A 57,671-nucleotide genomic window follows, 5' to 3' on the forward strand; every position below is an offset into this window, starting at 1 on the left:
TCCGGTGTAATAATTCAATCCTCTTGCTAACGTTACATCAACTTCTAAAGTTGCCGATTGCAATCCTAATTCTTCAATAGAATTACATACAAAGCGCAATTCTTCAACTCCTTTTATTCCTTCTTCGGATGTTTGTAACATTCCTTCCAATGAACTTATTTTAGCTGTATTTGAGCCAGAAAAATCAAACAACGGACTCACTTTTTCAATCGCTTCTTCTGTAATTCCTTTCGATAGCATTTCTTTGATAACGCCGTCTTTTCCGATTTTATCTAATTTGTCTAACGCAACGGTAAAATCGATTAATTTATCTTTTGCGCCAATCACTTCTGCAATTCCAGATAATATTTTTCTATTATTAATTTTGATAGTCGTTCCATGTAAGTTTAACTTACTAAAAACGGAATCGTACAACTGAATAAACTCAACTTCTTGCCATAAAGATTTGCTTCCAACAACATCTGCATCACATTGATAAAACTCTCTAAAACGTCCTTTTTGTGGACGATCGGCTCTCCAAACTGGCTGAATTTGATAGCGTTTAAACGGAAATGTAATTTCGTTTTGGTGTTGTACAACATAACGTGCAAAAGGAACTGTTAAATCGTAACGTAATGCTTTTTCGGAGATTTGACTTGTTAAATACTGTGGTTTTAATCTATAATAAAAATCTCCAAAAATAGCTACTTTATAAAACTCAAGTTCTTCTTTTTTCTTTGATAAAAATTCATTCTTCTTTTCTTCAGTAGAAACAGTGTTATCAATTAAAAACGTCCATAAATCATTTATCAATTCTTTTCCTGAAACTTTTTCATCATCGAATAGATTTTGATTTGCTTCTCTAAAAAACTGAGAAAATATACTAAGAAATTCTTCTTTATATTTTACAACTTCAAATGAACTTCTAATAGATTTAACTCTTTCATAATGAGCATCCACAGATAAACTTATTACATCAAGTAAAACTCTATTATACTTCCCTAAATAATCCCCAGAATTCAGAATTTTAAAAATCAAACGATCGCCTTCTTCACCATATTTTCCCATCAATGTAGAAGAGTTTTCAAAACTTGGTGTTTCTATGGGTTGAAATCCGAAAGTTTCAAAAGCAGCTTTTATCGTATTAAAAATATAGTTACGATTGGCTATTTCTGTTGGCGAAAAATCTCTTGTTCCTTTTGGGATGCTTGGTTTCATATAATTCAGTGTTCAGTTATCAATTATCAGTGTTCAGTTATCTGTAATCATTTACCAATTATTATTTTTCATTGATAATTGTTAATTGTCGCGGCAAATATCGTGAAAAAGTTATAATTTTTTGGGAGTTGTAAAGGTTTTATTTCTGCGTCTTAAACTATAAATACTTGCGTTAAGTTCGAATCCTAATAACAAAATAATGGCGTTTAACCACACAAATATCATTAATATTAAAAGCGTTCCGATTGAACCGTACAGCTCGTTGTATTTAGAAAATTCAGTTACATAAATGCTAAATAAATAGAACATAAAAATGGATAAAAGAGTTGTAAAAATAGCACCCGGAGAAAAGAAACTAGAGTATTTCCCAGATTTTGTTCCGAAATGATACAACATAGAAACAATGGTAAAAACCATGGTAACAAATAAAAAACCTTTTCCAATCTGCAACCAAAAAATATCATCGCCCAACCAACCACGCTCTTGCAATTTACCTAATCCTATTTGATAAAAAATAGTTAACGCTACAGTAATCACTAAGAAAAAAGCCATTACTAAAGAAACGCCTAATGAAATAATGTACGCTCTTACAACACTTCGCACTTCTTTTACGTGATACGAATATTCGAATCCGCCAAAAATTGCATTTACGCCGTTTGTCATTAAAAAAATGGAAACTAAAAATCCAAAAGACAACAATCCTGCTTGTTGGTTTACTAAAATATCTTGAATTACTAACTCGCTTGCTTCAAAGGTTTTTGGTGGTAAAATTTCTGAAATTAAAGACATCAATCCTTCTTGAAAACCATCAATAGAAATATACGGAATTAACGTTAACACAAATAATAGAAACGGGAAAATTGCCATAAAAAAACTATATGCAATTCCGCCAGCACGTGTTGTTAATGCGCCTTTTACAATTCCGATTACATACATTTCTAGCAGATCGTATAAAGACATTCCTTCTAAACCAGGAATTTTTATCTTTTTACCAAAACGCACCAAAATATTAATAATGGGAATTTGCTCAAGTTTGTCTTCTATTTCTTTTGTCATTTTTTAAAGGTGCAAAGATTCAAAGGTTAAAAATAGGTTCAAAGGTTCAAAGTTAAAAATAGGTTCAGAGTTGCAAAGGTTTAGAGTTAGGTTTTTCTTGATTTAATAGTTCTTATAAAACTTGATAACATTCTTTCTATTTCTCTTGATAATTCATATAAATTATCAAATTTTTCCTTCTTTATATATTCTAAATTATAAGCAATTTCTGATTGAGTTTGTAACTCAAATAATGAAGCCATTGCAATATTTAAAAAACGAAGATAATCTTTCATTCCTTCTCTACCATAACCTTCAGAAATATTACTCGGAATTGAAACTGCACTTCTTCTAATTTGAGAAGTTAATCCAAAGTTTTCGTCTTTTGGAAACTGTTTAGATGTTTTATAAATTTCCGTAACAAAATTCATCGATTTTTGCCAAACTAATAAATCTCTAAACGTTTTCATCTCTTTTTTTCTTTAAACAAGGTACAAAGGTTCAAAGTTAAACGTAGTTGCAAAGGTTTGCATTACACTAAATTCTTGTTTCATTTTTCATTGTAACTCTGTGTCTTTGCTTCTTTGCAACTTTGAGCCTTTGCTTCTTTGTTACTCAATCACAACACCATATTTCATCAACAACCCAACAATATTTTCTTTAGAAAACTTCGCTCCTTTTAAACGATTATTTTCTGGGTCGATATAAAAATTCGTCGAAGTGATAAAATTAGCTTTTTCTAAATTGGTTTGCGTAAAAATTGCGTTTTTTAAATCACAATCTTCAAACAAAACCATATTTAAATCCGTTTCGGTAAAATCTACAGCGTCTAAATTACACTCTTTAAATGATGTTTTCGGAATCTTTAATTGATAAAACGAAGAGAAATTTAACTGACACGCATTAAAACTTAGCTGTAATAAAAACGAATCGCATTCATTAAATTTAACGCCAATCATTTTACAGCTTATAAACTGAACATCTTTAAAAGCGCTGTGTCTTACAACAGTATTGCTAAAATTACAATCGATAAACTCACATTCTACAAACTGAATATTAGAAGCATGCACATTTTCGAAATTACAATTTGTAAATGTACAATTGTCATATTCTCCTTTTTTGATATTAGTTTTTGTGAAATCAATTTTTGAATAGGTTTCACTATCAAAATAATTACTAATCATAAGAGATAAAACTATTTTTGTTTGATTAATTTATAATTTAATTGACTTTCTATTTTGTTTCCAGAAATATCTAAAAGCTCTAAATAATCATCTTCAATTTGGTATTTAAAAGCACTTTTATCAAGCAATCTTAATTGCTTATCATCTACTTTGTAGTATCCTTTATTGGTAAAAGTTTTAGCTCCTTCTTTTCCTAAATAAATAGTTTCTAATACAAATGTTTTATCTTCATTTAAGGTTAAAATATTATCAATCCCTTCGCAATCTGCACAAGGAAACATTCCTTTATAAACGCCAACAACACTTTCTGTTTTAGTTGTTTTACAAGACATAAAAACAACACTAATTAATAATAAAACTCCTATTGCTTTTTTCATTTTTTACATTTACTTTTAATTATTAATTCTAATTTTTTACTATTTAAAAATACGATATTTAGTGTGTTTTAAATCGCTTTTAAACTTAAATCCATATTATAAACCGAGTGTGTTAATGCACCAGAAGAAATATAATCTACACCACAATCTGCGTATTTTCTAATGGTTTTTTCGTTAATTCCACCAGAAGATTCAGTTAAGCATTTATCGCCAATTAAGACAACTGCTTTACGAGTATCTTCATAATTAAAGTTGTCAATTAAAATTCTATAAGCGCCGCCGCATTCTAGAATTTCTTGAATTTCTTCTAAGTTTCTTGCTTCTACAATAATTTTTATATCAATATTATTTTTTGATAAATATGCTTTTGTTTTGTTGATTGCCGCTGTAATTCCGCCAGCAAAATCGATGTGATTGTCTTTAATCATAATCATATCATACAATGCAAAACGATGATTTTCTCCGCCACCAATTTTAACCGCCCATTTTTCGATGGCTCTAATTCCCGGTGTTGTTTTTCTAGTGTCTAAAACTTTTGTTTTTGTTCCTTCTAATAAATCAGCAAAAAAACGTGTTTTTGTAGCAATTGCGCTCATACGTTGCATAGAATTTAACACCAACCGCTCTGCTTTTAAAATAGATTGAGAACGTCCTGAAACGTAAAAAACAATATCTCCAAACTGTACTTTTTCTCCGTCGTTTATCAAGGTTTCAATTTGTAAATCTGCATCAACTTGTTTAAAAATCATTTTTGCAAATTCGACTCCGGCTATAATTCCGCCTTCTTTTACCAATAATTTTGCTTTTCCTTTTGCATCCGCAGGAATACAAGAAAGAGATGTATGATCTCCTTCTCCAACATCTTCACGAATGGCATTGGTAATAATGATTTTTAATTCGGTTTCAAATTGTTGTTGTGATATCATAAAATGGTTTTGTACTGTAAAAATAACATTTTAATTAGGAATTACGAATGACAAATTATGATTTTAAAATGATGAAAAATTACAATTGATAATTACAAATTCGTAATTTTACATCATGAAAATCAAACTTCTTGCCATTGGAAAAACGGATGATAAAAATTTACTTCAATTAATTGATGTCTATCAAAAACGTTTGCAACATTATATCAAATTTGAATTAGAAATAATTCCTGATATTAAAAATGTAAAGAATTTAAGTGAAGTTCAGCAAAAAGAAAAAGAAGGCGAATTGATTTTAAGTAAATTGCAAAACACCGATCAATTGGTTTTGTTAGATGACAAAGGAAAACAGTTTACTTCTATTGAATTTTCTAGGTATTTACAAAAGAAAATGAATTCAGGAATCAAACAATTAGTTTTGGTAATTGGCGGACCATACGGATTTTCTGACGCAGTTTATAAAAAAGCAAGTGGAAAAATATCATTATCAAAAATGACATTTTCCCACCAAATGATTCGTTTATTTATTGTTGAGCAACTTTACAGAGGATTTACTATTTTAAAAAATGAACCTTATCATCATGAATAATTTTAAGCACTTTTTTTAATTGTAGAAGCAACTTTATAAATCAAGATAATTTCTAAAATTTCTACAATTATTAAGGTAAAAGCTCCGATTGGCGCTAATAATATTGTAAAAAAACAAACTCCAGTTACAATTTCTGCAATTCCTGTATAGTTTGCAATATCTCCTAATTGATTTTTCAATCTTAAATTTGCAACTCCAAAAAATATGCTTAAAACCCCGAATGTTAATAATATCGATGCTCTAAATAAACCTATAAAATCTTCAAAAACAAACAACGTTGTTATATCTGAAATAGTTGAAAATAGCGTTAACGCAATTAATAAAATTGAAATAATTTGAAGCAAATAATTTTTAAACAAAGAACCAGTAATGACAAATCCTCTTATTAAGAAAAAGAAAGAAACTAAAACTATTAATTTTAGTACAATATAAAAGGTGTTGTAAAATACAATATTATCAAAATAATCTTTCAAAAACTCTATTGAAAACTCAATAAAACCAAGTATAAAATAAACAATTCCGAAAATCCAAGCTGTATTTAGTTGCTTGTAAATTTTATTAGGATTGATTCCTAAAATCTTATCAAATTTCCCTGGAACATACTCGTCTTCAATAACATCCTCATAGTTACAACCTAGCACTTCTAAAATTGCTTTTATGGTATAACTTCTAGGAGAAACGTCTCCGGCTTCAATTCGTTGAATTGTTCGAACATTGATATTGCATTGTTCTACCAATTCTTCTTGGGTAAATCCTTTTTGCTTACGAAGCTCTAAAATCTTCTTTCCTAATTCTGGTTGTTTCATTACAAGTATATTTTTAATTTCCATGCAATGTTAGTTTACCAAATTAAGTTTACAAATTTTTTGAATCATTTTTAACCCGACATTTAAACGACAAATCAATAAAATCAACGCATTCAGATATTTTTTAATAAAATTAAAAAAAATAAATTCTACAAAAAACAACCTTAATTTTACTTATTGATTTCGAAATTTTAGAATTATAATTCCCTATTGCGAATATAACTTAATTTCTTTTCACAGAATTTAGGTTTGTTTACATTTGCATTTAATTACACGAAGTCTATGAAAATTGTTTTCGCTACAAATAACCTTAATAAACTTGCCGAAGTTCAAAAAATGTTACCAGATTCAATTGAATTATTGAGTTTAAGTGATATCAATTGCTTTGATGAAATTGAAGAAACTGAAACAACTTTAGAAGGAAATGCAAAGCTAAAAGCAGATTATATTACAGAAAAATTTGGCTACAATTGTTTTGCTGATGATACAGGTTTAGAAGTTGAAAGTTTAAATGGCGAACCTGGAGTTTATTCTGCTCGATACGCAGGAATAGAAAATAATTCTGAAAAAAACATGCAAAAATTATTATCTGAATTAGAAAATAAACCGAACAGAAAAGCACAATTTAAAACAGTAATCGCGTTGAATTTAAACAACAAACAGTTTTTGTTTGAAGGAATTTGCAATGGCGAAATATTAACAAAAAAACAAGGAGAAAAAGGTTTTGGTTATGATCCAGTCTTTAAACCAAACGGATTTAATTCTTCTTTTGCAGAAATGACATCAGAAGAAAAAAACACCATTTCTCATCGAGGAATTGCTGTAAAAAAATTAGTGCGTTTTTTAATAAAAAATAAAACCTAAATTTGTCTCTTCGAGCGGAGTCGAGAGGTTTTAATCTTGACTAGGTCTCGCCTCCGTTTGAGTAGATATTTCTCTTTTTATGAACAAAAAAACATATACAAAACAGTTTATTTTACTACTAATTTTAGTAGTTGTATTATGTTTTTTAAATATTAGTTTTGGTTCGGTTTCAATTCCTTTTAAAGATATTTTTGCCATTTTTTTAGGTGACGAAAGTATAAGAGAAGAATGGACAACAATTATTGTAAATTTTAGATTGCCAAAAGCTATAACAGCAATTTTAGTAGGTTCTGGATTGTCAATAAGTGGTTTGTTGATGCAAACATTATTTAGAAATCCGTTAGCTGGACCGTTTGTTTTAGGAATTTCTTCTGGTGCAAGTTTAGGTGTGGCTTTATTAATTTTAGGTTCTTCTTTTTTTGGTGGCTTTCTATTTCTACAACCAACAAATTGGTCAATTGCAATTGCATCGAGTTTAGGTTCTTTTTTAGTATTATCCGCAGTTATTTTAGCAGCAAATAAAGTACGGAATACCATGTCTATTTTAATTATCGGATTGATGTTTGGAAGCTTTACTGCTGCAATAATTAGCGTTTTATCTTACTTTAGTGAAGCAGAACAAATTCAACAATATGTATTTTGGAGTTTTGGAAGTTTAGGGAATTTATCTTGGGATGAATTAGCTGTTTTTATCATCATTTATCTTATTGGTTTTGCAGGAGTTTTTGCAATTATAAAACCGTTAAACAGTTTTTTATTAGGAGAAAAATATGCGAAAAGTTTAGGAATTAACATCAAACAAAGTAGAATTATTATTTTAATAATTACAAGTTTATTAACTGGTGTAATCACAGCATTCTCTGGTCCAATTGCTTTTATAGGATTGGCTGTTCCACATATTGCAAAATTAATTTTTACTACATCAAATCATAAAATATTAATTCCCGCTACTGCAATTACAGGCGCAATCGTTTTGTTAATTTGCGATATTATTGCTCAATTACCAACGCTAGAATATACGCTACCAATCAATGCAATTACTTCGTTATTTGGTGCGCCAGTTGTAATTTGGCTGTTAATCAGAAAGAAAAAAATATACGTTTAATTGAGCACTTCTAAGAAACATATCATTTTAGAAACCAAAAAATTAACTATTGGTTATCAGCAGAAAAAAGCAAAAAAAATAATTGCTAATGATGTTAATTTAGCTATTGAAAAAGGAAAATTTATTGCGCTGTTAGGAAAAAACGGAATCGGAAAATCGACTTTATTAAGAACCGTTTCTAAAGTACAAAATCAAATATCTGGAGATGTTTTTTTAAATGATAAAAACCTATCTACTTATACTAACAAAGAATTGGCTACAAACTTAAGTTTGGTATTAACAGAACGATTGCCCGAAAGTCAATTAACTGTTTTCGAATTGATTGCACTTGGAAGACAACCATATACAAATTGGATTGATACCTTGTCAGAAATAGATATCGAAAAAATAAATGTTGCTATTCAACTTACCGAAGTGGAACATTTAAAAGACCATCGATTTTATGAATTAAGCGACGGACAATTACAACGAGTTTTAATTGCCAGAGCTTTGGCGCAAGACACCGATGTTATCATTTTAGACGAACCAACTGCGCATTTAGACATGCATCATACGTATAAAATATTTCAGCTTTTAAAAAACTTAGTAGCAACAACTCAGAAAACAATTTTAATTTCTACACATCAAATTAATTTAGCAATTGATATTGTTGATGAGTTAATTATTATGAGTGCAAATGATGTGTTTTCTGGTAAAACAGAAGACCTAATTGAGCAAAATAAACTCGAAAATTTATTTCCTAAAGAAATCTTAAGTTTTAACAAAAGATTACGCCAATTTACTATCAGTAAAGACAATTAATTTTTTTATATTTGGAGTTAATGTCTATTACAAATCAATCCACACTATAACAAATACCAAATGAAAAAATTAATTCTCTCTGCTAGTATTATTGCTTTATTAGTTTCTTGTAGCACAAGTAAAAACGCATCTATAGATCCTAATATAGATTATGCAGAAAAATACGCAGCAACAATTACAGAAAAAGATTTAGCAAAACATTTATTTATTTACGCTTCTGATGAATTTGAAGGTAGAGAAACCGGTGAACCAGGACAGAAAAAAGCGGCAGCTTATTTAAAGAATTTTTATGTAGAACAAGGAATTGCATCACCTTTAGGCGGCAATGATTATTACCAAGAAGTACCAGCTTCTTTTTTAAATAGCGGAAGAGCTAGAGGTTTAAAAGATTCTGAAAATGTGGTTGCATATATTAAAGGTTCTGAAAAACCAGACGAAATAATTGTTATTTCTGCACATTTAGATCACGAAGGAATAAAAGGTGGTAAAATATATAATGGTGCAGATGATGATGGTTCTGGAACTGTTGCTTTATTAGAAATTGCAGAAGCATTTCAAAAAGCAGTAAAAGACGGAAAAAGACCAAAGCGTTCTGTGTTATTTTTACACGTAACTGGAGAAGAAAAAGGATTATTAGGCTCTAAATTTTATGTTGAAAATCCAATTTTTCCGATTGCAAACACGGTTGTTAATTTAAACATTGATATGGTTGGTAGAATTGACGACAGACATAAAGACAATCCAAACTTTGTCTATTTAATTGGTGCTGATAAATTAAGTACAGAATTGCATGATTTATCTGAAGCAATGAATGCTAAATACACTAACATTTCTTTAGATTACAAATACAATGATGAAAATGATCCGAATCGTTTTTACTACAGATCAGATCATTATAATTTTGCAAAATACAATGTGCCAATTATCTTTTATTTTAATGGTACACACGAAGATTATCATCAACACACAGATACGCCAGACAAAATTAATTACGATTTGTTAGAAAATAGATCTCGTTTGGTTTTCCATACAGCTTGGGAAATTGCTAACAGAGAAAATAGATTAATTGTTGACAAAGCTACAGAAGTAAAAGAATAATATTCTTTTTAAGATATTTAAAAACCTCGCTATTTGCGAGGTTTTTGTTTATTAATTACTTCTATACTGATTTTTAATAAAAAAATAACTATACTAATGCATAATTTTAAAAAGTAGCTCTTTTAAAATATCTGCTTGCGGTATTCCATTGGCACCAACACCTTTACTTTTTACATCGGCTTCTCTTAATAAACCAATAATTTGAGAAACTTTTCGCATCGGATAATTTTTAGCTGCAGTAACATAATCTCCAACAAAATAAGGGTTAACTCCCAAACCTTTTGCAACGCTCATTTTGTCTTTAGATTTTAAGCCGTGATATTGCAAAACTTGTGTAAAGAAACTATTCAATAAAGAAATAGTCATCACAATTGGATTGCTCTTTGGATTTTCTGCAAAATAATTGATAATTCGATTTGCTTTTACAATGTGCTTCTCTCCTACTGCTTTTCGCAATTCAAAATTATTAAAGTCTTTAGAAATTCCGATATTTTCTTCGATATGTTGTGGAGTAATAATCGAATTTTTTGGTAAAATGGTAATTAACTTTTCGAGTTCGTTGTTGATTTTACTCAAATCGGTTCCTAAAAATTCTACCAACATTAACGCCGCTTTTGGTTCAATCTTATAATTCCGACCGTTTAAAACTCTACGAATCCAATCTGAAACTTGATTGTCATATAATTTTTTACTTTCAAAAATAACGCCTGCTTTTTCAATTGCTTTGTATAGTTTTTTACGCTTATCTAACTTTTTGTACTTGTAATTGATAACCAAAACAGTAGTTGGTTGAATATTTTCAACATAAGAAACCAACTTTTCTATGGATCTACTTAAATCTTGTGCTTCTTTAACAATAATAACTTGCTTTTCTGCCATCATTGGATATCGTTTCGCAGAAGATGCTATTTCTTCTATAGAAACATCTCTACCGTACATGACAACTTGATTAAACCCTTTTTCGGCTTCATCCAACACGGTAGCTTCTATTAAATCAGAAATTCTATCAATATAATATGCTTCTTCTCCCATTAAAAAATAAATGGGTTTTACGTTTCCGTTTTTAATATCGCTTACAATAGAATTTATTTCGTTCATTTTTTTACTTATAATTTTGCCACGAATTGACTGATTAAATAAATTGTATTCGTTCTCTTTTTTCTTCCACAAAAATTTGTGATATTCGTGGCAATAGATATGCAAAAACTCAATCTTCCAACTTATTCTTTCAAACTCAAAAGTAACGAAAAACATACGCTTATTTTTGATAATTTGAGAAAAAAATATTTTGTCTTAACTCCAGAAGAATGGGTTCGACAACATTTTGTGCAATTTTTAATTGAGGAGAAAAAATATCCTGTTTCACTAATTGCTTTAGAAAAACAATTAACAATTAATAATCGTAAAAAAAGAACGGATATTTTAATATTTAATGCGGTCGGAGAGCCAGATATTATTGTAGAATGTAAAGCGCCACAAATTAAAATTTCTCAAGACACTTTTGATCAAATTGCTCGTTACAACTTAAAATTAAAAGCAAATTACTTAATTGTAACCAACGGATTGGAACATTTTTTTTGTAAAATGGATTTTGAAAACGAAACCTATATTTTCTTAAAAGACATTCCGGATTATAAATAAAACTTGTGTAGCAAAGTTCTCGATTCAAAATTTTTAAAAAGAATTTCACTTATCATTTTTTTGTTTTCTTTTTGATGAGATTTCTCAAATTTGCTTCTAAACGTCAGCTAATTTCGGAATGACAAATTCCATTAAATTAACGAATTCTTATATGTTCAAATAATTTTTAAAACGTAAGTTTGCAACCTTGAAAACCGCAATCGTCATATTAAATTGGAACGGACAGAAATTGTTAGAGCAATTTTTACCATCTGTCATAAATTTTAGTACAGAAGAAGCTACAGTTTATGTTGCAGACAATGCTTCTACTGACGATTCAATTCGTTTTATCAAAGAGCAATATCCTTCTGTGAAAATTATTGAAAACACCGTAAATGGTGGCTATGCAAAAGGGTATAACGATGCTTTGCGATATGTTGAAGAAGATATTTATTGCTTATTAAATTCTGATATAGAAGTTACCAAAAATTGGCTAACTCCGGTTATCGAGGTTTTTAAAGAAGAAGAAAATACCGCGATTATTCAGCCAAAATTACTAGATTTTAAAGACAAAACGAAGTTTGAATACGCTGGTGCTGCTGGCGGATTTATCGATTTATTCGGATATCCATATTGTAGAGGACGCGTATTTAATCATTTAGAAACCGACAACAAACAATTTGACGATATTTCAGAAATATTTTGGGCTTCTGGCGCTTGTTTGTTTATCCGTTCAAAAGTATATCATCAATTAGGTGGTTTTGACGAAGATTATTTTGCGCATCAAGAAGAAATTGATTTGTGCTGGAGAACTCAAAATGAAGGTTTTCAAATAAAATACGTTGGTACTTCTACGGTGTATCATGTTGGTGGAGCAACATTGCAAGAAACAAATCCGCATAAAACATTTTTAAATTTTAGAAATAGTTTGTTAAATGTGGTAAAAAATGTACCCAAAAAATGGTTTTTATTTGTGGTTTTTTCTCGTTTAACTTTAGACGGAATTGCAGGAATTAAATTTATCATTGAACTAAGACCAATACACACTTGGGCAATTATAAAAGCGCATTTTAGTTTTTACAGACACTTTAATCGATTTTTAAAAAAACGTAAAAACCGTCAGAAAAAAATGGACTACAATTTACACACAAGTATTGTGTGGCAATATTTCTTTTTGGGAAGAAGGAAATTTAAGAATTTAAGGTAATAACACTTGTTTCCATTTTTCTGTTTCAGCAAATTCTTTAATTATTTGATTTCTTTCTTTTAAAAACTTGGTCATATAATTTTTAACAAAAATAAAATCTGCGATTTTTCCTAAAAAACCAAAAGGAGATTTATAATCAAATTTATCAATCATCAATGTTTTTCCATTTATTTTTTTAAAAATATGTTCATGTTTAAAGCTTTTGAAAATTCCTTTTGTCATTTCATCAACAAAATATTCAGGAGAATTATGTGCTGTTATTTTGGTAGTTAACTTTTGGCTAAATCCTAAATGTTTTGCTTTCCAAGTAACAGATTCATTTAAACTTATTAACCCTGAGGTTTTTCCTGCAATTGCTTCTTCGTTTGTTTTAATGGTAGAAATTTTATGTAAATCAATACTTCTTGCTAAATCAAAAACAATATTTTGTTTTGAGTTTATCTCTGTTTCAATTATAATTATTGGCATTATAAAATATCTAAACTACCTTTTCCTTCTCTTAACACCAAAGGTTCAGCATTTGTTAAATCGATTACTGTAGAAGCTTCGTTATCTCCATAACCACCATCAATTACAATATCTACTTTATCTTGCCATTTTTCGAAAATTAATTCTGGATCTGTATTGTATTCTAAAATATCATCATCACTATAAATAGATGTAGAAACAATTGGATTGCCCAAAGCTCTCACAATTTCTAAAGCGATAGAATTATCTGGCACCCGAATTCCGACTGTTTTTTTCTTTTTAAAAGCATTTGGCAGTGAATTAGATCCAGGTAAAATAAATGTATAAGGTCCAGGCAACGCTCTTTTTAAAAGTTTATATGTTGCTGTGTCGATTTGTTTTACATAATCGGATAAATGACTTAAATCGTTGCAAACAAAAGAAAAGTTAGCTTTATCTAATTTTATTCCTTTAATTTTTGCAATTTTTTCTAACGCTTTTGTGTTTGTAATATCGCAACCTAAACCATAAACGGTATCTGTTGGATAAATAACCAATCCGCCATTTTGTAAAACTTTTACAACTTTGTCAATCTCTTTCGGATTAGGATTTTCGCTATAAATTTTAATAAATTTTGCCATCTTTTTATTTTTTTACTTCTAAAAGTAAAGTTAATAAAAAAGCTCAATAGAAATTCTATTGAGCATTTTTATTACGTGAAGTTTTTTTTTCTAATTTTCTACCAATCTAAATCCTTCACCATGAATATTTAAAATTTCAACATTTTCGTCTTGTTTTAAATATTTACGCAATTTTGCAATGTACACATCCATACTTCTAGAAGTAAAGTAATTATCGTCTCTCCAAATCTTTGTCAACGCTAATTCTCTTGGCATTAAATCGTTTTTATGAACGGCTAACATTTTTAATAATTTGCTTTCTTTTGGAGATAATTTTTGATTTTCACCGCCATTATAAGATAAATGTCTTAATTTAGAATTGAAGAAAAATTTACCAATTGTAAACTCAAACTCATCAGATTCTTTACTAACATCAGATTCTTTTCTTTGTAAAATTGCTTTTATTTTAAACAATAATACTTCAGAATCAAAAGGTTTGTTTAAGTAATCGTCTGCACCAACTTGATATCCTTTTAAAACATCTTCTTTCATTGTTTTAGCAGTTAAGAATATGATAGGAATTTCTTTGTTTGTAGCACGAATATCTGCTGCTAAAGAAAAACCATCTTTACGAGGCATCATTACATCTAAAATACATAAGTCAAAATCGTTGTTTTTAAATTCGATTAAACCTTCAATTCCGTCTTTAGCATGCGTAATATTGTAATCATGTAATCCTAAATAATCTTTTAAAACTGTTCCAAAATTTGGATCATCTTCTACTAATAATATTTTTTTACTTCCCATAATATTGATATTTATTATTTTTTAAATTAATGGCAATTTTACCGTAAATGTACTTCCTTTTCCTTTTTCACTATCTACAAAAACCGTTCCTTGATGGCTTTCTACAATTTCTTTTACATAAGCCAAGCCTAAACCATGACCTTTTACATTATGAATATTTCCTTTATGTTCTCTATAAAACTTATCAAACACATATTTCTGTGCATTTTTACTCATTCCAATTCCGTCATCTTTTATTTTTAAAATAAAAAATTTAGAAGTGCTTTCTGTAAGAACTTCTATATTGGGTTCTTTGTTAGAATATTTTAAAGCATTTTCTAAGATGTTTACAACAACATTTGTTAAGTGTAAATCATTTCCTAAAACTTCTGATTGTAATGCATGTAAATTTGTTGTAATCTTTCCCTTTTGATCATTTACCAACAAGCGAACATGAGAAATTGCATCTTCAATAATATCGTGCATATCGATTGCAGATTTATTGATATCAATTTGATTTTTCTCTAATTTAGAAATTCGCAATACATTTTCTACTTGTGCGTGCATTCGCTTATTTTCTTCACGAATCATTTTTACATACCGATTTACTTTTTCGCTATCATTTATAATCTTCGGATTTTTTATCGCATCTAATGCTAGATTAATGGTTGCAATCGGAGTTTTAAACTCGTGTGTCATGTTGTTGATAAAATCTGATTTTATTTCAGATATTTTTTTCTGCTTAATAATCTGATACAACGAACTTGAGAAGGCTACAATAATTATAAATATAAAAAATACCGAAAGCAATAAAATGTTAGAAATATCTCCTAAAATATGCTCTTGTTTATTTGGAAAAGTAACATATAATTTAAATTTACTATCTCCGCTTTCATCAACAAATAAAGGAGATCCAATACTATTTGCCTTGTTAATTGTATAATAGCCAGATTTTAAATTTGTTAAATATCCATCAGAACTGTAAACACCGTATTTAAAGTCGATATGAATTCCTCTTTTTGTAAATTCATTTTTTAAGGTTGCATTTAAATCTCTATTACTAATTCTTTGATGAATTGGAGTTGAATTTCTAAATTCATTATATACATCCTTTATAAATGCTTCTTCCTCATTTTTAAACCTTTTTATAGAGGTGAAGATTTGAGACGTATTATTTTTTAAAAAATCAGTATTTGGAGAAAAACTATTTGAATTAAAAATATCTTCTCTACCCGTAATTTTTTTTACAACCAAACTATCATTTTCTAAAAAATCTGCTGGAACTTTAAAGTTTTGTTCTAAAACTGTTAAACTATAGGCAGAAATTTGTTTACCAGTTGTATCTTGCTGTTGTAAAACAAAATTACGCAATTGGTTACTTGTAATGTTTATTGGTTTGTCTAAAAGAGGCTTAATTCTTCGTCGATATTCTGCATATTCTTTTTCCGCAACTTCTTCAGAAACACTTGTTAATGCGATTTGAACATCGTTTAAAAATTGTGCATTTTTTGTTTCTACCGCATTGCTAATCCAGTACACTTGTACCGTTACAATTCCGATTAAAGAAAAGCTCATTAAAGCTACAATAAGGACAAACATTTTCTTACCCATTCTTCAAAAATATGCGTTTATTTAGGTTAAATTAACGATTTTAACGCATATTAACAAAAGTAGTGAGAATTTAAGAATATTTTAAGAATAATACTAAATATATAAAAACTAAAGTCGGCTATTTTGTTAAATTATTATGAATCTTTATAATTTGATCTAACAAGTTATTTGATGTGTTATTTGTAATGATGTAATTAGATAATAATGCTTTTTTTGAATCTTTCCATTGATTATTAATTCTATCTTTTACAGCTGCTTCTGTAGTATTATCTCTTTTTACAACACGTTGTATTCTTAAGTTTTCGTCGGCAATAACTGTAATTATTTTATCACATAAAATATCGCTTTCGTTTTCAAATAAAATGGCATTTTCATAAAGAATGTATTCTTTGTTATAATTTGCTTTTACAAAAGCCGTGAAGTGTTTATAAACTTCTGGATGTACAATTGAATTTAAAGTTGTTAATTTCTCTTTATCTGAAAAAACTAGATTAGCAATAAAAGCTCTATTTAATCGATTTCCTTGATAAGCTTCATCGCCAAATTCTTTACAAATCTGGTTTTTAATAATTGATGAAGTTGTCATTAGTTTCTTCGCTTCATCATCAGCAAAGTATATAGCAACATTTGCAATTTCTTGAAATGCTCTAGCAACTGTAGATTTTCCGCTTCCAATTCCGCCTGTTAAACCAACTACCATTTTATTTCTGAATTAAATATTCTATTTTATTTGGATTTATCTTTACCGAAGTAACAAAGTCTGGTTTTACAACAACTCTAGGTATTAAATAATTTAAATGATTATTTAACGAGTTGTTATAATCGCAAACAATTTTAAACGAAGTTGCATTTACTTTACTAAAATTAGCCAAACCTACTTGGTAAAAAATCTGTACGCTTTTAGGAAATGTAGTTACCGAAACGCTGTCTGGTAAATTAATTATTTCAAAAGGTAATTCAAGATTTCCTTCTGTAAAACGATCTACTTCTGCTAAAACTGTTGCTTCTTTTGTACTAAATTTTATCAAATCAGAAAAAGAATTAATTTTAATAGTTTGTTTAACTGTTTTTGAAATATCTTGTAATGTTAGTTTTTGAAGATGAAAGTTTTGTAACGTATCTATTTGCGATTTTGGCCCAGAAACTAAAATAGAATCTGGTGTTATTTTTATTGATTTTGTTAAGTGATATCCAGATTTATAAGAAAAATCAAAAATCCCTTTTAAAGGAATCTTCTTTGAAGTTAACTGTCCTAAATCTAAATAAATGGTGTCTTGTGCAATTCCGTTAATAATAAAGTTATTTGCAACTTGATTTTGAATATCTATCTTTTGATTTTCAATTAAAATATAATATTCTGAGTTTAATTTCCGCTGCGATTTTCGAACATCTAATGTAATTTTTTTCTTAAAAAGACTCATGTTTAAAAATCTAAAACCAGAAGCTCTTCCCTGGACATCAATTTTATTTAACGGTGTACTTTGTATTAATTTATCTTGCGGAATGTTTACATATTCTACAGGAAAAGAAACAACTGCTTGATATTCTTTTGAAAGCTTTGTTAGCAACCAAAAAAATAAAGCAACAATTAATGCAACAAAAAAAGATTTTGGAATTTTATGTCGATTTTTTCCTTTTTGCATATACTTCTAATTAATACTTGCAAGCTACATAAAGCAATTTAAAAACACAACGTTGCAAAGATTTATTCAAAAAAAAAGAGAGCAAATTGCTCTCTTTTTTTTTGATTCTTATGAATCTTATTTTTTTGCTACAGGAGCGTTTAACTTATTTGTTAACTCCAAAGAAATAGCCGCACGTTCAAATTTTATTTTTCCTGCGCCAGTTTCAATTGTAACTGTATTGTCATTTTCGTGAATTTCTACAATTTTACCGTGAATTCCGCTACTTGTAATAACTTTAGTTCCTTTTTTAATTTCTGCTTGAAACTTTTTTTCTTTCTTTTGTTTTGTCATTTGTGGTCTAATCATAAAAAAATAGATGACCACTATCATTGCTAAAAAAGGTAACATACTACCTATTCCACTTGTACTTGCTTGTAAAAATATCATTCTTTAATTATTTCTTATTTACGATTTACAATTCCTTTTAATTTTAAAATCTCTCTTCCAACAGCAGTATTTGTAAATAATGTTACATCTTTTACTTGTCTTCCACCACCTTTACCAGCTGTATTAAATACTACTTCTATTTCTGTAGATTCTCCTGGTGCAATTGGCTTGTCTTTTGGCCAAGTTGGTACTGTACAACCACAAGTAGTTTTTGCATCAGTAATAATTAAAGGAGATTTACCTGTATTTGTAATTACAAAAGTTGTTTCAATAATATCTCCGTCTGTAACAGTTCCAAAATCGTATTCTTTTTTATCTAAAGAAACAATTGGCGCTCCTTTGCTAATATCAATATCTCTTTTCATTGCTTCTGCCAATTTAGATTGATCTACTTTTGCAGCTGCATTACCTTTTGAACATGCTGTTAAAAACCCTAACGAAACAGCTAAACTAAAAACAATTATTTTTCTCATGATTTAAAAATTTTATGTAAAAATACTAAATTATAACAATCCTCTACCTATTTTATCAAGTCTTTTATTTTCAGAGTATTCTCTAGACAGTTTATCTAGTACTCCGTTTATAAAATAACCACTCTTATTTGTTGAGTAATCTTTTGATATTTCTATATATTCATTAATGGTAACTCGAACAGGAATTGATGGAAATTTTAAAAATTCTGTAATTGCCATTTTTATTAAAATCATATCAATGTCTGCAATTCTCTCTGCTTCCCAATTAGGCGTTTTACTGCTAATATCTTCTTCATACTTTGTATGATTTAAAATTACTTTTCTAAACAATTCTAAGACAAATTTTTCATCATCTTCATCTTTGTAAATACTTCCTAAAAGCAATGGTTTATTTTCTTTAACCTTATTTATAGTTCTTAAAATCCAAGTATTTACAAAAGGAATATCATCTAACCAACTAATTGTTTGGTCTTCATAATATTCTGCTAATTTATCATCTGGCGCAATTATTTCTGTAAAAAAGTCATGAATAAAATTCTTATCAGCTTTAAAAGAATCTTCTGTAGAATTCATGTATTTGCTATACAAACTGCTAGTTTGTAATTTCTGCCAAATAATGTTTACATATTCATTATCATCTTTCCAATTGTTTAAATTCTGATTAGAAATATAATCAGAAATAGAATTGCTATTTGCAATTGTTGCAATTACTTTATTGTTGATGAATTTAGTGTTTGGCTGTAAATCTTCTTTAGTTGCAAGATGTTTCTTTTTAGAAAGCTCTATTTGCTGAGTAGCTAATTTTTGAACTTCAACCAACATTTGCAATTGCAAAACATACAAGTCTAACAATTTTTGAATGCTAAATTTTAAGAATTTTTCTTCCTTTACTAAATCATCAGCTTTTGAAGTTGTCATTGCATAAACCGATTGCATTACTTTGACTCTAATATGTCTTCTATTAATCATTCTAAAGAACTTATTTAAAAAAAAGAGCGGTAGAAAATTCTAACGCTCTGCAAAAATATACTTTTTATTGAAATTTTCTACTTGTTTTGTTCTTTTTTACGAGCATCAATTCTGCTTTGTGCAATATTAAATGCTGCTCCATGAGTTGTAATGTTTTCTTTTTCTGAAAGATTAAAAATATCTAAAGTTGTATTGTAAATGTTTTCTGTTTTTCTTATAATTTCATCTCTTCCGTAACCTTCTAACTCTGCATAAACATTGATAATTCCACCAGCATTAATTAAAAAATCTGGCGCGTAAGCAATTCCTTTTTCTTTTAATAATCTTCCGTGTTTAACTTCATCAGCCAATTGATTATTTGCTGCTCCAGCAATCACTTTTGCTTTTAACTGATCTATTGTATCATCATTTATTGTTGCACCTAAAGCACATGGCGCATAAATATCTACATCTAAACCGTAAATATCGTTTCCTAAAACAATACTTGCTCCGTATTTTTTACTCAATTCTTCTAAACGAGCTTCGTTAATATCGTTTACAATAACTTGTGCTCCTTCGTCTGTAATATGTTTTACCAACGTTTCTCCAACATGACCAACTCCTTGAACAAGAATTTTCTTTCCGTCTAAATTTTCTGTTCCGAATTGATATTTAGCTGCAGCTTTCATTCCCATATAAACTCCGTAAGCAGTAATTGGCGATGGATTTCCTGATCCTCCTTTACTTTCAGAAATTCCTGTAACATGTGGTGTAACTTCTCTAATAATATCCATATCGCGAGTTTCCATTCCTACATCTTCTGCTGTAATATATTTTCCGCTTAAAGAATCTACAAACTGACCAAAACGACGCATTAAATCATCGTTTTTTTGTGTTTTTGCATCACCAATAATAACTGCTTTTCCTCCACCAAGATTTAATCCTGTAATTGCAGATTTAAAAGTCATACCTCGAGACAAGCGCAAAACATCATTTAAAGCGTGCCATTCGCTTTGATATGTCCACATTCTTGTTCCTCCTAAAGCTGGTCCTAAAACCGTATTATGAATACCAATAATTGCTTTTAATCCTGTATCTTCGTCGTTGCAAAAAACGATTTGCTCATGACCATCAAAAGAAAATTGACCAAAAACTGGATCATTATTTAATTCTTTTGTATCTAAAATTTTTGTTGTCATTATTAAGTGTTTACAATTGAAATTTAATATTTCTTAAATTTTATGGTGCAAAAATAAGTTTTTAGCAAATCAAAACAAAAGAAACACTATTTAATTATGATATTATTAAGAATAATAAAATCATCAAAAAAATAGAAAATTTAAAAATACAGCAATAACGTTTGTAAATGAAAGCATTACAATATTTAAATAAATACTTTTTAAAATATAAATACCGATTATTAATTGGAATTGTAATTACTGTTTTGTCTAAAATTTTATCATTAAGAATTCCGAGGTTTATTGGAGATTCTTTTAACATTGTTGATGAATATAGGAAAGGAACAGTTGCAAATACAGACGATGTAAAACACCAACTTTTAATTAATATTTTATTAATTATTGCCGTTACGTTGGTTGCCGGTTTTTTTACTTTTTTAATGCGTCAAACCATTATTGTTACTTCTCGTTTGATAGAATTTGATTTAAAAAACGAAATCTATCAACAATACCAAAGATTGTCTATCAACTTTTATAAAAAGAATAGAACTGGAGATTTAATGAACCGAATTAGCGAAGATGTTTCTAAAGTGAGAATGTACTTTGGACCCGCAATAATGTATAGTATGAATATGATTGTATTATTTGTTGTAGGTTTTTATCAAATGTTTAGCATAGATCCAGAACTAACTTTATACACATTAATTCCGTTTCCGATTTTATCTGTTTCAATTTTTATGCTCAGTAAAATTATCAATGAAAAAAGTACCATTGTTCAACAATACTTATCAAAATTAACAACATTTAATCAGGAGTTTTTCTCTGGAATTAATGTTGTAAAATCATACGGAATTGAAAAATCTATCATTCAAAATTTTGACACATTGGCCAATGATAGTAAGGAAAAAAATATCGATTTATATAAAGTACAAGCTGTCTTTTTTCCGTTGATGGTTTTATTAATTGGAATAAGTAATTTATTGGTAATTTATATTGGTGGTAAACAATACATCGCTGGCGAAATTCCGATTGGAGTAATTGCTGAGTTTATTTTATATGTAAATATTTTAACATGGCCAGTTGCCATTGTTGGTTGGGTAACTTCTATGGTGCAACAAGCAGAAGCTTCGCAACAAAGAATAAATGAGTTTTTAGAAGAAGTACCAGAAATAAAAAATACCGCAAAAAACAATACAGAAGTTAATGGTTCTGTATCATTTAAAAATGTGAGTTTAACTTATGACGACACCAATATTACTGCATTAAAAAACATCAATTTTTCTGTTGAAAAAGGTAAAACAATTGCCATCTTAGGAAACACTGGATCAGGAAAATCATCAATAATTAATTTAATTTCTAGATTGTACGATGCTTCTGAAGGGACTGTTTTAATTGACAACACACCAATAAAAGAATTAAATTTAACAGATTTAAGAAATCAAATTGGTTTTGTACCACAAGATCCTTTTTTATTTTCTGATACGATTGAAAATAATATCAAATTTGGAAAAGAAGATGCTACAAAAGAAGAAATTATTTTAGCAGCAAAAAATGCTGTAATTCACGATAATATTATTGAGTTTAAAGATAATTACAAAACCATTTTAGGAGAACGTGGCGTAACGCTTTCTGGCGGACAAAAGCAGCGTTTAAGCATTGCAAGAGCTGTAATCAAAAATCCGAAAATATTAGTTTTTGATGATTGTTTATCTGCTGTAGATACAGAAACAGAAGAACAGATACTTTCTAATCTAGAAAAAGTATCAAAAGAAAAAACCACTTTTATCATTAGTCACAGAGTTTCATCAGCCAAAAATGCTGATAAAATTATTGTGCTAGAGAATGGCGAAATTGCGCAGCAAGGAACTCATAATCAACTACTAACAATAGATGGATATTACAAAGAATTGTACGAACAACAACTTTTAGAAAAAGAAAACTAATCTTTAGTTAGAAAAAGTAAAATATTTTTTTAGATTTGTTCAACAAACAACAAACAAAAATTAATTCTATTATAAATTATTATGGCTGAGAGAGTAGAACAAGAAGAGATTTTTTCTCAAGTTTTAAGAGCAGGAAGAAGAACGTACTTTTTTGATGTAAGATCAACAAAAGCAGATGATTATTACTTGACAATTACAGAAAGTAAAAAATTTACACATGATGATGGCTCTTTTCATTATCAAAAGCATAAAATTTATTTGTACAAAGAAGATTTTGAAGAGTTTAACGACATGTTAAAAGCTGCAACTGACTATATTGTAACAGAAAAAGGACAAGAAGTAATTAGCGAAAGACATCAAAAAGATTATAAAAAAGAAGAAGTTACAACTGAGCCTATCAAATCAACAGAAAGCTTTACAGATGTTTCTTTTGACGACATCTAAAATTCAAATAATTCTCACAAAAAACGTCCTCTAAATTAGAGGACGTTTTTATTTATAAAGCTTTTAACATTATGTTACTTTTGGCAACCGTTTCTTCCCATTCTTTTTCTGGATTACTCTCTTTTGTAATTCCACCACCAACATAAATTTCTGCATTTTTATTTTTAATTTCCATACATCTTAGGTTTACAAATAAATGTGAATCTTTATTTGTATTGCTATTCAATTCACCTAAAAAACCTGTGTAATAAGAACGATTGTAACTTTCATTTTCTAAAATAAATTGTTTTGCTGCTGTTTTTGGCAAACCGCAAACAGCTGGAGTTGGATGCAATAAGTTTACTAAAGAAAATAATTTTTCTTTGGTTAAATTCCCTTTAATTTCTGTTCTTAAATGCAACAAAGAACCTGCTTTTACAGTTTCGGTTTTTAATTGTTTTAAGTTGGTAGAAAATGCAGAAAGCTTGTTTAAAATATAATCTGTTACAATTTGTTGTTCCTCAATTTCTTTAGGGTTCCAAATTACTTTTTCATCTTTTTTAAAAACTTGCGTTCCTGCTAAAGACATGGTTGAAAAGCTGTTGTTTTTTACTTTTAACAAGGTTTCTGGCGTTGCACCAAACCACAAACCAACTTGTGGATGAAACCAAACATACACAAAAGCATTTGGATATAATTGCAATAACCTATTGTAAATTACCTCTACTTCTACACCATTTAATTCAATTATTTCTTTTCTAGAAATAACAACTTTTTTAAAATCATTTTTGTTGATAGCATCAATTGCTTTTTGTACAATTTCAATATGTGTTGCTTTTGAAGCATCGTTATAAAATGCTTTTTCTTTAAAATGAAGTTGTTGTTTTAAGAATGATTCCTTTATATAATCTGACTCATCCAAAGGGAAAAAGACAGTTTTCTCTGACGAACTAAAAGGCGCAAACACAAAACCAGTTTGCATAAAATTTGTGGTAATTGTATGTAAAGTAGCATCTTTTTGAAAAATTCCAAAAACGTTAGTGTCATTTGGTTTGTTATACGCAACAAATGGCAAATTATTTTTGTAAGCTTCTTTAATTTTATCTAAAAGTAACTGCATAGTTTATTGCTTCTCCAAAATAATATTTGTGAGTTTACAAAGAGAAACAAGCTCATTGTTTTCATTCACAATTCTTATTTCCCACAAATGTGTGGTTCTTCCTTCGTGTATTATTTTTGCGGTTGCAGTTACAATTCCTTCTTTTACACTTTTTAAATGATTTGCACTTATTTCTATACCTTTAACAATGTACTTTTGAGTATCTATAAAATACGCCGAAGCTGCACTACCAACACTTTCTGCTAAAGCAACAGAAGCTCCGCCATGCAATAAACCATAAGGTTGATGCACTTTAGAGTTTACTGGCATTGTTGCAACAACAAAATCATCACCAACATCAGTAAAACGAATTGCTAAGGTTTCCATTAATGTGTTTTCACACATTTTATTAAATCTATTTAAAATTGCTTCTTTGTCTAACATTCTGATGAATTTAATGGTAAAAATACATATAATTTATTGTATTTTTGTGGTCAGTATTAGAAGAAAATCTGAATGTATAAAGTACGCATCATATTAGACACCAAAGAAGATGTAATTAGAACAATTACAGTAAATAACGCTATTAACTTAGAAGAATTACATTCTTTAATTGCAAAATCATTTGGATTTAATGGTCAAGAAATGGCGTCTTTTTACAGAACAAATGACGAATGGAATCAAGGCGAAGAAATTCCGTTGTTTAACATGTCAGAATTTGGTGATGAAATTTCTATGAGCACTTGCATCTTAAATGAAACACTGCCAAACACAGAAGATAAGTTGATTTACGTTTATGACTTTTTTAGCTTATGGACTTTCTACGTAGAAGTTGTTGAAATCTCTAAAGAAGAAGTTAACGAGCCTAAAATAATCATGTCTGTTGGAGAGGTTCCTGATGAAGCTCCAGAAAAAGAGTTTGTTGCAGAAAAAGAAGAAGACGAGTTTTCTGATGACGAGTTTGATTCTTTTGAAGATTACGATTTTGATAATTATTAAACTATAGTTTTTTCATCCATTTTAAAATTCTACAAATTCAAGTAACATTTCCGTAACTTGTTCGTCGTATAACCATAATCGACTAAAACAATTTCATTGGAAACTATCTTATCTCTTAAAAATTTAGACAAAAAATTTGGTCCTGTTCACGCTGTAAACAATCTTTCTTTTGATATTCAGAAAGGAAATGTTTACGGAATATTAGGTCCAAACGGAAGTGGAAAATCTACCACTTTAGGAATCATCTTAAATGTTGTAAACAGAACTTCGGGCGAATTTAGCTGGTTTAACGGCGGTTTATCAACACACGAAGCATTGAAAAAAGTTGGAGCCATAATTGAGCGCCCAAACTTTTATCCGTATATGACCGCAACTCAAAATTTAAAATTGATTTGTAAAATTAAAGGCGTTTCTTACGAAAGTATAGATGAAAAACTAAAAACTGTTAACCTATACGAACGTAGAGATAGCAAGTTTAGAACATTTTCTTTAGGAATGAAACAACGTTTGGCAATTGCTTCTGCATTGTTAAATAATCCTGAGATTTTAATTTTAGACGAACCTACAAATGGTTTAGATCCGCAAGGAATTCATGAAATTAGACAAATCATTAAAAATATCGCTAAAAACGGAACAACCATTTTATTGGCTTCTCACTTATTAGACGAAGTTGAAAAAGTATGTAGTCATGTAGTTGTGATTAGAAAAGGAATCAAATTGTATTCTGGTCGAGTTGATGAAATGACTGCTTCAAAAGGTTTGTTTGAACTTAAAGTTGACAGTAATGAAGAACAACTCATGGAATTATTAGAAAGTCATGCTTCAATACATACTGTAAAAAAAGAGGAAGAAACAATCATTGCAACGTTAAAAGACGAAATGACAGCTTCAGAAATGAACGCTTATTTATTTAGCAAAGGAATTACCTTATCGCACTTGCTTAAACGCAAACCAAGTTTAGAGCAACAATTCCTAGATTTAACAAACAACAATTAACTAACTGAATATTAGTTCGAAATGTCATCTCGAGCGGAGTCGAGAGGCGAGAACAAATTCATAAAAATATAACACACCATGTTTAGATTACTAAATATAGAATTTCATAAATTAAAACACAACAGAGCAAGTAAAGTATTGTCTATTATTTACTTTGGTTTATTAACTTCAATTGCATTAATTGCTGCCATTAAATTTGATATTGGCCCTGTTAAGTTTCATTTAGCTGATCAAGGGATTTTTAATTTTCCTTATATCTGGCATTTCAACACCTATATGGCTTCCCTTTTCAAATTCTTTTTATTGTTGGTAATTGTATCTATGATGGCAAACGAATACAGCAATAAAACCTTAAAGCAAAATTTGATTGACGGCTTAAGTAAAAGAGAATTTATTCTTTCTAAATTTTATACAGTACTTATTTTTGCTGCAGTTTCTACACTTTTTGTATTTGTAACTTCGTTAATTTTAGGTTTTGTGTATTCTGATTATAATGAATTTTCTATCATTATTTCAGATTTAGAATATTTACTAGCATTTTTTATCAAATTGGTTGGGTTTTTCTCCTTTGGTTTATTTTTAGGTATTCTAGTAAAACGTTCTGCTTTTGCAGTCGGCGCAATGGTTGTTTGGCTGATTATTGAAAGTATGTTTAAAGGTTATTTATTCTATTCTTTTAGAAATGAAGATAACACAACAGAGCATGTAAATAGCATTATGCAATTCTTACCATTAGAAGCAATGTCTAATTTAATCAAAGAGCCGTTTACAAGACTTGGAGCAGTAAAATCTGTAGCTAACCAAATTGGTGAACAAATAACAAAAGATTTTTCAGTCCAGTTTACGGATATTATTATCGTCTCTGTTTGGACAGCAATCTTTATTTACTTGTCATTTGCATTGTTAAAAAAGAGAGATTTATAATTCTTTTTAAATATATTTGACGTTCTTATAAAAAACTGTCAAATGAGAAGAATATTAAGTGTATTTATATTTCTATTTACCTTAACAACTTACGGACAAAAAGAAGCAAATTTTTGGTATTTTGGACAAAATGCAGGCTTAGATTTTACAACTGGATCTCCAGTTCCTTTAGCAGACGGAAAACTAAACACGCTTGAAGGATGCTCAACAATTTCTGATAAAGACGGAAAATTACTATTTTATTCTGATGGAACCACTGTGTATGACAGTTCTCATCAAATAATGAAATATTCAAACGGAGTTTTAGCAACAAATTTATATGGCGATCCGTCGAGTACACAATCTGCTTTAGTAGTTCCAAATCCTACTAATGCAAATATTTATTATATTTTTACGGTTCAAGGTTTTAACGGAAACGGATTTAATTATTATACCATTGATATCTCTAAAAATGGTGGATTAGGAGAAATTATTGGCGGACCTGTTAGTTTATCAGATGGTAAAAGTGGAAATTGGTCAGAAAAAGTAACTGCTGTTCAAGGTGCTGATTGTAATACCATTTGGATTTTATCTGCTGTAAACAACGAGTTTTACGCATACAAAATTGATGGTAATGGTGTTGACACGGCAAATCCTGTTATTAGCGCAACTAATTATTCATTAAGAGATAGAAGAGGCTATTTAAAAGTTTCGCCAGACGGAAAAAAGATTGCGCTTGCAGATTTTACTTATAGAAATAACAACAATAATGGAAACGGAAGTTTGGTTTTATATAATTTTGATTCCTCTAATGGAACTGTCGAAAACACAACAACAATTTTAGCAAGTGCTTCTGCTGATGGCGCACATTATGGAGTTGAATTTTCTCAATCTTCTTCAAAATTATACACTTCAACTTTTGATGGTACAAATAATAAAGTATTTCAGTTTGATTTAACAGAACCAAGAATTACAACTTCAAAACGCTTAATTCATTCTCAAGTTGGATATCGTGGAGCATTACAATTAGGACCAGACGGAAAAATTTACGCTGCGGTTTCTATAAATTACAATAACGGAACACAATTTTTAGATGTAATTGAAAATCCTGAAGAAGATCCTTTAAATATAATTTATACTGAAGATAAAATCAATTTAGGTTTTGGAAAAGCAACACAAGGTTTACCTCCTTTTATTCAATCTTTCTTTTCGCCAGTAAAAATATTAGATAGCGATACTAAAACTGTTGATTTAACTCTTGAAACCCAACAAGTTTGTATTGGTGATTCTTTTAGCTTTGAACCTGAATTAAACGGTGTTGCTGGATCAACCTATAAATGGACAAAAACTGGAGATCCAACAGTAAATATAAACACTAGAAAAATTACTATTGACAACACTAATTATGGTTCTGGAACTTATAATTTAGAAATGATTATCAATGATGGTTGTGGAAGAATTAAAAAATACAACGGTTCTGTAGAAATTTTATTTGTTCCGAAACCAACAGTAGCCGCTATTCCCGTTTACGAACAATGTGATATTGACGGAAATCCAATAGACGGAATTACCTCTTTTAATTTAGAATCTAAAGAAGAAGAATTGACAAATAATACACCTGGAATTTCGGTTACTTTTTATGAAATTACAGATATCAATTTTACATCTCCAATTATCAATAAAGTTGGATATAGAAACACAGTTTCTACAAATGCAGGAAATCATAAATTAGTGGTAAGATTAACAAATGATACTACTGGTTGTTATGAAGATGGCGAATTAGAATTAAAAGCAAATGCAACTGCTCTTAATACATATCCAGATTTATATTTGTGCGAAATTGATTTGAATGCCAATGTTCCAGAAGCTAGAAATAGTGAAGGCTCTGGAAACACTTTTTATAATTTTGATACCAAAACAGCTGACATTATTGCAAATTCTGGTGGCGCTTTTTCTGATGCAACACATGATTTTGAATATTACAGAACTGCAAACGACGCATCTTTACAAACAAATCAAATTATAGCGCCTTATGAAGACGATTTATTTACAGACAACTCAGATGTTTTTGTGCGTATTTCTACAAAAGGTTCTAATGCCTGTTCTGGAATTGGACAGTTTAAAATATTTGTAAATACACGTCCGATTCCAAAAGGAAACACAACTCCGATGTATTTATGTGTCAATAATCCTATTGATAATCCGCAGCAAATAACAATTGATTTAGATGGCTCAACCGGAAACCCAACAGACACGTATCAATGGTTTTTAAACGGAAATTTAATCACTGGTGCAACCAACGCAATTTACAAAGCAAATGTGCAAGGAACGTATAAAGTAGAAGCATACAGAGCGTATCAAAATGATATAAATGATGCAAATGATGATACTTCTTGTACTGGATACAATTCATTTACAGTTTTAGAATCAAACAAAGCGTTAATTATTTCTACTGATTTGACTGACAATCAAGACAATCCTGAAGCAAATATGTTAACCATAACTGTTTCTGGAATTGGAGAATATGAATATGCTTTAAACAGCACTAGTTTAGCTGATTTCACAAAAGGAACAGAGAACTTAACATTTACTTTTAACGATGTAAAACCTGGTTTAAACACCGTTTATATTCGTGATGTTAATGGTTGTGGAACCGCAAGCAGTCAAAAATTGTCTTTTATATTTTTCCAACGACATTTTTCTCCAAATAATGATGGCGTTTACGATACTTGGAAAATTTTAGGAACCAACAATGCATTTTACAAATCTGCCAGAGTAGAAATTTTTGATCGCTACGGAAAAGTAGTTGCGCTAATTACCGATAAAGATGGAAACGGTTGGGACGGAACCTATAACGGTAGTAAATTACCATCAAACGATTATTGGTTTAATGCCGTTTTAGAAGACATCAATGGGAATGTAAGAAAGGAAACTGGACATTTTAGTTTGCTTAGAAAATAAGTGTAACTTCTTTTAAATTCCGTTTCTTAATTGGTATTTTTGTCTTTATGGATTTTCAATTACATTCTAAATTTAAACCAACAGGAGATCAACCAGAAGCCATCAAACAATTGACTGAAGGAGTTCTTGAAGGAGAAAAATACCAAACTTTATTAGGTGTAACTGGTTCTGGAAAAACCTTTACCGTTGCAAATGTGGTTGAAAAAATCAATCGACCAACATTAGTTTTGGCGCATAACAAAACCTTAGCAGCACAATTGTATTCTGAATTTAAACAGTTTTTTCCAGAAAATGCTGTAGAATATTTTGTTTCGTACTACGATTATTATCAACCAGAAGCTTACATTCCTGTTACAGGAACATACATCGAAAAAGATTTATCTATCAACGATGATATAGAACGGTTACGAATTAGCACGTCTTCTTCCCTACTTTCTGGACGAAGAGATGTGTTGGTTGTGGCTTCCGTTTCTTGTTTATACGGAATTGGAAATCCGGTTGAATTTAAAAAGAACGTCATTCCGATTGAAGTTGGACAACAAATTTCTAGAACAAAATTTTTACATCAATTGGTAACCAGTTTGTATTCTAGAACCGAATTTGACATCAAAAGCGGAACCTTTAAAGTAAAAGGTGATGTGATTACCATTTATCCATCTTACGGTGATAACGGTTATCGAGTTCATTTTTTTGGCGATGAAATTGAAGAGATTGAATCCTTTGATATGGAAACGAATAAAGTTTTAGAAAAATATTCAGAACTCACCATTTATCCTGCAAATCTATTTGTAACCTCACCAGATGTGTTGCAAAATGCCATCCATATGATTCAAGAAGATATGGTAAAGCAAGTAGATTATTTCAAAGAAATCGGCAAACATTTAGAAGCAAAACGCTTAAAAGAACGCACTGAGTTCGATTTAGAAATGATAAGAGAATTGGGTTATTGTTCTGGAATCGAAAATTACTCTCGCTATTTAGACGGACGAGAAGCAGGAACAAGACCTTTCTGTTTGTTGGATTATTTTCCGGATGATTATTTAATGATTATCGATGAAAGTCACGTTACCATTCCGCAAACACACGCCATGTATGGCGGAGACAGAAGCAGAAAAGAAAACTTGGTAGAACATGGTTTTCGTTTGCCAGCTGCCATGGACAATCGTCCGTTAAAATTTGAAGAATTAGAAGCTATTCAGAATCAAGTAATTTATGTAAGTGCAACTCCTGCCGATTATGAATTGCAAAAAACAGAAGGCGTTTATGTGGAGCAAGTTATTCGTCCGACAGGATTGTTGGATCCCGTTATTGAAGTGCGTCCGAGTTTAAATCAGATTGATGATTTGATAGAAGAAATTCAAATTAGAGTAGAAAAAGACGAGCGTACTTTGGTCACAACATTAACCAAAAGAATGGCTGAAGAATTGGCAAAATACTTAACTAGAATACAAGTTCGCTGTCGTTATATACATTCTGATGTGGATACTTTAGAACGTGTAGAAATTATGCAAGATTTGCGTAAAGGCTTGTTTGATGTATTGATTGGCGTAAACCTTTTACGTGAAGGTTTGGATTTACCAGAAGTTTCTTTGGTGGCTATTTTAGATGCAGATAAAGAAGGTTTTTTACGTTCGCATAGATCGTTGACACAAACCATTGGTAGAGCAGCTAGAAATGTAAACGGATTGGCAATTTTGTATGCAGACAAAATGACCAACAGCATGCAAAAAACCATTGACGAAACCAACAGACGACGCCAAAAACAAATTGAATACAACACAGAAAATAACATTACACCAACACAAATTACCAAAGCTATAGACAATTCGTTGACAAAAAGTGCAGTTTCTTCTTTTCATTATGACAATGCCATAAACAAAGCTGCAGAAGCCGATTTAGAATACTTGCCAAAACCAGAAATAGAAAAACGCATTAGAGAAACACGTAAAAATATGGAATTGGCAGCAAAAGCCTTAGACTTTTTAACTGCTGCACAATTTAGAGATGAAATTGAAGTGTTGAAAAAGCATTTATAGAATTCCTAATAATAATGATTCTTAAAAGTATTTAGTATCTTTAAGAACAACTAGATAAAAAGAAACATAAGTTCCTCTTATCCAGGAATTCAATTTGATAAACGAGAACTTTGTTCTCTATATAACTAGTTATAAAACATTTAATGAAAAAACTGCTTTTTATAATATTTACAACTTTTTCAGTAATTTCTTATGCTCAAGAAAATACAATTAACTTGGTAGAAAACACTTTAAAATATTTAAAAATTAAAAAGGAGAATTGTTTTACTAAATTCATTAAAAATAAAAAAATAACAGAATCAGAATCAATTATTCTAATTCCTGAAATTGCCGAAAAAGGAAATGGATATATTATTCTAAATGGACATATCTTAATTGTGAATAATAAAAGCGGAAAAATAAAGTCTCGTTTTTCAGAAAAGGAATCTTGGTTTAGCGATGCAGTTAGATTAAATAATATTCAAATCATTTATAAACCATATAAAATATCAAAAGACTCTGAGACAATCGGAATAGTAATAGATTATTATGGAAATAGTAGAGCAAATCCATTTTCATCAAAAGAGCTTTCATTATTTATCCGAAAAGAAGAAAAATTAATAAGAGTTTTAAAAGATTATCCAATATATAGTTTAAATGGCGAAACTAACGGAATGAATAGCGGAGAATTTGTTGAACACAAAAAAACTATTGAACCTATAATAAATTCACAAACAAAATTTTTTAATTTAAAGGTAATTGACTCAATCATAAAAACCGAATCAAAAAATGGAGTGCAAACAAAAATCAAAAAATCAAACAAAGTTGAACAATTAAAGTTCATAAACGGAAAATATAAAAACGTTTTATAACAAAGAAATAAGCTAAAAATAGACTTAAGAAGTGTATCTTTAAATCAGTTTAGCCTAATTAAAACCTTCCTAAATCAATCCTCACTTCCCCAAGGAGCGCTTGGAGTTTTCACTTCATTAGTTAGGTCAAATTTTACAGAAAAGAATCTATCGCTTCCTATTCTACGTAAATTATACGTAAAGCTGGTTGTATCAATAGTAACCCACCAAACATTATGAGAAGCATAGGAAATTAAATCTGCTGTTTGTTGATCCGCTGGAAAAAATTGAACATTTGCCAATCCAGTATTTGGACTTAGACCTCCGTATTGTGTAATTAAATCTTCAGAACCATCTTTATGTCGATGATCGTGTTTTAAACGAATTAACTTCTTATCTGTCATCGTAAAAACCCATGTTCTAGATTTATCTTCTCCAACAAAAAAAGGAACTCTAATTGTTTTGTCTTTACAAGAACGAACATGCATCACTAATTTCTCTCCTACAAAACCATCGCCTTCTTTTCCTCCGGCAACAATTTCTCCTTCATAAGATTTTCCGCAATGTTCTTTTAACGTATTCCAGAATACTTCTGAATTAGCTGGTTGTTGTGAAAAACACTTACTGGAAATAAAAGTAAAATCAATAGTTTTTTCATGATGTATCATTTAAATAAGTTCAACAATATAAATTAAAAAAATGAATTAAAAGCATTCGTTTAGAAGCAAAAAAACGCCTCACAAATGTGAGGCGTTTTATTAAACACTTAAATATATTTTCAAGCAATTAAGCTTGTGCTAACACTTCTTGTACTTTATCTGCAGCTTCTTGAAATTCTGTAGCAGAAATAATTTTCATTCCGCTATTGTCAATCAATTCTTTTGCTTCAACAGCGTTTGTTCCTTGTAATCTACAAATAATAGGCACATTAATTTTGTCTCCCATATTTTTGTAAGCATCAACAACTCCTTGCGCTACTCTATCACAACGTACAATTCCACCAAAAATATTTACTAAAATTGCTTTTACGTTTTTGTCTTTTAGGATAATTCCGAAAGCTGTTTCTACACGTTGTGCATCTGCCGTTCCACCAACATCTAAAAAGTTTGCAGGTTCTCCACCAGCTTGTTTAATTAGATCCATTGTTGCCATTGCCAAACCAGCTCCGTTTACCATACATCCAACATTACCATCTAAATCTACATAATTTAAACCAGCAGCATTTGCTTCTACTTCAATCGGATTTTCTTCACGTAAATCTCTCATTAAAGCATAATCTTTATGTCTAAACAACGCATTGTCATCTAAAGTAACTTTTGCATCAACTGCTAAAATTTTAGAATCTGATGTTTTTAAAACCGGATTGATTTCAAACATAGAAGAATCAGAACCGATGTATGCTTTATATAAAGCAGTTACAAATTTTGTCATTTCTTTTAAAGCGACACCAGACAATCCTAAGTTAAACGCTATTTTACGCGCTTGAAAAGGCATGATTCCTAATAAAGGATCAATCTCTTCAGTAAAAATTAAATGTGGTGTTTCTTCTGCCACAGTTTCAATATCCATTCCACCTTCAGTAGAATACATAATCATATTTTTACCTGTGTTTCTGTTTAATAAAACAGACATATAATATTCTTCTGGCTCAGCATCACCAGGATAATATACATCTTCACAAATTAAAACTTGGTTTACTTTTTTACCTTCTGCAGAAGTTTGTGGCGTAACCAACATCATCCCAATAATATCATTAGAAATACCTTCTACATCAGATAAATTTTTAGCCAACTTAACTCCGCCACCTTTTCCACGTCCACCTGCATGAACTTGTGCTTTCACAACGTACCAGCTTGTGCCAGTTTCTACCGTTAATTGTTTTGCTGCGTCTACAGCTTCTTTATGATTTTTAGCTACAATACCGCGTTGAATTTTAACGCCAAAGCTATTTAGTATTTCTTTTCCTTGATATTCGTGTAAATTCATTTTTAAGAATGTTTTTTAACGCCACAAAAATACAAATTCAAATGAGAATACCGCAGCAATTTTTATAAAATAACTCAGAAAATAGTTCTCTTAAAAAATTCCCAATTTTATTAAGAAATTAACATGATTTTATGATAATTAAAATAAAACCTAAATATTTTTGCCTCTAAAAACTAACTATTACCACATAATGATGATAAAAAGCACGAAACTATTATTTCTATTTTCCCTTTTTACAACAACTTTTCTTTTTGCTCAAAGTCAAATCCCCAAAAAAGTACTAAATATAAAACGCAGCATCAACAAAGCACCAAAGATTGATGGTTTTCTGAATGATGATGCTTGGAAAGGTGTAGAAATTGCAAAAGATTTTGTGATGTTAGAGCCAAATAATGGTAAAAAAGAAAATCCAGATTATAAAACTGAAGTGAAAGTATTGTATGATGATGAAGCAATTTATGTTTCTGCAATGATGTATGATCCTAATCCTTCTAAAATAGCTAGTGAGTTTACTAGTAGAGATAATGATGGGCAAGCAGATGTCTTCTCTTTATTGTTAAACCCTAATAATGATGGTGTAAATTCAACATCTTTTGATGTTATGATTACTGGAACGCAATTAGATTCTAAAGTAGGTGAAAATAGCTGGAGACCAGATAGAAGTTGGAGTGCAGTTTGGAAAAGTGCAACTCAAGTCTTAGATAATGGTTGGTCTGTAGAAATGAAAATTCCATATGCTGCATTGCGTTTTTCTAATGAAGAGATTCAAACTTGGAGTATTCAGTTTAAAAGAAAAATAATTAATCAAAATGAACAGTATACTTGGAATCACGTAGACAATAAAGTAGGTAAAAGCACACAATATGATGGTATTCTTAAAGGAATTACAAATATTAATCCGCCAATCCGTTTAAGTTTTTATCCTTATGCTTCTACTTCAGTTTCTCACTTTGATGGAGAAACAGAATACAATCATAATTTAGGGTTGGACTTAAAATATGGTCTTACAGAAAATTTTACGTTGGACTTAACTTTGGTTCCAGATTTTGGGCAAACTGCTTTCGATAATATTACATTAAACTTGGGTCCGTTTGAGCAACGTTTTAACGAACAAAGACAATTCTTTACAGAAGGAACAGAATTGTTTAATAAAGGTAGAATATTCTACTCAAGAAGAATTGGAAATAGACCTGTTGGTTATTATGATGCGGATGATAATTTAGGAGCAAATGAAGAAGTTTATGAGAATCCAGATAAAGTAAATATGTTAAACGCCTTAAAGGTTTCTGGTAGAACAAAAGGCGGATTAGGAATTGGATTTTTTAACGCAATTACTGATGAAACCAAAGCCACTATTAAAAGGACTGTAACGCAAGGAACATCGACAGTAGATGAGTATTATAAGAAAGTTACTGAACCTTTTGCAAATTATAATGTATTGGTATTAGATCAACAGTTCAATCAAAACTCTTCTGTAACTTTTATCAACACAAATGTGTTAAGAGAAGGAAATTTTAGAGATGCAAACGTAACTGGCCTACTATATCATTTAACAAATAAATCGAACACTTATTTTGTAGATGGTTATGTAAAAACTAGTAATATAAAAGAAAATGGCGCAACTGAAACCGGTTATGCATTTGATTCTAGTATTGCTAAAATAGCAGGGAATTGGCAAGGAGAAATTGGATATAATTTTGAAGATGATAAATATGATTATAACGATTTAGGTTTTCAAAGAAGAAACAATCAGCAATCTATCTATTTAATGGGAAGTTACAGAATTCTTCAACCAGTAGGTAATTATAATAGCTTTAGAGTTGATTTTAGGTTATTTAATAGTTTCTTATACAATCCAGGAGTCTATACTGGTAATAATTACAGAATTGGTTTTAGAGCAAATACTAAAAAACGTTTTTCTTTTGGATTAAATTTAAAAGGAAAAGTTGGCAAACAAAAAGATTTCTACGAACCAAGAAGAGCTATTTCAGAACAACGTTATTTAGCAAGAAATTCTGAAATTGATATTGATGGTAATATATCAACAGACTTTAGAAAGCAGTTTGCATTTGATCTTAGAGCAAACGTTAGAAAAGTGTTTGGAACAGATGAAACAAGATATGGTTTTGAAGTTGAACCTAGGTATCGTTTTAGTAATAAAATGGGATTAGTTTATAAGTTTAAATATAGCAGCAGCAATAATAATATTGGTTATACTGGTGAAAACAATGGCGATTTAATTTTTGGAAAAAGAGGTTCAGATTCATATGAAAATGTCTTGTCGGGTAAATACAGCTTTAGTACAAAGTCCTCTTTATCATTATCATTCAGACATTATTGGCAAACTGTAAAATACAACAGTCAATTTTATAGTTTAAATGCCGATGGTACATTAGCAGATCATAACTACACAGGCAATCATGATGTAAATTATAATAGCTGGAATTTAGATTTGAATTATTTATGGGAATTTGCACCTGGAAGTCAGTTAACTGCCTTTTATAGAAACTCCATTTTTAATTACAATGATCAATCTTCATTGAGTTTTATCAATAATATTGATGAATTATTCAATCAACCTGCTTTACATACTTTCTCTATAAAGTTTGTATATTTTATAGATTATAATAATATCAAAAACATATTTTAAGAATTATTTTCTTTAAACAAAAGCCTCAATCTAATGATTGAGGCTTTTTATTTTACTTTTATAAAAGTAAAAAAACTAAATAGAGATAAAAATATATTACCTACAATCAATCTATTTTGAGTTTAACAAAAAAGAAATTAACAAGAATTTATGATTCTTTACTTCGCTTCATTTCTATTTTTACAATCGAAGACTAACCACTATTAAAAAATATGCTAAAAATTTCAAAATTTATATTTTACGTTTTATTATTTACTTCTTCCATTCTTTACTCTCAAATTAATCAGAATAAAAAATCGCTAAATATTAAAAGAAGTAATCATAAAGCTCCTAAAATTGATGGATTATTAAATGATAATGCTTGGAAAGGTTTAGAAATCGCAAAAGATTTTATAATGATGGAACCAAATAATGGTGCTAAAGAAGATCCAAACTATAAAACAGAAGTTAAGGTGTTGTATGACGATGAAGCTATTTACGTTGCTGCAATGATGTATCATCCCAATCCTTCTAAAATGGCGATGGAATTTACAAATAGAGACATTAAAGGAAATGCAGATCACTTTTCTTTAGTTTTAAACCCTAGTAATGATGGTTTAAATGCAACTTTATTTGAAGTTACATCCGCAGGTACACAGGTAGATGCAAAAGTAACAGACGGAAAAGATGATTCAAATTGGAGTGCTGTTTGGAAAAGTGCCATAAAAACATTAGATAATGGTTGGTCATTAGAAATAAAAATTCCGTACTCTGCTTTACGTTTTTCTAATCAAGAAGTACAAACATGGGGTATTCAGTTTGGTCGAAAATTAATTAATCAAAACGCACAATACACCTGGAATCATATCGACAATACAAAAGGAATTTGGACTCAGTATGATGGACTTTTAAAAGGAATTAGAGATATTAATCCACCAACACGTTTAAGTTTTTATCCATACGCATCAACTTCAGTTTCTCATTTTGATGGAGAAACAGTTTACAATCACAGTGTAGGACTAGATTTAAAATATGGTATTACAGAAAACTTCACGCTTGATTTAACACTTGTTCCTGATTTTGCTCAAACTGCTTTTGATAATGTTACTTTAAATCTTGGTCCATATGAACAGCGTTTTAATGAACAAAGAGCTTTTTTTACAGAAGGAACAGAATTATTTAATAAAGGGAGAATGTTTTATTCTAGAAGAATTGGAAATAGACCTGTAGGATATTATAATGCATACGACAATTTAGCTAATAACGAAGAGGTAATTGACAACCCAAACAAAGTTAATATGCTTAACGCAGTTAAAATTTCTGGGAGAACTAAAGGCGGATTAGGTATTGGTTTTTTCAATGCAATTACAGATGAAACAAAAGCGACCATTAAAAAAACCACAATTGTTGGAAATAGACCTGTAGATGAGTATTCTAAAAAAATAACGGAACCATTTGCTAATTACAATGTTTTTGTTTTAGATCAGCAGTTCGGAAAACGATCTTCAGTAACTTTAATTAATACAAGTGTACTTAGAGAAGGAGAATTTAGAGATGCAAACGTCACTGGTTTTTTGTATGATTTAGTAAACAGTCCAAACTCATATAAAATTGATGGACATTTAAAAGTGAGTAATATTAGAGAAAATGGCCTCAATGAAACGGGTTATGGTTTTAATACTGGTATTTCTAAAATTTCTGGAAATTGGCAAGGTGAAATCGGCTATTATATGCAAGATGACAAGTTTAATTATAACGATATAGGATTTCAAAGAAGCAACAACAGCCAGTCGGTATATCTTATGGGAAGCTATAAAATTTTAAAACCAGTTGGAAATTTCAACGACTTTAGAGTTAACTTTAGAATGTTTAACAGCTTTTTATATAGCAATCCTGTATATACGGGAAATAGTATAAATTTAGGTTTTTCTGCCACTACAAAAAAACGTTTTTCTTTTGGACTAGAAATGGAAGGAAGAATTGGAGAACAACGTGATTATCACGAACCAAGAAAAGACATTTCTGAAGGATGGTATTTAAAGCGGAACTCAGAAGTAGAACTAAAAGGATCCATTTCTACTGACTCAAGAAAAAAATTAGCTCTCGATTTAAAAATGCAAAAGAAAGCTGTCTTTGACAATGAAGAAACAGGCTTTGGTTTTGAATTAGGACCAAGATATCGTATTAATAATAAAACTTCAATTATTTATAAATACAACTACAATAACAATAATAACATCATTGGTTACACAGGAACCCAAAACAATGACATCCTTTTTGGAAAAAGAAATTCTAAGGCTCATGAAAATAGTTTAAGCGGTAAATATAGCTTTAGTACAAAGTCTTCTTTATCATTATCCTTTAGACATTATTGGACTACAGTTGAATATGACAATCAGTTTTACAGTTTAAAAAGAGATGGTACTTTATCAAATCATAATTATACAGGAAATCATGATGTGAATTTTAATAGCTGGAATATTGATTTAAATTACTTGTGGGAATTTGCACCTGGAAGTCAAATAGTGGCTTTCTATAGAAATTCTATTTACAATTCTAATGATCAATCTCAATTAAACTTCATCAATAACCTTAAAGACTTATTTAACCAACCATCTCTGCATGTGTTTTCATTAAAATTTGTGTATTATATTGATTATAATAACATAAAGAACATCTTTTAGCAAATAATAATCTTAAGTAGAAAATCCTCAATTATTAGATTGAGGATTTTTTTTTACAGCTCAATACATAGGTTCTACAGTTCATTACATTGCATTTTGTTTAGTGTGACTCAATAAATAGTTTTGACTCATTAAATCATTTTAAGATTTAATTAACAAACCAAACTGTGACATTTTATTTTTTAAGAAGTCTTTACAGTAATCAATCAAAAAAACAAAAACAAAAACAAATGAAATTACGAGCAATCTCACTACTATTTCTGCTAACTTTTCAAGTAACATTCTCACAAGAAAAAACTGATCGAAAAAAAATAGCTGCAACAAGAATTACAACTCCACCTAAAATTGATGGTATTCTAAATGATGATGCCTGGAAAAACACAGAAAATGCAACAGATTTTATTGTCTTTAGACCAGAAAATGGTAAAGTTGTTTCTAAAGAGTATCAAACAACGGTTAAAGTAATTTATAATGATGATGCAATTTATATTTCTGCAATGATGCATGATCCAAATCCAGATAAGATTCCAATGCAATTTGCTACAAGAGATAATTTTAGCCAAGCAGATTTCTTTTTAGCAACTATAAATCCAAATGATGATGGTCAAAACCCTTTTGAATTTGTTGTGCAAAGTACTGGTAACCAAGGTGATTCTAAAGTTTCAAATGGACGAGAAGATTTTAACTGGAGCGCTGTTTGGCAAAGTGCAGCAAAAATAAATGATAAAGGTTGGGCTGTAGAAATGAAAATTCCATATTCTGCTTTGCGTTTTGCAAATACTCCAATACAACATTGGGGATTTAATTTTCACAGAAGATTAGAGAGATTAAACGAACAACATACTTGGACACATATTGATAATGCAGTTGGAAGATGGACACAACATGATGGTTTGGTAGAAAATTTTAAAGATATTAAACCTCCTACTCGATTAGGATTGTATCCTTATGCTTCTGCGATTACAGAATCTTATAATGGAACTTCTACAAATGATTGGAGTGTTGGATTGGATTTAAAATATGGATTGTCGGAGAACTTTACTTTAGACGCAACTTTAATTCCAGATTTCAGTCAAGCTGGCTTTGATAATGTCGAATTAAATTTAGGTCCATTTGAGCAACAATTTGCCGAACAAAGACAATTTTTTACCGAAGGAACAGAACTTTTTAACAAAGGAAGATTGTTTTATTCTAGAAGAATTGGTAGTTATCCAATAGATCAATTTAATGTTGCAAGTCAATTAAATGCGAATGAAGAAATTATAGACTATCCAGAAAAAGTAACCATGTTAAATGCTATTAAAATTTCTGGAAGAACAAAAAATGGTTTAGGAATAGGTTTTTTTAACGCAATTACAGGAAAAACAGAAGCAACAATTAGAGACAACAGTAATGGCACAACTAGAAAAGTTGAAACTAGTCCGTTTTCAAACTACAATATTTTAGTAGTTGACAAGCAGTTTAATCAAAATTCTGCTATCACATTAATAAATACTAATGTAACAAGAAGTGGAGATTTTAGAGATGCAAATACCACTGGTTTACTTTGGCATATAGAAACAAAAGATAGCAAATACAATGTAGATGGTTCTGTAAAAATGAGCAACATATTTGATGATGTTAACAACCCAAATACTGGATATACTTTTGATACTAGTTTTGGAAAAAATGCTGGAAAATGGAATTGGGAAATCGGATATAATTTTGAAGACGAAAATTTCAATCCAAATGATATGGGGATTTTATTCAGTAATAACGAACAACAAATTTATGGTAACGTAGGTTTTAGAACTTTAAAACCAGAAGGGATTTTTAATCGATATAATTTTAATTTTTATAATAATTTACAATACCAATATAAATCTGGAATTTACACAGGTTATCAAGCGGGATTAAACTTTAATGCAGAAACTAAAAATCGATTTAATTTTGGTGCCAATTTAAACTATGGGTCTGAAAGTAAAGATTTTAACGAACCAAGACAAGGAAACACAAGTGGTGTTTTTTATTCTAGACCAGAAAGATTAAATTTCAACTCTTGGTTCAACACCAATTCTCAGAAAAAATTTGGCTTAAATATGAACCTATTTTATTCAACATATTCTAAAGATCCTAAGAACGGGTTTGGTTTTGGCATAAGTCCACGTTACCGTTTTAGCAATCAATTTTCTTTAAATTACAATTTTAACTATAACAAAACCGTAAATGATAAAGGGTATGTAGATCAAGTTGGAACAGATATTATTTTTGGAAATAGAGATAGAAAAAGTTATGTAAACTCCGTTTCTGGTAGATATAATTTCAGTACAAAATCTTCTTTATCATTATCATTTAGACATTATTGGAGTTCTGTAGATTATACAAATAGCTACTTTAAATTAAATACTGACGGAAGTTTATCTCCAGAAACATACAATAACGGTAGCGATGTAAATTTTAATAGCTGGAATTTAGATTTAAATTACATCTGGCAATTTGCTCCTGGAAGTCAGTTAATTGCGTTATATCGTAATACAATTTTTAATCAAGATTCTAATTCGAGTTTAGATTTCTTTAAAAATTTAGATAATTTATTTGAGCAACCAAATCAAAATGTGTTTTCATTACGATTTGTTTATTATATAGATTACAACAAACTAAAAAATATATTTTAGATTCCATTAAATATATTATAAAAAGATCTTGTTGTATAAAAGCTTCAAGGTCTTTTCTGTTTTTATATAACTTATTTTTAATACTTTCGTTGTATTGATATATAACTATGATAATTGCTAAAAACATACATAAATCTTACGGTAACGTTAACGTTTTAAAAGGTGTAGATTTACACATAAAAAAAGGCGAAGTTGTTGCTATTGTTGGTCCGTCTGGAGCAGGGAAAACAACTTTATTACAAATCATCGGAACGTTAGACAAACCACAACCTGATGTTGATTACGAATTGATTTTAAATGCAACTTCTTTGAAAGAAATATCTGACAATAAAATTTCTAAATTTAGAAATCAACACATCGGTTTTATATTTCAATTTCATCAATTATTACCAGAGTTTACAGCGTTAGAAAATGTTTGCATTCCTGCATTTATTGCAAAAAAAGAAAAGAAAGAAACCGAGAAAAAAGCCAAAGAAATCTTAGACTTTTTAGGTTTAGAAGATCGATATCATCACAAACCAAATCAACTTTCTGGAGGAGAACAACAACGTGTTGCAGTTGCAAGGGCGTTAATTAATAATCCGTCTGTAATTTTAGCTGACGAACCAAGTGGAAATTTAGATTCTACTTCTGCACAAAATTTACACGAACTTTTTTTTCAGTTAAGAGATCAATTCAACCAAACCTTTGTTTTAGTAACACACAACGAAGAATTAGCTGCAATGGCAGACAGAACGTTAACAATGAAAGATGGTGTAATTATTTAAGAACACTTATTTTAATTCCATAAAATGCCAATAAACAAAGCTGATTTAAAAGTTTTTTTAGACGAGAAAGTAGTTTTATACAACAATCCGAAGTTTATTGAGTCTGACCCAATTCAAATTCCACATCAGTTTTCTAAAAAAGAAGATATTGAAATTGCAGGATTTTTAACAGCAACTATTGCTTGGGGAAATCGGAAAATGATTATCAACAACTCCAATAAGCTAATGGAATTGTTAGATAATTCTCCGTACGATTTTATTATAAATCATCAAGAATCAGATTTAGAACGGTTTCAAAATTTTGTTCATAGAACGTTTAATTCGGTGGATGCAATTCAGTTTATAAAATCTTTGCAACATATGTATCAAAACCACAACGGGCTCGAGCAATCACTTGCTATTAAAGATAATACAAAGAATTATAGAACAGCAATTTCAAATTTTAAAACGTTGTTTTTTGAAATTCCTCATCAACAAAGAACACAAAAACACATTTCTGATCCTTTAAAAGGTTCGGCAGCAAAAAGAATCAATATGTTTTTACGTTGGATGGTTAGAAATGATGCTTGTGGAGTTGACTTTGGAGTTTGGAAAACACATAATCCAGCAAACATTTCTTGTCCGATTGATGTACATTCTGGAAACGTTGCGCGTAAATTAGGTTTGCTAAAAAGAAAACAAAACGATTGGAAAGCTGTAATTGAACTAGATAATAGTTTACGTATTCTAGATAAAAATGATCCTTCAAAATACGATTTTGCATTATTTGGTTTAGGCGTTTTTGAGAAATTTTAATTCATTAAAAAGTAAGTTTAGTTTACTTATATTTGAAAACTAATAACAGCACATGCAATTTAAACATCCAGAAATTTTATACTTTTTAGGGTTTATCATCATCCCAATTTTAGTGCATTTATTTCAATTGCAAAAATTCAAAAAAACACCTTTTACAAACGTTGCATTTTTACAAAAATTAATACTACAAACTCGCAAAAGTTCTAAGCTAAAAAAATGGCTCATTTTAGCTTCTAGAATTTTACTTTTTTCTGCAATTATTATTGCCTTTTCACAACCGTATTTTAGTGATAAAAAAGCAGAAAAAAACCAACATACTTTTATTTATTTAGATACTTCTTTGAGTTTAAATGCCAAAGGAGAAAAAGGTGATTTATTACAAAATGCTATTAAAGAAATTATAGAAAATAGTTCAGAAAACGAATCGTATAGTTTGCTTACAAATTCTGATTTCTATGAAAATATAAACTCAAACGAGCTTAAAAAAACATTACTAAACGTAAAACCTAATGCGCAATATAGAAGTTTAGAAGAAGTTTTGTTAAAAATTGAAAGTTTTAAGTCAAATAGAATAAATACTTTATATAAATCAATATTAGTATCTGATTTTCAAATTAATAGTAAAAATAAAAAAATCAATTTTACAAATGTAACATCGCCCATTTCTTTTATAAAACTTAATTTGGCACAAAAAAACAATATTTCTATTGATAGTCTTTTTATAGACAATCAAAATGACAACAATTTTACAGTAACTGTTCTCATAAAAAATCAAGGTGCTTTAAAAAACAATATTTCCATTGCACTTTATAACAACGAATCTGTTGTTTCAAAGCAAACTTTTTCTATCAATGAAAATGAAATAAAAAGCATCTCTTTTCCTATTCAAAATCTAACGAAAATTAATGGAAAAATCACTCTCGATTTTGATGATGTTTTCAGCTTCGATAACACGTTTTATTTTACTACAAATTCAACTAAAAAAATCAACGTTTTTAGCATCGGAAAAAACCATCAATTCTTATCAAAAATTTACACAAAAAACGAGTTCAATTTTAGCTCAAGTTCTTTGCAAAATAGCAACTATAATGTGTTGGAAAAACAAGAACTTATTATCTTAAATGAATTGGAAGAATTGCCAACATCTTTAAGAACTTTTTTGCAAACACATTTAAAAGAAGGAAAAAGTTTGGTGGTAATTCCTAATGAAAATTTAAACATCAATTCTTACAATTCATTTTTTAGCAACATTCAAATTGGCAACATTTTTAACAAAATAAGCGACTCATTAAAAATCACCAACATCAACTTTAAAAATCCGTTTTTTAGAAATGTGTTTTCTAAAGATGTTCAAAATTTTCAATATCCAATTGTAAAAAATTATTACACTTCTCGTTTTAAACAGGCTTCCAGTTTATTGAATTTTGAAAATCAACAAGACTTTATCAATCAAATTTCTATTAAAAACGGAAATGTATTTTGGTTTGCAAGTGCTTTAAATACTAATACCAGCAACTTTATAAATTCTCCGTTAGTAGTTCCTGTTTTTTACAACTTTGGTAAGTTCAGTGCAAAATATCCAAAACCTTATTATACAATTGGAGAAACAAATTTAATTGACGTTGCAACCGTTTTAAAGAAAGATGAAGTTTTAACAATAAAAGACAATGTAAATTCATTTATTCCGCTTCAACAATTATACTCAACAAAGGTTACTTTAGAAACTACTGACAATCCAGAAAAGCAAGGTTTATATACGGTAAACAAAGACAATGTTACTATCGAAACTATTGCTTTTAACTATAATAAATCAGAAAGTGAGTTGACTTTTTTAAATATCAAAGAAGAAATAAAAGGCAACGAAAACCTACAATATTCAGAATCTATTGCTGCAGTTTTACAGAAAAATACAGAGAAAAATAAAGTTACTTGGCTTTGGAAATGGTTTTTAGCATTAGCTATTGTATCTTTGATCTTTGAAATATTGATTTTAAAATTCTTCAAACCATGAGTACGCTCCTAAAATCAGCTACTATAATAGACGCTAGCAGTCAATTCAATAATCAAAAAAAAGACATTTTAATTACCGATGGTGTAATTAAAAAAATCGCAAATTCAATTCCAACAAAACCAAATTACTCCGTTGTAAATTTAGAAAACCTACATGTTTCCTGTGGATGGTTTGACACAAGTGTTTCATTCGGAGAACCAGGTTTTGAGGAAAGAGAAACCATTGCAAACGGTTTGCAAACAGCGGCAAAAAGTGGTTTTACAACCGTTGCAATCAACTCAAATACCAATCCGTTTATTGACAATAAATCTGCTGTTGAATTTTTAATCAACAAAGGAAAAGGATATGCTACAACATTATTTCCAATTGCTTCCTTAACTCAGAAAAGTGAAGGAAAAGAAATGGCAGAATTGTACGACATGCAACAATCTGGCGCCGTTGCTTTTGGAGATTATAATAAATCAATAGCCAATGACAATTTAATGAAAGTTGCTTTATTGTACGCTCAAAATTTTGACGGATTAATCATCAATTTTCCGAATAACAATTCAATTGCAGCCGAAGGTTTAGCAAACGAAGGCAACAACAGTACAAAATTAGGATTAAAAGGAATTCCTGCGTTAGCAGAACACTTACAAATTGCAAGAGATTTATTCTTATTAGAATATACTGGCGGAAAATTACATATTCCTACCATCTCTACAGCAGATTCTGTAAAACTAATTAAAGACGCAAAAAAGAAAGGTTTACAAGTCACGTGCAGCGTTAGCGCACATCATTTAACTTTAACTGATGACGAACTACACGGATTTGACAGCAATGTAAAAGTTACGCCGCCTTTACGAACTCAAAAAGATTGCAAAGCTTTAATTAAAGCTGTAAAAGATGGAATTATCGATATCATTACTTCTGATCACAATCCAATAGATATCGAACATAAAAAAGTAGAATTTAGCGCAGCTAAAGATGGAACAATCGGTTTAGAAAGTTGTTTTGGCGCAGTAAATTCGGTTTTAACTTTAGAAGAAAGCATTGAGTCTTTAACTACAAAACCTCGTGCCATATTTGATTTAGAAACTATTTCTATCGCAGTTGGCGAAAAAGCAGAAATTAGTTTATTCAATCCTGAATTAAATTATACGTTTGCTAAAGAAAACATCTTATCAACATCTAAAAACTCAGCGTTTTTAGAAAAAAAACTAATCGGAAAAGCTTACGGAATCTTTGCAAACAACAAATTAGTTATCCATTAAATTTTATGAAATCAGAATTACATTATATTGTTCGCCAACCAAAAACTGAACAAGAAAATCCGCCTTTATTAATTTTATTACACGGTTACGGAAGCAACGAAGAAGATTTATTTTCATTCGCGTCAGAATTGCCAGACGAATTATTAATTGTAAGCGCAAGAGCGCCTTTTGACATGAATTTTGGAGGTTTTTCTTGGTACGAAATCACATTAGATGCAAATAACGAGAAGTTCTCTAATTTAGACGAAGCAAGACAATCTTTAACCAAAATTGCTAACTTTATTGATTATATAAAAGCAACTTATCAATCAGATTTAAATAATACTTTTCTATTAGGATTTAGTCAAGGTGCCATTTTAAGTTATGCGTTGAGTTTGAATTTTCCGAATAAAGTAAATCACGTTATTGCATTGAGTGGTTACATCAACACAGAATTAGTTCCTGCTTCGGTTTCTGATTTAAATATTACTACAGATTATTATATTTCTCACGGAACAGTAGATCAGGTTTTACCTGTTGATTGGGCAAGAAAAGCACCCATTTATTTAAATGCAAATAAGTTGAAAAATGTGTATTCTGAATATCCAGTTGGACACGGAGTTGCACCACAAAACTTCTACAGTTTTAAAAAGTGGATTGAAGAGCGTTTGTAAAATTTGATTTTAAGAAGTCTTAGGTTTTAAATTTTTGTTCAATAGCTCAATAAATTGAACACTTGTAAATGGTTTTGGTATAACATCTACAAAACCAATTTTAAAATAACCTTCTATATCTTCTTTGGTACTATTGGCTGTTAGTGCCAAAAATGGTGTTTCTGAGTTTTTTTCATGATAGACTTCTTTCTGAATTATTAAATTATCTCCTGTAAGATTTGGCATATTTATATCTAGCAGTACTATGTCAAAAGTTTTCTTTTGTAATTCAATAAGCGCTTCTACTCCATCTTTTACCATAGTAAAATTAGCATGCTCTTTGTTAAGAATATGCGCTACAATTGCTCTATTCAAATAATTATCATCAGCAACTAAAATTTTACTGTCTTTAATATAATTTTTCTCAGTGATTTTTTTTGATAAATTTTCCTCAACACTTACTGAAGTAACAATTTGAAAAGGAATTTCAACAAGAAAAGTAGTACCAACATTAATTTTACTACTTACTGTAATTGATCCATTCATTGCTGCAACCAAATGCTTTACAATAGACAAGCCCAAACCAGCTCCTTTATGAATTCTATTATCATCAATTTCATTTTGCTGATATTCTTCAAAAATTGTAGCAGCTTGTTGTTCAGACATTCCTCTTCCTGTATCAATTACAGTAAAAGAAATTCTCACATCTTTATCATTCAAAGAAATCACATCAACATTCGTTGTAACTGTCCCTTTTTGAGTAAATTTTATAGAGTTATTAATTAAATTAGTTAGTACTTGATAAATTCTAACTTCGTCTCCAGAAATAAATTTTGGTAATTTTGGTGAGCAATTAAAATTTAATTCAATATCAATATCTGCATGGCTGCTTTTGTAGTTGTTGCGAAGTTGATCTACTAATTGTTTTAAATTTACGGCTGAATTACTTAATTGTAATTTTCCTGCTTCTACTCTCGATAAATCAAGAATATCATCAACAATTACTTTTAAATTTTTACCAGAAATGGTTAAATTTTTTAAATACTCTTCTATTTCATTAGAAGTTTTTTCTTTATTAATTAATTCGGTATAACCAAGAATTACGTTTAAGGGATTTCTAACTTCATGACTCATCATTGCTAAAAATCGTGACTTTTCTTTATTCGCTTTATCGGCAATTTTTCGAAGTCTATCTAGTTCAATATTTTTTTCATTAAGTTCTCTTTTTAAGAAAAAAAGATCGTTTCTATTTTGGTTGAGTTCTTCAGCATATTTATAAACATTGGTTCTATTGTGTATCAAAACAGAAACCTCAGTATCTGTTTTAAACATCTCTACATCAACATTATACTCAATATCATCAGAAACAATTAACATTCCTTCAATCATAAAGGGCTCGTTAACTATTAAAGCATCTAAAGTACCTTCTAAAAAAGGACAAACTTGATAAATAGATTGATTTATTGCAAACTCTTTATCTATAAATTTTCCTGCAACAATCTGACTAACAACTCCTTGGTGAGTTGTTATTAAATCAATAAAAACTTTTTCTATTTTAGAGGAAATCAAATTATCTATTTTATGGATTTATTTGCTAATTCTATAAATGCATCTTCTACATTTTCATCTTCTTTTGCACTTGTAATTAGGTCTACAGTAATAGAAATCTCTTGTCTAATTTGTTTGATTTCATCAGAAGTCAATAAATCTTTTTTATTACCAACAACCATAATATTTTTTAACCCAGAAAGTTCTTTTACACTTTCTACTTGGCTCTTTAAATTAATATAGGTTTCTTCTCTAGACAAATCAAACACATACATTGCAGCACTAGATCCTAAAAAATAAGCTTTTGGTATTTTTTTGTTACCACTTGTACCAGCAACATCCCAAATTAATAGTTTAATTTGCTCTCCTTTTAATTCAACAATTTTAGAACTAACTCTTACACCAATTGTGCTTATATAATCTTCCGAAAATTCGTTCAGTACAAATCTTCTAATTAATGAAGTTTTTCCTACTCCAAAATTACCAACTAATAAAACTTTTTTTGAAATCATTAATATGGATTCATTAACACTACTCAGTTTTAATAAGAGTTTTATGTATTATTTTATTTAATTTTTCTTCATTGGAAAGATAGCTTCTATCTCTTAAAATTACTTCTGCAAGAGTATTAATATTGTCTAGAAGTTTATCTTTAAAATTAGAGTTTATTACTCCAGATGTAGCAGTAGCTATATAAATTGATTTATAATTTTGAATAGAAAGTTGAAAGGTTTCAAATTTAATATCTTCTAAATTTTGTCCTTCTTTAGAAAATGCGTCTTCTGCAAAAGATTTAATGGCAGTTAACATACCAGAAATCATATCTTTATCTGCAATATGACCTCTAGAATAACTACCTGCAAGCAATCCTGACTCTTTTTCAATTACAAAAACTTCTTCTATAATTGGTTCAAAAACTTCTTGTAAAACAACTTCAGAAGCAGTCTTTTTACCTTTAAATGAACGTTTTATAATCTGAGTAAGTGAAAATTTGTTTTTAATAGTCTCGTTAATACTATCTGATAATTTTGTAATTTCTGCAACAATAAATTTCTTGACTAACTTACCCATAATAGGGTAAAGTGCCTCTACAACTTCGTCTTGAGACTCTTTAATTTGAACTTTAATAGTTTCAGTAATAGTCTCTCCAAAATAGGTAGGAAAATTTTCTTTTAAATCTTCTATTTTATCATCTACAATTGGATTAACTTTTTTTGAAAATTTTTCACGTTCAATAAATTCTTCTTTTAAAACGTTAAAATCTTTTCGATCTTCAGCTAGTAGAAGTTCTTTGAGCAACTCAAAACGATTATCTTTATTATCTACAGTCGTTTCTTTCATCTATTCTTGCAGCATCTGTGCAATTTTTTCTAAAGCTTTACCTAGTTTTACTCTATCTACTTTTTCATCATCTAAATCTGCAAGTCTTTTGTCTAAATCGTCATTTAAGTCTTGAAATTTATGATCAACTAAGCTTTCTAAATCTGCTAATTTATTTTCAAGATCTGAAACAGATTTTGCTAAATTTTTGGTAGTTTGTTCTTCTAATGATTTTATTTTTTCAAAAACATCTGCAAATTCAGTATCATATTGTTGAATATTCTCACCAAATATAAGGTCCCTAACTGCTGCAATTCTATTATCAACTATTTGTTGTTTTTCTACTGCCTCGTTATTTTGTTCAGCATTTTTTGCCATAAATTTTAAGATTGAATTAATGTTTATTTTTTTTTAAAGTATTAACTAAAGCTCAGAAAACATGAGCTATATATACAAATATACATTAAAAATCAGTTTACAAGAACCTAAATACTTATTTTTAAACCATCATAAGCTAAAAACACATTCTTTGGTAATGTTTTTTCAACTTCATCATGAAAACCTAATTTATGGCTGATATGAGAAAAATAAGCGCGTTGTGGATTAATTTCCTTTACAAACTCTAAAGCATCTTTTAAGTTAAAATGTGTTGGGTGCGATTCTTGTCGTAAAGCATTTACTACCAAAACTTTTACACCCTTTAGTTTTTCTTTTTCTGTGTCAGAAATTGTTTTTACATCAGTTAAATAAGCAAAGTTTCCAAATCGGTAACAGGTTACTGGCAATCTTCCGTGTAAAACTTCTATTGGCGTAACTTCTACTCCATCTAAATAAAAAGATGTGTCGTCAATAATATTTACAGCAACTTTTGCTGCTCCAGGATATCTATTTTCTGTAGTAAAAATGTATTCAAATCGTTGTTCTAAACTTTTTAAAGTCCTTTTATCAACATAAATTGGCACTTCTCCAATTTGATAACTAAACGGTCTTATATCATCAAAACCTGCTGTATGATCAGAATGTTCATGTGTAAATAAAATTCCATTAATGCTTTGTACATTTTCTCGTAACATTTGTGTTCTAAAGTCTGGACTACAATCCACAATATAATTTACATTGTTCCAAGAAACCATAATTGATGAGCGCAATCGTTTATCTTTTATGTTTTTAGACAAACAAACCGGATGATTATTTGCTATCATTGGTATTCCTTGAGAAGTTCCTGTACCTAAAAAAGTAATTTTCATAAACGATAAAAAGTGTTCAATATACGCACAAAAATAAGATAAAATTTGACTAGAAAAGCTTAATTTCACTACATTTGTTATATAAAACTTTATCAATGGGAATTACGTTAAAAGGAGATCAAAAAATTACCGCAGTACCATCAACAAAAAGCAAATCGTTGCGTGTTAATTTAAATGCACATATTTATGGAACATTTGCAGAAATTGGTGCTGGACAAGAAACAGTGCGTAATTTTTTTAGAGCTGGTGGAGCATCAGGAACTATTGCAAAAGCAATGAGTGCATATGATAAAGATTTTTCTGATGCCATTTACGGAGTTGAATCTGACAATAGATATGTAACTGAACCAAGGTTAAAAACCATGCTTTCTCATGAAATTGAGTTGATGGAAGAACGCTTGAGCAGAAAAAAACATCCTGATAAATTATTTTTTAGTTACGCAAATACAGTTGCAACGATAAATTTTAGTAAAAAATTTAAAGGCCATGGTTGGGTTGGAGTTCGTTTTCAGCTAGATCCTTTAGAAGATTATAATGAAATTGTTTTGCATTTGCGTTTTAAAGAAACTGATGCGCGTTTACAACAAGAAACGTTAGGTATTTTAGGAGTAAATCTAATTTACGGTGCGTTTTACATGAACGATAATCCGAAGGAATTGGTAAAATCATTTTATGACAACTTAAATAAAGATCAGTTAGAAATTGACATGATTAATTTCTCTGGACCGCGTTTTATGTATGTTGACAATCGTTTGATGAGTTTACAATTGGTAAGAAATGGAATGACAAATGCCGTAATGTTTGATTCTGAAGGTCATAATTTATTACCCGCACAAGTTTTATATAAAAAGAATATTTTGGCTTTGCGTGGCAGCTTTAGACCGGTTACCAAAGTAAATATGGATATGTACGAAAAATCTAAAGAGCTCTTTTTTAGTGAACGTAAAGTAGATCCAAAAAACTCACAAATTATTTTTGAAATTACATTAGCTAATTTAAGAGCAGAAGGAGAAATTAATGAACGAGATTTCTTAGACAGAGCAGAATTATTATGTTCTCTTGGTCAGAATGTAATGATTACCAATTTTCAAGAATATTATAAATTAGTAGAATATTTTAGTGAGTTTACAAAAGAAAGAATGGCATTGGCTATGGGCGTTTATAATCTAATTCAGATTTTTGACGAAAAGTATTATCGCAATGTTAGTGGTGGAATTTTAGAAGCTTTTGGCAAACTTTTTTATAGAGATTTAAAAGTATATATGTATCCGTATAAAGATGAAGAATCTGGAGAATATATTACGAGCGAAAATCTAAAAGTGCATCCAAGAATGAAAGAACTATACAAGTTCTTTAAACACAACGGAAAACTGATAGACATAAAAGATTACGATCCAGAAATACTACATATATTTTCTAGAAGAGTTTTAAAAATGATTAGCACAAGTCAAGCTGGTTGGGAAAAAATGTTGCCAGAAGGAATTGCAGAATTGATAAAAAAAGACAGACTTTTTGGATATGTTAAAAGAAAAAAGGCAGTTAAATAATTTTTAGCTTAAACCTTTTTACTTTCTTATTGTCTAAAACAAAAACAATTAGTTGGTAGACGAAATAAATTTTATAGAACAGCTACAAAACGTAAAAACTAAGGAGCAAGCATTTAGAAAACTTGTAACTACTTATAAAGCACGTTTGTATTGGCATATTCGTAAAATTGTTGTTTCACATGATGATGCTGATGATGTTTTACAAAATACTTTTATCAAAGTTTTTAGAGGCATCGATAACTTTAAACAAGAAAGTCAACTTTTTTCTTGGATGTACAGAATTGCAACAAACGAATCAATTAGTTTTATCAACAAAAGAGCAAAAGAAAAGAATGTAGATATTTCTGATTATCAACATAGTTTAACATCAAACTTAGATAGTGACATTCATTTTAATGGAGATAAAATTCAGCTTATATTACAAAAAGCAATTAAAACACTACCAACAAAACAACAATTGGTGTTTAATATGAAATATTTTGATGAGTTAAAATACAAAGAAATATCAGAAATATTAGAAACATCAGAAGGTGCATTAAAAGCATCCTATTTTCATGCAGTAAAAAAAATTGAAGATTATATAAAAAATAAGACACATTAATTAAACCTTTTAAAGACTTTATAGTCTAAGAATTAAATGGATACAAAAAACAAATATAGTTTAGAACACATTAAGAGTATTACTCAGAATAAAAGTGGATTTTCTACACCAGAAAATTACTTTGATTCTGTAGAAGATTCAGTGTTTTCTAGAATAACTGAGCAATCGTTTGCTAAAGAAAATACTTTTACAGCTCCGAAAGACTATTTTGAAAATTTTGAAGATTCGTTATTTACTAAAATTAATTTCCCTAAAAAAGAAGTAAAAGTAATTTCATTAAAATCTAGATTGTTACAAATAATTCCTGCCGCAGCAGCAGCAAGTGTATTGCTTTTTATCGGTCTAAATTCCTTTTCCTTTACAGATACAACTACATTTGAATCAATTTCATCTGAAGAATTAGAGAATTGGTTAGATCAAAGTTATATAAACAATGCATCATCAACAGTTAATTTTGTTGATGCAGATTTTAAAGATAGTAATGTGCTAGAAGAAGATACATCTATAAATGATGAAGATATATTAGAGTATTTAAACACTATAGATAATGTTACATTATTAACAGAAATAGAATCATAATGAGTAAAAGAAACTACATATTTACACTAATTTTTACGCTTCTTATAAGCACACCACTATTTTCGCAAGAAAGAGGAAGCAATAAAAAAATTAAAACCTTAAAGGTTTCCTATATAACAGAAAAATTAGCGTTAACATCACAAGAAGCTTCTAAGTTTTGGCCTGTATATAACAAGTTTGAAAAAGAACGTTATCAGTTATATCATGTAGAAAGAGCTGAAATGAAAAAAAAGATTGATGGTTTGGGCGGAGTTGATAAACTAACTGAAAAACAAGCTGAAGCTTTTACAAAAGACATGTTAGCTTTAGAAAAGTTAGATTATGAGACAAATGTTAGATATCAGAATGCTCTTAAAAAAGTAATCTCTTACAAGAAAATTGTAAAATTACAAATGGTAGAAAGAGATTTTAACAGACAACTCTTTAGAAGGTACAAAAACCGAAAATCAAAGGATAAAAAATAACCTATTTCATAAAAAAAGGAGAACTAATTAGTTCTCCTTTTTTTTATCTTTTATTTTCTATCAAAGCTAAACAAACAAATAATTCTGGTTTATTTGAAGTGAATTGCTTGATCCAAATTGTTAACTCATTTACTTCATGAGGCAACAATCTTTTTAGTGCTTTTTCTAGCTCTTTACAGAATAAATCTGCACTAAAGCTTACTTTTTTTAGTACTGTTTTAGTGTACTCAAACATTGCTCTTGCCATACTTAATTTTGGGGTATTATTAAGTTAAACGATTACTATTTTCTTTTAGTATATACTTTTATAAAAATACAAAAAAAATCATCTTTTTGCAAAGATGATTTTGTAAAAATACGTTAAAAATTAACGTTAAATTTTATTCAATTTTTCTACTAAAGCATTTGCTTTAGCTTCTAACTCAACATTAATAGCTTTATAATGAGCTCTTTTATTTTCAACACCTTTTGCATGTACTTTTTCGATTAATACATCAAAAGACTCTATAGCTTCATCGATAATTGCTTCAGTTTTCTTTGAATTTTCTGGAGTTAACATTTGAGCGATATAACACTCTTCGATAATATCTCCTAAAGTATAATTAATATCTTTTTTTAAATTTTTTACGCTTGCCATAATCTTCTTTATTTTGGATGCAAATTTACTATAAATTATTGACTTAAAATGAAATAATTATATTACATTTTTTCATACATCGCTCTTAATTTTTCTCTGGTGATTGTTTTTTGCCAATCTTTCCCTAAAGCGTTTTCCCAAAGCGGTACCATTCCCATTGAAACATTAATCATGGTATCAAATTCTTCGTCTGATAAATCTTTACACAATCCTTTAGGAATATGAATATTATGTTTTTTAACCATTTGCTTAAATTCTGCAACTCCTTCTGGATAAAACTCTTCTAATTGATCAAAAACTATACAGTTACCAATTCCATGTTTTGTTCCTAAAAGATACGAAAGTCCATAACTCATTGCATGTGCAACACCAACTTGAGAATATGCAATACTCATTCCTCCATGCCAAGAAGCCATCATTAATTTATCTTGACCATCCTCATCACGTGCATCTTTTTCTAAATACACTTCTCTACATAAATCCAACGATTTTTCTCCGTAACTCTGACTAAATGCATTTAAAAACGTTCCTGTTAACGATTCAATACAGTGAATATAACAATCCATCCCAGTGTAAAACCATTGGTTTGTGTCTACATCTTTTGTTAATTCTGGATCTAAAACCACTTGATCAAAAGGTGTATAATCAGAATTCATTCCTAATTTACGTTCTGGACCAGTTAAAACTGTTGTTCTAGAAACCTCTGCTCCTGTTCCAGAAATAGTTGGAATTCCAACATGATACACTCCTGGATTTTTAACCAAATCCCAACCTTGATAATCTGCAGAACTTCCTGGATTAGTTAACATCAAAGCGATTGCTTTTGCATAATCTAACATGGTTCCTCCACCAATTCCGATAATTCCAGACGGAATTTCATCAAATTCAGCAACTAAATCATCTCTATAACCATCAACATAACTTGTTTTAGGCTCTTCCTCTGCACTTACATAAATAATTTTATCATTAAAATGCAACGGAATTCTACTGATTAACCAGTCATTCCCTTTAAAAACATCATCTACAATAAATATAAATGGTGCTTTTTCACTCACACGTTTTTCACTTAATATTTCATCTAATTGATTAAAACATCCTCTACCAAAAACTACGCGAGGAACCATTGGAAAATTTCTAAAACTCATTGCTTATTAATTTAATATTAGCACAAAAATACATCAAT

Annotated in this window: 57 protein-coding genes (1 of these 57 cut by a window edge); 27 read left to right on the forward strand and 30 right to left on the reverse strand. The window is 29.5% G+C overall.

Translation table 11 applies throughout. The annotated features are described in order from the left end of the window. The 6 genes from hisS to nadC form a co-directional block, all read right to left on the reverse strand. Positions 1–1,197, reverse strand: the 5' portion of a protein-coding gene (gene hisS / locus ABDX67_RS08215; protein ID WP_347174506.1) for a histidine--tRNA ligase. The gene continues 465 nt to the left of window position 1, outside the view; 1,197 of the gene's 1,662 nt are visible here — the first part of the coding sequence; its start codon is at positions 1,195–1,197; the stop codon falls past the left edge of the window. Between the two features lie 111 nt (positions 1,198–1,308). Continuing rightward, complete coding sequence (locus tag ABDX67_RS08220; protein ID WP_347174508.1) at positions 1,309–2,253, reverse strand: YihY/virulence factor BrkB family protein; 945 nt, start codon at positions 2,251–2,253, stop codon at positions 1,309–1,311. An 86-nt stretch (positions 2,254–2,339) separates the two neighbouring features. After that, complete coding sequence (locus ABDX67_RS08225; RefSeq protein ID WP_347174509.1) at positions 2,340–2,702, reverse strand: four helix bundle protein; 363 nt, start codon at positions 2,700–2,702, stop codon at positions 2,340–2,342. Between the two features lie 141 nt (positions 2,703–2,843). After that, a complete protein-coding gene (locus tag ABDX67_RS08230) occupies positions 2,844–3,416 on the reverse strand; it encodes a pentapeptide repeat-containing protein (RefSeq protein WP_347174510.1) in 573 nt (190 codons plus the stop codon). Between the two features lie 11 nt (positions 3,417–3,427). Next, the gene (locus ABDX67_RS08235; RefSeq protein WP_347174511.1) at positions 3,428–3,793 is read right to left on the reverse strand and encodes a copper resistance protein NlpE; all 366 of its coding nucleotides are present in this window, start codon (positions 3,791–3,793) and stop codon (positions 3,428–3,430) included. Positions 3,794–3,861: 68 nt separating this feature from the next. Next, a complete protein-coding gene (gene nadC / locus ABDX67_RS08240) occupies positions 3,862–4,719 on the reverse strand; it encodes a carboxylating nicotinate-nucleotide diphosphorylase (protein WP_347174512.1) in 858 nt (285 codons plus the stop codon). 115 nt (positions 4,720–4,834) lie between these two features. On the opposite strand from nadC, the gene rlmH reads away from it, so the two are divergent. Next, positions 4,835–5,308: a 23S rRNA (pseudouridine(1915)-N(3))-methyltransferase RlmH gene (gene rlmH / locus ABDX67_RS08245; protein WP_347174513.1), complete on the forward strand. Its 474-nt coding sequence runs from the start codon at positions 4,835–4,837 to the stop codon at positions 5,306–5,308. Positions 5,309–5,310: 2 nt separating this feature from the next. Here rlmH and ABDX67_RS08250 read toward each other — a convergent pair whose 3' ends face one another. Next, complete coding sequence (locus tag ABDX67_RS08250; protein WP_347174515.1) at positions 5,311–6,114, reverse strand: helix-turn-helix domain-containing protein; 804 nt, start codon at positions 6,112–6,114, stop codon at positions 5,311–5,313. 282 nt (positions 6,115–6,396) lie between these two features. On the opposite strand from ABDX67_RS08250, the gene ABDX67_RS08255 reads away from it, so the two are divergent. From ABDX67_RS08255 to ABDX67_RS08270, 4 genes are all read left to right on the forward strand, one after another. Next, positions 6,397–6,978, forward strand: coding sequence for a non-canonical purine NTP diphosphatase (locus ABDX67_RS08255; RefSeq protein WP_347174516.1), 582 nt, complete (start codon positions 6,397–6,399; stop codon positions 6,976–6,978). Between the two features lie 79 nt (positions 6,979–7,057). Then, a complete protein-coding gene (locus ABDX67_RS08260) occupies positions 7,058–8,083 on the forward strand; it encodes a FecCD family ABC transporter permease (RefSeq protein ID WP_347174517.1) in 1,026 nt (341 codons plus the stop codon). Next, positions 8,084–8,884 (forward strand): ABC transporter ATP-binding protein, encoded by an 801-nt coding sequence (locus ABDX67_RS08265; RefSeq protein WP_347174518.1) that lies wholly within the window; start codon positions 8,084–8,086, stop codon positions 8,882–8,884. Between the two features lie 60 nt (positions 8,885–8,944). Then, positions 8,945–9,982 carry a M28 family metallopeptidase gene (locus ABDX67_RS08270; protein WP_347174519.1) on the forward strand — a complete coding sequence of 346 codons (1,038 nt, stop codon included), beginning with the start codon at positions 8,945–8,947 and terminating at the stop codon, positions 9,980–9,982. Between the two features lie 93 nt (positions 9,983–10,075). On the opposite strand, the gene holA is transcribed toward ABDX67_RS08270, so the two are convergent. Beyond that, positions 10,076–11,080: a DNA polymerase III subunit delta gene (gene holA / locus ABDX67_RS08275; protein ID WP_347174521.1), complete on the reverse strand. Its 1,005-nt coding sequence runs from the start codon at positions 11,078–11,080 to the stop codon at positions 10,076–10,078. Between the two features lie 99 nt (positions 11,081–11,179). Between holA and ABDX67_RS08280 the strand changes: the two genes are divergently transcribed. Both ABDX67_RS08280 and ABDX67_RS08285 read left to right on the forward strand, forming a co-directional pair. Further along, the gene (locus ABDX67_RS08280; RefSeq protein ID WP_347174522.1) at positions 11,180–11,623 is read left to right on the forward strand and encodes a type I restriction enzyme HsdR N-terminal domain-containing protein; all 444 of its coding nucleotides are present in this window, start codon (positions 11,180–11,182) and stop codon (positions 11,621–11,623) included. Positions 11,624–11,810: 187 nt separating this feature from the next. Next, the gene (locus tag ABDX67_RS08285) at positions 11,811–12,809 is read left to right on the forward strand and encodes a glycosyltransferase family 2 protein (protein ID WP_347174523.1); all 999 of its coding nucleotides are present in this window, start codon (positions 11,811–11,813) and stop codon (positions 12,807–12,809) included. Here the strand turns inward: ABDX67_RS08285 and ABDX67_RS08290 are convergent. The 10 genes from ABDX67_RS08290 to ABDX67_RS08335 all read right to left on the reverse strand — a co-directional run bounded on the left by ABDX67_RS08290 (position 12,801) and on the right by ABDX67_RS08335 (position 20,965). After that, positions 12,801–13,277 (reverse strand): SRPBCC family protein, encoded by a 477-nt coding sequence (locus ABDX67_RS08290; RefSeq protein ID WP_347174525.1) that lies wholly within the window; start codon positions 13,275–13,277, stop codon positions 12,801–12,803. The genes ABDX67_RS08285 and ABDX67_RS08290 overlap by 9 nt on opposite strands. Then, positions 13,277–13,897 (reverse strand): L-threonylcarbamoyladenylate synthase, encoded by a 621-nt coding sequence (locus ABDX67_RS08295; RefSeq protein ID WP_347174526.1) that lies wholly within the window; start codon positions 13,895–13,897, stop codon positions 13,277–13,279. Before ABDX67_RS08295 ends, ABDX67_RS08290 begins: the two co-directional genes overlap by 1 nt. Before the next feature lie 90 nt (positions 13,898–13,987). Further along, complete coding sequence (locus ABDX67_RS08300) at positions 13,988–14,683, reverse strand: response regulator transcription factor (RefSeq protein ID WP_347174528.1); 696 nt, start codon at positions 14,681–14,683, stop codon at positions 13,988–13,990. Between the two features lie 21 nt (positions 14,684–14,704). Next, positions 14,705–16,273 carry a sensor histidine kinase gene (locus ABDX67_RS08305; RefSeq protein WP_347174529.1) on the reverse strand — a complete coding sequence of 523 codons (1,569 nt, stop codon included), beginning with the start codon at positions 16,271–16,273 and terminating at the stop codon, positions 14,705–14,707. A gap of 118 nt (positions 16,274–16,391) precedes the next feature. Then, the gene (gene coaE, locus ABDX67_RS08310; protein WP_347174530.1) at positions 16,392–16,973 is read right to left on the reverse strand and encodes a dephospho-CoA kinase; all 582 of its coding nucleotides are present in this window, start codon (positions 16,971–16,973) and stop codon (positions 16,392–16,394) included. Position 16,974: 1 nt separating this feature from the next. Then, the gene (locus tag ABDX67_RS08315; protein WP_347174532.1) at positions 16,975–17,916 is read right to left on the reverse strand and encodes a CdaR family protein; all 942 of its coding nucleotides are present in this window, start codon (positions 17,914–17,916) and stop codon (positions 16,975–16,977) included. A 117-nt stretch (positions 17,917–18,033) separates the two neighbouring features. Then, a complete protein-coding gene (gene yajC / locus ABDX67_RS08320; RefSeq protein WP_347174534.1) occupies positions 18,034–18,345 on the reverse strand; it encodes a preprotein translocase subunit YajC in 312 nt (103 codons plus the stop codon). A gap of 14 nt (positions 18,346–18,359) precedes the next feature. Continuing rightward, a complete protein-coding gene (locus ABDX67_RS08325; protein WP_347174536.1) occupies positions 18,360–18,818 on the reverse strand; it encodes a DUF1573 domain-containing protein in 459 nt (152 codons plus the stop codon). Between the two features lie 30 nt (positions 18,819–18,848). After that, positions 18,849–19,787, reverse strand: coding sequence for a transcription antitermination factor NusB (gene nusB, locus ABDX67_RS08330; protein ID WP_347174537.1), 939 nt, complete (start codon positions 19,785–19,787; stop codon positions 18,849–18,851). A gap of 77 nt (positions 19,788–19,864) precedes the next feature. Then, the gene (locus ABDX67_RS08335; protein ID WP_347174538.1) at positions 19,865–20,965 is read right to left on the reverse strand and encodes a Glu/Leu/Phe/Val family dehydrogenase; all 1,101 of its coding nucleotides are present in this window, start codon (positions 20,963–20,965) and stop codon (positions 19,865–19,867) included. A gap of 167 nt (positions 20,966–21,132) precedes the next feature. Here ABDX67_RS08335 and ABDX67_RS08340 point away from each other — a divergent pair, with 167 nt between their 5' ends. Further along, the gene (locus tag ABDX67_RS08340; protein ID WP_347174539.1) at positions 21,133–22,887 is read left to right on the forward strand and encodes an ABC transporter ATP-binding protein; all 1,755 of its coding nucleotides are present in this window, start codon (positions 21,133–21,135) and stop codon (positions 22,885–22,887) included. Positions 22,888–22,968: 81 nt separating this feature from the next. Beyond that, positions 22,969–23,331 (forward strand): PUR family DNA/RNA-binding protein, encoded by a 363-nt coding sequence (locus ABDX67_RS08345; RefSeq protein ID WP_347174540.1) that lies wholly within the window; start codon positions 22,969–22,971, stop codon positions 23,329–23,331. A gap of 52 nt (positions 23,332–23,383) precedes the next feature. On the opposite strand, the gene ABDX67_RS08350 is transcribed toward ABDX67_RS08345, so the two are convergent. Both ABDX67_RS08350 and ABDX67_RS08355 read right to left on the reverse strand, forming a co-directional pair. Then, entirely contained in the window at positions 23,384–24,430 is a 1,047-nt protein-coding gene (locus ABDX67_RS08350) for a chorismate-binding protein (protein WP_347174541.1), read from the reverse strand. Positions 24,431–24,433: 3 nt separating this feature from the next. Beyond that, a complete protein-coding gene (locus ABDX67_RS08355) occupies positions 24,434–24,853 on the reverse strand; it encodes a PaaI family thioesterase (protein ID WP_347174543.1) in 420 nt (139 codons plus the stop codon). A gap of 72 nt (positions 24,854–24,925) precedes the next feature. Between ABDX67_RS08355 and ABDX67_RS08360 the strand changes: the two genes are divergently transcribed. The 6 genes from ABDX67_RS08360 (at position 24,926) to ABDX67_RS08385 (ending at position 33,155) form a co-directional block, all read left to right on the forward strand. After that, on the forward strand, positions 24,926–25,408 hold the full coding sequence (locus ABDX67_RS08360) for an IS1096 element passenger TnpR family protein (RefSeq protein ID WP_347174544.1): 483 nt from the start codon (positions 24,926–24,928) through the stop codon (positions 25,406–25,408). Between the two features lie 96 nt (positions 25,409–25,504). After that, positions 25,505–26,404, forward strand: a complete 900-nt coding sequence (locus ABDX67_RS08365) for an ABC transporter ATP-binding protein (RefSeq protein ID WP_347174545.1) — start codon at positions 25,505–25,507, stop codon at positions 26,402–26,404. Positions 26,405–26,482: 78 nt separating this feature from the next. Continuing rightward, positions 26,483–27,328, forward strand: a complete 846-nt coding sequence (locus ABDX67_RS08370; RefSeq protein WP_347174547.1) for an ABC transporter permease — start codon at positions 26,483–26,485, stop codon at positions 27,326–27,328. Between the two features lie 42 nt (positions 27,329–27,370). Continuing rightward, complete coding sequence (locus ABDX67_RS08375; protein WP_347174549.1) at positions 27,371–30,268, forward strand: T9SS type B sorting domain-containing protein; 2,898 nt, start codon at positions 27,371–27,373, stop codon at positions 30,266–30,268. A gap of 47 nt (positions 30,269–30,315) precedes the next feature. Continuing rightward, positions 30,316–32,304, forward strand: a complete 1,989-nt coding sequence (gene uvrB, locus ABDX67_RS08380; protein ID WP_347174550.1) for an excinuclease ABC subunit UvrB — start codon at positions 30,316–30,318, stop codon at positions 32,302–32,304. Between the two features lie 143 nt (positions 32,305–32,447). Continuing rightward, a complete protein-coding gene (locus ABDX67_RS08385) occupies positions 32,448–33,155 on the forward strand; it encodes a PA3715 family protein (protein ID WP_347174551.1) in 708 nt (235 codons plus the stop codon). 74 nt (positions 33,156–33,229) lie between these two features. Here the strand turns inward: ABDX67_RS08385 and ABDX67_RS08390 are convergent, their stop codons facing one another. Beyond that, positions 33,230–33,802, reverse strand: coding sequence for a hypothetical protein (locus ABDX67_RS08390; protein WP_347174552.1), 573 nt, complete (start codon positions 33,800–33,802; stop codon positions 33,230–33,232). Positions 33,803–33,920: 118 nt separating this feature from the next. Then, entirely contained in the window at positions 33,921–35,120 is a 1,200-nt protein-coding gene (gene sucC / locus ABDX67_RS08395; protein ID WP_347174554.1) for an ADP-forming succinate--CoA ligase subunit beta, read from the reverse strand. Between the two features lie 193 nt (positions 35,121–35,313). Here sucC and ABDX67_RS08400 point away from each other — a divergent pair, with 193 nt between their 5' ends. The 8 genes from ABDX67_RS08400 to ABDX67_RS08435 all read left to right on the forward strand — a co-directional run bounded on the left by ABDX67_RS08400 (position 35,314) and on the right by ABDX67_RS08435 (position 48,566). After that, entirely contained in the window at positions 35,314–37,770 is a 2,457-nt protein-coding gene (locus ABDX67_RS08400) for a DUF5916 domain-containing protein (RefSeq protein WP_347174556.1), read from the forward strand. 212 nt (positions 37,771–37,982) lie between these two features. Then, on the forward strand, positions 37,983–40,433 hold the full coding sequence (locus tag ABDX67_RS08405; RefSeq protein ID WP_347174557.1) for a DUF5916 domain-containing protein: 2,451 nt from the start codon (positions 37,983–37,985) through the stop codon (positions 40,431–40,433). 230 nt (positions 40,434–40,663) lie between these two features. Continuing rightward, a complete protein-coding gene (locus ABDX67_RS08410) occupies positions 40,664–43,087 on the forward strand; it encodes a DUF5916 domain-containing protein (protein ID WP_347174559.1) in 2,424 nt (807 codons plus the stop codon). 107 nt (positions 43,088–43,194) lie between these two features. Continuing rightward, entirely contained in the window at positions 43,195–43,854 is a 660-nt protein-coding gene (locus tag ABDX67_RS08415; protein ID WP_347174560.1) for an ABC transporter ATP-binding protein, read from the forward strand. A 30-nt stretch (positions 43,855–43,884) separates the two neighbouring features. Then, on the forward strand, positions 43,885–44,649 hold the full coding sequence (locus tag ABDX67_RS08420) for a TIGR02757 family protein (RefSeq protein ID WP_347174873.1): 765 nt from the start codon (positions 43,885–43,887) through the stop codon (positions 44,647–44,649). Between the two features lie 52 nt (positions 44,650–44,701). Further along, positions 44,702–46,660 carry a BatA domain-containing protein gene (locus ABDX67_RS08425; RefSeq protein ID WP_347174561.1) on the forward strand — a complete coding sequence of 653 codons (1,959 nt, stop codon included), beginning with the start codon at positions 44,702–44,704 and terminating at the stop codon, positions 46,658–46,660. Continuing rightward, positions 46,657–47,913: a dihydroorotase gene (locus tag ABDX67_RS08430; protein ID WP_347174563.1), complete on the forward strand. Its 1,257-nt coding sequence runs from the start codon at positions 46,657–46,659 to the stop codon at positions 47,911–47,913. Before ABDX67_RS08425 ends, ABDX67_RS08430 begins: the two co-directional genes overlap by 4 nt. 5 nt (positions 47,914–47,918) lie before the next feature. Further along, a complete protein-coding gene (locus tag ABDX67_RS08435; RefSeq protein ID WP_347174565.1) occupies positions 47,919–48,566 on the forward strand; it encodes an alpha/beta hydrolase in 648 nt (215 codons plus the stop codon). A 9-nt stretch (positions 48,567–48,575) separates the two neighbouring features. Here ABDX67_RS08435 and ABDX67_RS08440 read toward each other — a convergent pair whose 3' ends face one another. The 5 genes from ABDX67_RS08440 to ABDX67_RS08460 form a co-directional block, all read right to left on the reverse strand. Beyond that, complete coding sequence (locus ABDX67_RS08440) at positions 48,576–50,114, reverse strand: ATP-binding response regulator (protein WP_347174567.1); 1,539 nt, start codon at positions 50,112–50,114, stop codon at positions 48,576–48,578. 5 nt (positions 50,115–50,119) lie between these two features. Further along, a complete protein-coding gene (locus tag ABDX67_RS08445; protein WP_347174569.1) occupies positions 50,120–50,605 on the reverse strand; it encodes a Rab family GTPase in 486 nt (161 codons plus the stop codon). Between the two features lie 19 nt (positions 50,606–50,624). Further along, complete coding sequence (locus tag ABDX67_RS08450; protein WP_347174571.1) at positions 50,625–51,434, reverse strand: cell envelope biogenesis protein OmpA; 810 nt, start codon at positions 51,432–51,434, stop codon at positions 50,625–50,627. Then, entirely contained in the window at positions 51,435–51,791 is a 357-nt protein-coding gene (locus tag ABDX67_RS08455; protein WP_347174573.1) for a hypothetical protein, read from the reverse strand. A gap of 107 nt (positions 51,792–51,898) precedes the next feature. Next, positions 51,899–52,660 carry an MBL fold metallo-hydrolase gene (locus ABDX67_RS08460; RefSeq protein ID WP_347174575.1) on the reverse strand — a complete coding sequence of 254 codons (762 nt, stop codon included), beginning with the start codon at positions 52,658–52,660 and terminating at the stop codon, positions 51,899–51,901. Positions 52,661–52,755: 95 nt separating this feature from the next. Here ABDX67_RS08460 and ABDX67_RS08465 point away from each other — a divergent pair, with 95 nt between their 5' ends. From ABDX67_RS08465 to ABDX67_RS08480, 4 genes are read left to right on the forward strand one after another with little or no spacing between them, the layout of a single operon-like run. After that, a complete protein-coding gene (locus ABDX67_RS08465; RefSeq protein ID WP_347174577.1) occupies positions 52,756–54,207 on the forward strand; it encodes a TonB-dependent receptor in 1,452 nt (483 codons plus the stop codon). 52 nt (positions 54,208–54,259) lie between these two features. Continuing rightward, complete coding sequence (locus tag ABDX67_RS08470; protein ID WP_347174579.1) at positions 54,260–54,808, forward strand: RNA polymerase sigma factor; 549 nt, start codon at positions 54,260–54,262, stop codon at positions 54,806–54,808. 36 nt (positions 54,809–54,844) lie between these two features. Further along, positions 54,845–55,387, forward strand: coding sequence for a hypothetical protein (locus ABDX67_RS08475; RefSeq protein ID WP_347174581.1), 543 nt, complete (start codon positions 54,845–54,847; stop codon positions 55,385–55,387). Continuing rightward, positions 55,387–55,851, forward strand: coding sequence for a sensor of ECF-type sigma factor (locus ABDX67_RS08480; RefSeq protein WP_347174582.1), 465 nt, complete (start codon positions 55,387–55,389; stop codon positions 55,849–55,851). Before ABDX67_RS08475 ends, ABDX67_RS08480 begins: the two co-directional genes overlap by 1 nt. A gap of 43 nt (positions 55,852–55,894) precedes the next feature. Here ABDX67_RS08480 and ABDX67_RS08485 read toward each other — a convergent pair whose 3' ends face one another. From ABDX67_RS08485 to ABDX67_RS08495, 3 genes are all read right to left on the reverse strand, one after another. Continuing rightward, positions 55,895–56,098, reverse strand: a complete 204-nt coding sequence (locus ABDX67_RS08485; protein WP_347174583.1) for a hypothetical protein — start codon at positions 56,096–56,098, stop codon at positions 55,895–55,897. 126 nt (positions 56,099–56,224) lie between these two features. After that, complete coding sequence (locus ABDX67_RS08490; RefSeq protein ID WP_347174584.1) at positions 56,225–56,488, reverse strand: hypothetical protein; 264 nt, start codon at positions 56,486–56,488, stop codon at positions 56,225–56,227. A 62-nt stretch (positions 56,489–56,550) separates the two neighbouring features. Continuing rightward, positions 56,551–57,633, reverse strand: coding sequence for an iron-containing alcohol dehydrogenase family protein (locus ABDX67_RS08495; protein WP_347174585.1), 1,083 nt, complete (start codon positions 57,631–57,633; stop codon positions 56,551–56,553). Positions 57,634–57,671 lie beyond the last annotated feature (38 nt).

It is taken from the genome of Polaribacter uvawellassae (genome assembly GCF_039748955.1).
Taxonomy (GTDB): Bacteria; Bacteroidota; Bacteroidia; order Flavobacteriales; family Flavobacteriaceae; genus Polaribacter; species Polaribacter uvawellassae.

What these genes read in the sequence shown, in the direction of transcription:
- ABDX67_RS08290 (WP_347174525.1), bottom strand. Translation starts at nt 13,277, where the DNA reads ATGCCAATAATTATAATTGAAACAGAGATAAACTCAAAACAAAATATT.
- ABDX67_RS08225 (WP_347174509.1), bottom strand. Translation starts at nt 2,702, where the DNA reads ATGAAAACGTTTAGAGATTTATTAGTTTGGCAAAAATCGATGAATTTT.
- ABDX67_RS08435 (WP_347174565.1), top strand. Translation starts at nt 47,919, where the DNA reads ATGAAATCAGAATTACATTATATTGTTCGCCAACCAAAAACTGAACAA.
- ABDX67_RS08415 (WP_347174560.1), top strand. Translation starts at nt 43,195, where the DNA reads ATGATAATTGCTAAAAACATACATAAATCTTACGGTAACGTTAACGTT.
- ABDX67_RS08325 (WP_347174536.1), bottom strand. Translation starts at nt 18,818, where the DNA reads ATGAGAAAAATAATTGTTTTTAGTTTAGCTGTTTCGTTAGGGTTTTTA.
- ABDX67_RS08315 (WP_347174532.1), bottom strand. Translation starts at nt 17,916, where the DNA reads ATGCAAAAAGGAAAAAATCGACATAAAATTCCAAAATCTTTTTTTGTT.
- ABDX67_RS08450 (WP_347174571.1), bottom strand. Translation starts at nt 51,434, where the DNA reads ATGAAAGAAACGACTGTAGATAATAAAGATAATCGTTTTGAGTTGCTC.
- ABDX67_RS08340 (WP_347174539.1), top strand. Translation starts at nt 21,133, where the DNA reads ATGAAAGCATTACAATATTTAAATAAATACTTTTTAAAATATAAATAC.
- ABDX67_RS08495 (WP_347174585.1), bottom strand. Translation starts at nt 57,633, where the DNA reads ATGAGTTTTAGAAATTTTCCAATGGTTCCTCGCGTAGTTTTTGGTAGA.
- coaE (WP_347174530.1), bottom strand. Translation starts at nt 16,973, where the DNA reads ATGGTAGTTGGTTTAACAGGCGGAATTGGAAGCGGAAAATCTACAGTT.
- ABDX67_RS08370 (WP_347174547.1), top strand. Translation starts at nt 26,483, where the DNA reads ATGTTTAGATTACTAAATATAGAATTTCATAAATTAAAACACAACAGA.
- ABDX67_RS08295 (WP_347174526.1), bottom strand. Translation starts at nt 13,897, where the DNA reads ATGGCAAAATTTATTAAAATTTATAGCGAAAATCCTAATCCGAAAGAG.
- ABDX67_RS08400 (WP_347174556.1), top strand. Translation starts at nt 35,314, where the DNA reads ATGATAAAAAGCACGAAACTATTATTTCTATTTTCCCTTTTTACAACA.
- rlmH (WP_347174513.1), top strand. Translation starts at nt 4,835, where the DNA reads ATGAAAATCAAACTTCTTGCCATTGGAAAAACGGATGATAAAAATTTA.
- ABDX67_RS08280 (WP_347174522.1), top strand. Translation starts at nt 11,180, where the DNA reads ATGCAAAAACTCAATCTTCCAACTTATTCTTTCAAACTCAAAAGTAAC.
- ABDX67_RS08460 (WP_347174575.1), bottom strand. Translation starts at nt 52,660, where the DNA reads ATGAAAATTACTTTTTTAGGTACAGGAACTTCTCAAGGAATACCAATG.
- ABDX67_RS08480 (WP_347174582.1), top strand. Translation starts at nt 55,387, where the DNA reads ATGAGTAAAAGAAACTACATATTTACACTAATTTTTACGCTTCTTATA.
- ABDX67_RS08425 (WP_347174561.1), top strand. Translation starts at nt 44,702, where the DNA reads ATGCAATTTAAACATCCAGAAATTTTATACTTTTTAGGGTTTATCATC.
- ABDX67_RS08305 (WP_347174529.1), bottom strand. Translation starts at nt 16,273, where the DNA reads ATGGGTAAGAAAATGTTTGTCCTTATTGTAGCTTTAATGAGCTTTTCT.
- ABDX67_RS08405 (WP_347174557.1), top strand. Translation starts at nt 37,983, where the DNA reads ATGCTAAAAATTTCAAAATTTATATTTTACGTTTTATTATTTACTTCT.
- ABDX67_RS08360 (WP_347174544.1), top strand. Translation starts at nt 24,926, where the DNA reads ATGTATAAAGTACGCATCATATTAGACACCAAAGAAGATGTAATTAGA.
- ABDX67_RS08335 (WP_347174538.1), bottom strand. Translation starts at nt 20,965, where the DNA reads ATGACAACAAAAATTTTAGATACAAAAGAATTAAATAATGATCCAGTT.
- uvrB (WP_347174550.1), top strand. Translation starts at nt 30,316, where the DNA reads ATGGATTTTCAATTACATTCTAAATTTAAACCAACAGGAGATCAACCA.
- yajC (WP_347174534.1), bottom strand. Translation starts at nt 18,345, where the DNA reads ATGATATTTTTACAAGCAAGTACAAGTGGAATAGGTAGTATGTTACCT.
- ABDX67_RS08300 (WP_347174528.1), bottom strand. Translation starts at nt 14,683, where the DNA reads ATGGGAAGTAAAAAAATATTATTAGTAGAAGATGATCCAAATTTTGGA.
- sucC (WP_347174554.1), bottom strand. Translation starts at nt 35,120, where the DNA reads ATGAATTTACACGAATATCAAGGAAAAGAAATACTAAATAGCTTTGGC.
- ABDX67_RS08375 (WP_347174549.1), top strand. Translation starts at nt 27,371, where the DNA reads ATGAGAAGAATATTAAGTGTATTTATATTTCTATTTACCTTAACAACT.
- ABDX67_RS08220 (WP_347174508.1), bottom strand. Translation starts at nt 2,253, where the DNA reads ATGACAAAAGAAATAGAAGACAAACTTGAGCAAATTCCCATTATTAAT.
- nadC (WP_347174512.1), bottom strand. Translation starts at nt 4,719, where the DNA reads ATGATATCACAACAACAATTTGAAACCGAATTAAAAATCATTATTACC.
- ABDX67_RS08390 (WP_347174552.1), bottom strand. Translation starts at nt 33,802, where the DNA reads ATGATACATCATGAAAAAACTATTGATTTTACTTTTATTTCCAGTAAG.
- ABDX67_RS08490 (WP_347174584.1), bottom strand. Translation starts at nt 56,488, where the DNA reads ATGGCAAGCGTAAAAAATTTAAAAAAAGATATTAATTATACTTTAGGA.
- ABDX67_RS08430 (WP_347174563.1), top strand. Translation starts at nt 46,657, where the DNA reads ATGAGTACGCTCCTAAAATCAGCTACTATAATAGACGCTAGCAGTCAA.
- ABDX67_RS08235 (WP_347174511.1), bottom strand. Translation starts at nt 3,793, where the DNA reads ATGAAAAAAGCAATAGGAGTTTTATTATTAATTAGTGTTGTTTTTATG.
- ABDX67_RS08410 (WP_347174559.1), top strand. Translation starts at nt 40,664, where the DNA reads ATGAAATTACGAGCAATCTCACTACTATTTCTGCTAACTTTTCAAGTA.
- ABDX67_RS08255 (WP_347174516.1), top strand. Translation starts at nt 6,397, where the DNA reads ATGAAAATTGTTTTCGCTACAAATAACCTTAATAAACTTGCCGAAGTT.
- ABDX67_RS08230 (WP_347174510.1), bottom strand. Translation starts at nt 3,416, where the DNA reads ATGATTAGTAATTATTTTGATAGTGAAACCTATTCAAAAATTGATTTC.
- ABDX67_RS08345 (WP_347174540.1), top strand. Translation starts at nt 22,969, where the DNA reads ATGGCTGAGAGAGTAGAACAAGAAGAGATTTTTTCTCAAGTTTTAAGA.
- holA (WP_347174521.1), bottom strand. Translation starts at nt 11,080, where the DNA reads ATGAACGAAATAAATTCTATTGTAAGCGATATTAAAAACGGAAACGTA.
- ABDX67_RS08485 (WP_347174583.1), bottom strand. Translation starts at nt 56,098, where the DNA reads ATGGCAAGAGCAATGTTTGAGTACACTAAAACAGTACTAAAAAAAGTA.
- ABDX67_RS08250 (WP_347174515.1), bottom strand. Translation starts at nt 6,114, where the DNA reads ATGAAACAACCAGAATTAGGAAAGAAGATTTTAGAGCTTCGTAAGCAA.
- ABDX67_RS08355 (WP_347174543.1), bottom strand. Translation starts at nt 24,853, where the DNA reads ATGTTAGACAAAGAAGCAATTTTAAATAGATTTAATAAAATGTGTGAA.
- ABDX67_RS08270 (WP_347174519.1), top strand. Translation starts at nt 8,945, where the DNA reads ATGAAAAAATTAATTCTCTCTGCTAGTATTATTGCTTTATTAGTTTCT.
- ABDX67_RS08350 (WP_347174541.1), bottom strand. Translation starts at nt 24,430, where the DNA reads ATGCAGTTACTTTTAGATAAAATTAAAGAAGCTTACAAAAATAATTTG.
- ABDX67_RS08465 (WP_347174577.1), top strand. Translation starts at nt 52,756, where the DNA reads ATGGGAATTACGTTAAAAGGAGATCAAAAAATTACCGCAGTACCATCA.
- ABDX67_RS08455 (WP_347174573.1), bottom strand. Translation starts at nt 51,791, where the DNA reads ATGGCAAAAAATGCTGAACAAAATAACGAGGCAGTAGAAAAACAACAA.
- nusB (WP_347174537.1), bottom strand. Translation starts at nt 19,787, where the DNA reads ATGATTAATAGAAGACATATTAGAGTCAAAGTAATGCAATCGGTTTAT.
- ABDX67_RS08385 (WP_347174551.1), top strand. Translation starts at nt 32,448, where the DNA reads ATGAAAAAACTGCTTTTTATAATATTTACAACTTTTTCAGTAATTTCT.
- ABDX67_RS08260 (WP_347174517.1), top strand. Translation starts at nt 7,058, where the DNA reads ATGAACAAAAAAACATATACAAAACAGTTTATTTTACTACTAATTTTA.
- ABDX67_RS08475 (WP_347174581.1), top strand. Translation starts at nt 54,845, where the DNA reads ATGGATACAAAAAACAAATATAGTTTAGAACACATTAAGAGTATTACT.
- ABDX67_RS08445 (WP_347174569.1), bottom strand. Translation starts at nt 50,605, where the DNA reads ATGATTTCAAAAAAAGTTTTATTAGTTGGTAATTTTGGAGTAGGAAAA.